The sequence below is a fragment of the Pontibacter pamirensis genome (genome assembly GCF_010015475.1).
In the GTDB taxonomy this organism is placed as follows: Bacteria; Bacteroidota; Bacteroidia; order Cytophagales; family Hymenobacteraceae; genus Pontibacter; species Pontibacter pamirensis.
The window spans coordinates 1-57,671 of the sequence record NZ_SSNI01000022.1; the positions used below are offsets into that span (position 1 = coordinate 1).

General features: G+C 50.5%; 51 protein-coding genes and 4 pseudogenes (1 of these 55 running past the window's edge). 27 read left to right on the forward strand and 28 right to left on the reverse strand.

Annotated features, from left to right (window positions below; translation table 11 throughout):
• Positions 1-233: 233 nt before the first annotated feature.
• On the forward strand, positions 234-1,220 hold the full coding sequence (locus tag E1919_RS17290) for an IS481 family transposase (RefSeq protein ID WP_162054667.1): 987 nt from the start codon (positions 234-236) through the stop codon (positions 1,218-1,220).
• Positions 1,221-1,520: 300 nt separating this feature from the next.
• Here E1919_RS17290 and E1919_RS17295 read toward each other — a convergent pair whose 3' ends face one another.
• A complete protein-coding gene (locus E1919_RS17295) occupies positions 1,521-2,156 on the reverse strand; it encodes a hypothetical protein (protein ID WP_162054668.1) in 636 nt (211 codons plus the stop codon).
• Positions 2,157-2,296: 140 nt separating this feature from the next.
• Positions 2,297-2,794, reverse strand: coding sequence for a TIGR02594 family protein (locus tag E1919_RS17300; protein ID WP_202915934.1), 498 nt, complete (start codon positions 2,792-2,794; stop codon positions 2,297-2,299).
• Between the two features lie 258 nt (positions 2,795-3,052).
• Here E1919_RS17300 and E1919_RS17305 point away from each other — a divergent pair, with 258 nt between their 5' ends.
• Complete coding sequence (locus E1919_RS17305; protein WP_162054670.1) at positions 3,053-3,289, forward strand: hypothetical protein; 237 nt, start codon at positions 3,053-3,055, stop codon at positions 3,287-3,289.
• A 352-nt stretch (positions 3,290-3,641) separates the two neighbouring features.
• On the opposite strand, the gene E1919_RS17310 is transcribed toward E1919_RS17305, so the two are convergent.
• Both E1919_RS17310 and E1919_RS17315 read right to left on the reverse strand, forming a co-directional pair.
• Positions 3,642-4,649 carry a hypothetical protein gene (locus tag E1919_RS17310; protein ID WP_162054671.1) on the reverse strand — a complete coding sequence of 336 codons (1,008 nt, stop codon included), beginning with the start codon at positions 4,647-4,649 and terminating at the stop codon, positions 3,642-3,644.
• Positions 4,650-5,193: 544 nt separating this feature from the next.
• Positions 5,194-5,634: pseudogene (locus tag E1919_RS17315) on the reverse strand (integrase core domain-containing protein); the annotation flags it as partial.
• Here E1919_RS17315 and E1919_RS17320 point away from each other — a divergent pair.
• Positions 5,611-5,787, forward strand: coding sequence for a hypothetical protein (locus E1919_RS17320; RefSeq protein ID WP_162054673.1), 177 nt, complete (start codon positions 5,611-5,613; stop codon positions 5,785-5,787). The pseudogene E1919_RS17315 and the gene E1919_RS17320 sit on opposite strands and share 24 nt — an antisense overlap.
• Positions 5,788-6,375: 588 nt before the next feature.
• Here E1919_RS17320 and E1919_RS17325 read toward each other — a convergent pair.
• From E1919_RS17325 to E1919_RS17335, 3 genes are read right to left on the reverse strand one after another with little or no spacing between them, the layout of a single operon-like run.
• Positions 6,376-6,651: a hypothetical protein gene (locus tag E1919_RS17325; RefSeq protein WP_162054674.1), complete on the reverse strand. Its 276-nt coding sequence runs from the start codon at positions 6,649-6,651 to the stop codon at positions 6,376-6,378.
• A 45-nt stretch (positions 6,652-6,696) separates the two neighbouring features.
• Positions 6,697-7,368, reverse strand: coding sequence for a hypothetical protein (locus E1919_RS17330; RefSeq protein ID WP_162054675.1), 672 nt, complete (start codon positions 7,366-7,368; stop codon positions 6,697-6,699).
• The gene (locus tag E1919_RS17335) at positions 7,361-8,185 is read right to left on the reverse strand and encodes a hypothetical protein (protein ID WP_162054676.1); all 825 of its coding nucleotides are present in this window, start codon (positions 8,183-8,185) and stop codon (positions 7,361-7,363) included. Before E1919_RS17335 ends, E1919_RS17330 begins: the two co-directional genes overlap by 8 nt.
• A gap of 90 nt (positions 8,186-8,275) precedes the next feature.
• Between E1919_RS17335 and E1919_RS17340 the strand changes: the two genes are divergently transcribed.
• The 8 genes and pseudogenes from E1919_RS17340 to E1919_RS17380 all read left to right on the forward strand — a co-directional run.
• Positions 8,276-8,446, forward strand: a complete 171-nt coding sequence (locus E1919_RS17340) for an integrase core domain-containing protein (RefSeq protein WP_162054758.1) — start codon at positions 8,276-8,278, stop codon at positions 8,444-8,446.
• A 480-nt stretch (positions 8,447-8,926) separates the two neighbouring features.
• Positions 8,927-9,334, forward strand: a complete 408-nt coding sequence (locus tag E1919_RS17350) for a hypothetical protein (RefSeq protein WP_237144575.1) — start codon at positions 8,927-8,929, stop codon at positions 9,332-9,334.
• A gap of 23 nt (positions 9,335-9,357) precedes the next feature.
• Positions 9,358-9,783 carry a hypothetical protein gene (locus E1919_RS17355; protein WP_162054679.1) on the forward strand — a complete coding sequence of 142 codons (426 nt, stop codon included), beginning with the start codon at positions 9,358-9,360 and terminating at the stop codon, positions 9,781-9,783.
• Entirely contained in the window at positions 9,752-10,648 is an 897-nt protein-coding gene (locus E1919_RS17360; protein WP_162054680.1) for an MBL fold metallo-hydrolase, read from the forward strand. Before E1919_RS17355 ends, E1919_RS17360 begins: the two co-directional genes overlap by 32 nt.
• Positions 10,649-10,706: 58 nt before the next feature.
• Complete coding sequence (locus E1919_RS17365; RefSeq protein ID WP_162054681.1) at positions 10,707-11,888, forward strand: S8 family peptidase; 1,182 nt, start codon at positions 10,707-10,709, stop codon at positions 11,886-11,888.
• Positions 11,889-12,083: 195 nt separating this feature from the next.
• Entirely contained in the window at positions 12,084-13,610 is a 1,527-nt protein-coding gene (locus E1919_RS17370; protein WP_162054682.1) for a metallophosphoesterase, read from the forward strand.
• A 13-nt stretch (positions 13,611-13,623) separates the two neighbouring features.
• Complete coding sequence (locus E1919_RS17375; protein ID WP_162054683.1) at positions 13,624-15,795, forward strand: CHAT domain-containing protein; 2,172 nt, start codon at positions 13,624-13,626, stop codon at positions 15,793-15,795.
• A gap of 99 nt (positions 15,796-15,894) precedes the next feature.
• Positions 15,895-16,161 (forward strand): annotated as a pseudogene (locus E1919_RS17380) (transposase); the annotation flags it as partial.
• A 145-nt stretch (positions 16,162-16,306) separates the two neighbouring features.
• Here E1919_RS17380 and E1919_RS27625 read toward each other — a convergent pair.
• Positions 16,307-17,275, reverse strand: a pseudogene (locus E1919_RS27625) (IS110 family transposase); the annotation flags it as partial.
• A gap of 398 nt (positions 17,276-17,673) precedes the next feature.
• Here E1919_RS27625 and E1919_RS17385 point away from each other — a divergent pair.
• From E1919_RS17385 to E1919_RS27930, 5 genes and pseudogenes are all read left to right on the forward strand, one after another.
• Positions 17,674-18,534 (forward strand): annotated as a pseudogene (locus tag E1919_RS17385) (IS3 family transposase); the annotation flags it as partial.
• A 189-nt stretch (positions 18,535-18,723) separates the two neighbouring features.
• Positions 18,724-20,115: a hypothetical protein gene (locus tag E1919_RS17390; RefSeq protein WP_162054685.1), complete on the forward strand. Its 1,392-nt coding sequence runs from the start codon at positions 18,724-18,726 to the stop codon at positions 20,113-20,115.
• 47 nt (positions 20,116-20,162) lie between these two features.
• The gene (locus E1919_RS17395) at positions 20,163-21,071 is read left to right on the forward strand and encodes a peptidoglycan-binding domain-containing protein (RefSeq protein WP_162054686.1); all 909 of its coding nucleotides are present in this window, start codon (positions 20,163-20,165) and stop codon (positions 21,069-21,071) included.
• Positions 21,072-21,237: 166 nt separating this feature from the next.
• Complete coding sequence (locus tag E1919_RS17400; RefSeq protein ID WP_162054687.1) at positions 21,238-21,729, forward strand: hypothetical protein; 492 nt, start codon at positions 21,238-21,240, stop codon at positions 21,727-21,729.
• Between the two features lie 689 nt (positions 21,730-22,418).
• A complete protein-coding gene (locus tag E1919_RS27930) occupies positions 22,419-23,237 on the forward strand; it encodes a LuxR C-terminal-related transcriptional regulator (protein ID WP_162054688.1) in 819 nt (272 codons plus the stop codon).
• A 164-nt stretch (positions 23,238-23,401) separates the two neighbouring features.
• Here the strand turns inward: E1919_RS27930 and E1919_RS17410 are convergent, their stop codons facing one another.
• The 19 genes from E1919_RS17410 to E1919_RS17500 form a co-directional block, all read right to left on the reverse strand.
• A complete protein-coding gene (locus E1919_RS17410; protein WP_162054689.1) occupies positions 23,402-23,872 on the reverse strand; it encodes a JAB domain-containing protein in 471 nt (156 codons plus the stop codon).
• 403 nt (positions 23,873-24,275) lie between these two features.
• Entirely contained in the window at positions 24,276-25,055 is a 780-nt protein-coding gene (locus E1919_RS17415) for a hypothetical protein (protein WP_162054690.1), read from the reverse strand.
• Between the two features lie 29 nt (positions 25,056-25,084).
• Positions 25,085-25,915, reverse strand: a complete 831-nt coding sequence (gene traN, locus E1919_RS17420; RefSeq protein WP_162054691.1) for a conjugative transposon protein TraN — start codon at positions 25,913-25,915, stop codon at positions 25,085-25,087.
• Between the two features lie 46 nt (positions 25,916-25,961).
• A complete protein-coding gene (traM, locus tag E1919_RS17425; protein WP_162054692.1) occupies positions 25,962-27,335 on the reverse strand; it encodes a conjugative transposon protein TraM in 1,374 nt (457 codons plus the stop codon).
• Between the two features lie 28 nt (positions 27,336-27,363).
• Entirely contained in the window at positions 27,364-27,702 is a 339-nt protein-coding gene (locus E1919_RS17430; RefSeq protein ID WP_162054693.1) for a hypothetical protein, read from the reverse strand.
• Complete coding sequence (traK, locus tag E1919_RS17435) at positions 27,702-28,319, reverse strand: conjugative transposon protein TraK (protein ID WP_162054694.1); 618 nt, start codon at positions 28,317-28,319, stop codon at positions 27,702-27,704. Before traK ends, E1919_RS17430 begins: the two co-directional genes overlap by 1 nt.
• A gap of 37 nt (positions 28,320-28,356) precedes the next feature.
• Positions 28,357-29,601 (reverse strand): conjugative transposon protein TraJ, encoded by a 1,245-nt coding sequence (gene traJ / locus E1919_RS17440; RefSeq protein ID WP_237144577.1) that lies wholly within the window; start codon positions 29,599-29,601, stop codon positions 28,357-28,359.
• A gap of 18 nt (positions 29,602-29,619) precedes the next feature.
• On the reverse strand, positions 29,620-30,264 hold the full coding sequence (locus E1919_RS17445; RefSeq protein WP_162054695.1) for a TerB family tellurite resistance protein: 645 nt from the start codon (positions 30,262-30,264) through the stop codon (positions 29,620-29,622).
• 36 nt (positions 30,265-30,300) lie between these two features.
• Entirely contained in the window at positions 30,301-30,972 is a 672-nt protein-coding gene (locus E1919_RS17450) for a hypothetical protein (protein ID WP_162054696.1), read from the reverse strand.
• 11 nt (positions 30,973-30,983) lie between these two features.
• On the reverse strand, positions 30,984-31,667 hold the full coding sequence (locus tag E1919_RS17455; RefSeq protein ID WP_162054697.1) for a conjugal transfer protein TraI: 684 nt from the start codon (positions 31,665-31,667) through the stop codon (positions 30,984-30,986).
• A 70-nt stretch (positions 31,668-31,737) separates the two neighbouring features.
• Complete coding sequence (locus E1919_RS17460; protein WP_162054698.1) at positions 31,738-34,209, reverse strand: TraG family conjugative transposon ATPase; 2,472 nt, start codon at positions 34,207-34,209, stop codon at positions 31,738-31,740.
• Positions 34,199-34,546 carry a DUF4133 domain-containing protein gene (locus E1919_RS17465; protein ID WP_162054699.1) on the reverse strand — a complete coding sequence of 116 codons (348 nt, stop codon included), beginning with the start codon at positions 34,544-34,546 and terminating at the stop codon, positions 34,199-34,201. Before E1919_RS17465 ends, E1919_RS17460 begins: the two co-directional genes overlap by 11 nt.
• A 10-nt stretch (positions 34,547-34,556) precedes the next feature.
• Positions 34,557-34,901: a DUF4134 domain-containing protein gene (locus tag E1919_RS17470; RefSeq protein ID WP_162054700.1), complete on the reverse strand. Its 345-nt coding sequence runs from the start codon at positions 34,899-34,901 to the stop codon at positions 34,557-34,559.
• 53 nt (positions 34,902-34,954) lie between these two features.
• Positions 34,955-35,362 (reverse strand): hypothetical protein, encoded by a 408-nt coding sequence (locus tag E1919_RS17475; protein WP_162054701.1) that lies wholly within the window; start codon positions 35,360-35,362, stop codon positions 34,955-34,957.
• Positions 35,349-35,762, reverse strand: coding sequence for a hypothetical protein (locus tag E1919_RS17480; protein WP_162054702.1), 414 nt, complete (start codon positions 35,760-35,762; stop codon positions 35,349-35,351). Before E1919_RS17480 ends, E1919_RS17475 begins: the two co-directional genes overlap by 14 nt.
• A 79-nt stretch (positions 35,763-35,841) precedes the next feature.
• Positions 35,842-36,708, reverse strand: a complete 867-nt coding sequence (locus E1919_RS17485; protein WP_162054703.1) for an RteC domain-containing protein — start codon at positions 36,706-36,708, stop codon at positions 35,842-35,844.
• 285 nt (positions 36,709-36,993) lie between these two features.
• On the reverse strand, positions 36,994-38,931 hold the full coding sequence (gene mobC / locus E1919_RS17490) for a conjugal transfer protein MobC (protein ID WP_162054704.1): 1,938 nt from the start codon (positions 38,929-38,931) through the stop codon (positions 36,994-36,996).
• Between the two features lie 29 nt (positions 38,932-38,960).
• Positions 38,961-40,235, reverse strand: coding sequence for a relaxase/mobilization nuclease domain-containing protein (locus E1919_RS17495; protein ID WP_162054705.1), 1,275 nt, complete (start codon positions 40,233-40,235; stop codon positions 38,961-38,963).
• Positions 40,229-40,627 carry a plasmid mobilization protein gene (locus E1919_RS17500; protein ID WP_162054706.1) on the reverse strand — a complete coding sequence of 133 codons (399 nt, stop codon included), beginning with the start codon at positions 40,625-40,627 and terminating at the stop codon, positions 40,229-40,231. The genes E1919_RS17495 and E1919_RS17500 overlap by 7 nt, the downstream gene beginning before the upstream one ends.
• A gap of 722 nt (positions 40,628-41,349) precedes the next feature.
• On the opposite strand from E1919_RS17500, the gene E1919_RS17505 reads away from it, so the two are divergent.
• From E1919_RS17505 to E1919_RS17530, 6 genes are all read left to right on the forward strand, one after another.
• Positions 41,350-41,622: a helix-turn-helix domain-containing protein gene (locus E1919_RS17505; RefSeq protein ID WP_162054707.1), complete on the forward strand. Its 273-nt coding sequence runs from the start codon at positions 41,350-41,352 to the stop codon at positions 41,620-41,622.
• Positions 41,619-42,434: a transcriptional regulator gene (locus E1919_RS17510; RefSeq protein WP_162054708.1), complete on the forward strand. Its 816-nt coding sequence runs from the start codon at positions 41,619-41,621 to the stop codon at positions 42,432-42,434. Before E1919_RS17505 ends, E1919_RS17510 begins: the two co-directional genes overlap by 4 nt.
• Positions 42,397-43,080 carry a P-loop NTPase family protein gene (locus tag E1919_RS17515; RefSeq protein WP_237144580.1) on the forward strand — a complete coding sequence of 228 codons (684 nt, stop codon included), beginning with the start codon at positions 42,397-42,399 and terminating at the stop codon, positions 43,078-43,080. Before E1919_RS17510 ends, E1919_RS17515 begins: the two co-directional genes overlap by 38 nt.
• Positions 43,081-43,112: 32 nt before the next feature.
• On the forward strand, positions 43,113-43,340 hold the full coding sequence (locus E1919_RS17520) for a hypothetical protein (protein ID WP_162054709.1): 228 nt from the start codon (positions 43,113-43,115) through the stop codon (positions 43,338-43,340).
• Positions 43,341-43,811: 471 nt separating this feature from the next.
• The gene (locus tag E1919_RS17525; RefSeq protein ID WP_162054710.1) at positions 43,812-45,683 is read left to right on the forward strand and encodes a sodium:solute symporter family transporter; all 1,872 of its coding nucleotides are present in this window, start codon (positions 43,812-43,814) and stop codon (positions 45,681-45,683) included.
• Positions 45,684-45,861: 178 nt separating this feature from the next.
• Positions 45,862-48,156 (forward strand): GH92 family glycosyl hydrolase, encoded by a 2,295-nt coding sequence (locus E1919_RS17530; RefSeq protein WP_262888733.1) that lies wholly within the window; start codon positions 45,862-45,864, stop codon positions 48,154-48,156.
• 86 nt (positions 48,157-48,242) lie between these two features.
• Here the strand turns inward: E1919_RS17530 and E1919_RS17535 are convergent, their stop codons facing one another.
• Positions 48,243-49,307, reverse strand: coding sequence for a LacI family DNA-binding transcriptional regulator (locus E1919_RS17535; protein ID WP_162054712.1), 1,065 nt, complete (start codon positions 49,305-49,307; stop codon positions 48,243-48,245).
• Positions 49,308-49,469: 162 nt separating this feature from the next.
• Between E1919_RS17535 and E1919_RS17540 the strand changes: the two genes are divergently transcribed.
• From E1919_RS17540 to E1919_RS17560, 5 genes are all read left to right on the forward strand, one after another.
• Positions 49,470-50,348, forward strand: a complete 879-nt coding sequence (locus E1919_RS17540; protein WP_162054713.1) for an inositol oxygenase family protein — start codon at positions 49,470-49,472, stop codon at positions 50,346-50,348.
• Positions 50,349-50,522: 174 nt separating this feature from the next.
• Positions 50,523-53,648: a SusC/RagA family TonB-linked outer membrane protein gene (locus E1919_RS17545; protein WP_162054714.1), complete on the forward strand. Its 3,126-nt coding sequence runs from the start codon at positions 50,523-50,525 to the stop codon at positions 53,646-53,648.
• An 11-nt stretch (positions 53,649-53,659) separates the two neighbouring features.
• Complete coding sequence (locus tag E1919_RS17550; RefSeq protein ID WP_162054715.1) at positions 53,660-55,267, forward strand: RagB/SusD family nutrient uptake outer membrane protein; 1,608 nt, start codon at positions 53,660-53,662, stop codon at positions 55,265-55,267.
• 484 nt (positions 55,268-55,751) lie between these two features.
• The gene (locus E1919_RS17555) at positions 55,752-56,480 is read left to right on the forward strand and encodes a metallophosphoesterase (protein WP_162054716.1); all 729 of its coding nucleotides are present in this window, start codon (positions 55,752-55,754) and stop codon (positions 56,478-56,480) included.
• Positions 56,481-56,537: 57 nt separating this feature from the next.
• Positions 56,538-57,671, forward strand: partial view of a hypothetical protein gene (locus E1919_RS17560; RefSeq protein ID WP_162054717.1) — the 5' portion only. 663 nt of this gene lie beyond the right edge of the window; the window shows 1,134 of its 1,797 coding nt (coding positions 1-1,134); it begins with the start codon at positions 56,538-56,540; the stop codon falls past the right edge of the window.

The following is a 57,671-nucleotide window of genomic DNA, read 5'->3' on the forward strand; positions in this document are numbered from 1 at the left end:
GCAGGTGGTCAGCAAAATAGGTGCAGGTATAGTTAACCTGCGTACTCAACAGATATTGGCAGTACATATCTATAGCTGTTTTCATGCTACTTCTCCCTCCAACTACTTCTACTTAATTTTTTCGCTTGGGTACAGTTTGCGAAAGTCCTATTACTATTATTACTGCTGTGGACTTGTGGGTAACTCGACAGAGTTATCCATAAATCCACAGCTATTTTTTTGCCTGTGTCGCTATGAAAAAAGAGGAACAGAAGCAGAAAGCCAGAGAAGACTGGATAAGAGTTTACCAGCAGCTAGGCTCTGTCAGTAAAGCTGCTCTTCGGTGTGGCATCGCCCGCTCCACTCTGCACCGATGGATCAAGCGCCTGCCAGATGAAGGGCTGGCAGACCGTTCCAGAAGGCCCCACCGGCTGGCCCTACAAAAATGGGATGATGATGTAATCAACCTGATTCTGGACATCAGGGACACCTGCCGCTACGGCAAAATAAGGATCTGCTCACACCTTCTGCAGCACCATCAAGTTAAGATTTCTCCTTCCACTGTGGCTAGGGTGCTTGAGAAGTATGATATGAAATTGCTCAAGCGCTACCGCAAGAAGAAGGAGTTTAAGCGCTACACTAAAGAGATTCCGGGAGAAAGGGTGCAGATGGATGTCTGTAAGATTGATACCGGTATCTACCAGTACACAGCCATTGACGACTGTAGCCGCTTCAGAGTGCTGCACACCTATTCCAGGAGAACAGCCAAAAACACCGTGAACTTTCTTGAGCGGGTGGTAGAGCAAATGCCATTTCCCATACAGCGGGTGCAAACCGACAGGGGCAAGGAATTCTTCGGCATCGCTTTCCAGGAGATACTGCAGGAGTACGGCATCAAGTTCAGGCCTATCAAGCCTCGCTCTCCCCACCTGAACGGTAAGGTAGAGAGGAGCCACCAGACGGACCTGCAGGAGTTTTACATGACGGCTAACCTGAAGGATCCATGTCTGAACGACAAGCTAGAGGAATGGCAGTTCCATTACAATTGGTACCGCTCCCACAGTTCCCTGAAGGGCAAAACGCCTATGGACGTTGTCACCGAAAAGTCAGCCCTGACCCCATTGTGGGAAGACATAGAGGCAAAGTATGATTCGGCCAGAGAACCGATCCGTGAGCAGAACTACGGCTGGGAGAGAAGGTTGAGCAAATACAAGAAAAAAGCTAAGCCTGCCAGAAGTTAGGAATGTCTAATTTCTGGCAGGCCTAAAAAGTAGCGGATCTATAGAACCACTACAGATTACAAGCCTGAGAATGCCACCGTAGGTCTAGGAGCATGAGCAAACGCTTCAATCATCATTAGTAAATACCATAGATACCATCTCGTGACCTCCAGATATGTAGCAGCTGTGGCTAGTAAACCCAGCTACCAATCACCTTTCTTACTGCTTTTGACCGGAGCTTTTTAAGTTTGTTAGTATTCCACCGCATAAATTAATATCCGAAAGGTATACTTTAGCGGTACCTGCGCCCCTGGATTAGTACTAAGCTATCGGCTCTGCTTTATCAAGCCTTTTCAGTTCAAAAACAATCATTGCATTGCTGAAGCCTTTGTCTAGTTTGATTTTAGTGGTGATTTTCTTATCTCCCTCAACCTTCGTTTGAGATAGCGTGATATCCTGAGGAACGCTTAACTGAACGACAAAGTCTCCTTCTGGCGTGTCTTTTGTGAGTGGCATTTCACCCTCTCCAATTATATTTATAGTATCTTTGGGGTCTGCTTGCTCAAAAATAGATCCTGTGGCACTCTTAGCTACTGCTGTAAACACAGCGCCAACGCCTGTTATAGCGCCTACAGCGGCTACAGCGGCTACGCCTAGCAACTTAACTACAACTTTTTCGAACTTGCTCACCTTCTCAACCGCTGATAACTTAACCTGCAGAAGTGTGTCCCCCTCTATTTCCTGTTTAAATAACAGCTTGTCTGAAAAGGACTTGTTGCTGAAATCAAGGGGCTCTTTGTCTTTTAGCTTCAGTGTCCTTACTGTTTCAACAGAGGGAACTCCCGATTTGGGATAGAACAGAGTTGCGGAAAGGCCGTTCACGCCTTCTACGTTTTCAACTTTACCATTTTCAATTACCAGAACACTTTTAAGTTGGATTTGCAGTAAATACGCCATACGCTTGTTGGTTTTATGATTGAGGCAAATATAAGTTTAGTATATTCTAATTTTAATCATATTTAGACAATTCTATTATGGACAATTAGGCACAAGCAATTGTTTTGCATTTAGTTAGATGTCTACAGTACGGTTAACGATTAACTCTCATCTGTAGACAGGCTTCCTACTGCTGCTAAAGGGATTTTGCGAACGTTTGAGGGCTGTTGATTGTACAATGGTCTTCTTGCGGCATAAAGGCGGCTTTTAGCAATAGGCTGAACGCAAACGCAGTCTCCCTGATTACCGCCCAAAACATGGTACGCAGACTCATCCTCCCCCACATAAAGACCTACGTGGCCGGCTTTTTTACCTTCCCTGGTCTTGCGAACAAAAACCAGCACGTCCCCAAGCATAGGTTCCTCGGTGAACTTACCGAATGTTCCCCAGTTTAAAGCCCACAGCGGGTCTTTGACTACTCTCTTGCCTGCCCGTTTTGCAACTACAGCCATAAACAGGCCACACCACGGAGTATCATCAGCGAAGTATATCTTTCGGATGTCTGCGCCAACCTCATCTGCCCAACCTATTATAGCTGGGTTATCACCCTTTCCGGGCCTTTCAGCAGTACCGTGAAGGTTCAGAGCCTCCTGAATCATTTTAGGGCCTGGTTCAGAATTTAACCATTGATATGAAGCTTTTAGAGTTGCCATAGGAGAATGATTGATTAACGTTCTATATTGATATTAAAAGTAATTATATAAAGTTAATAACAAGCTAAAATTTGCGAGAAAGAAGCGAATAGCCTTCAGGTGCCTCTCGAGCTTTTTAGAGAAGGAGAGGGGTTCCTGACCAAACTAGCACATCTCTGCCTGATGGTGCAGAAGAACCTCTCGGCATAATGGGTCTCCTTCTTATTGGCCGAGGTCACATTCCTTGCCGCTGGTGCCTCTTTTTTTAGCCTTCCACGCGTCGGTAATAAAAACAACCTGCTGTCTGTAGTGCTCCGGCACCTCGTCCCACAGCCGCTGCCCTCAGTCTACCAGATGCAGGGCATTTACCTGGCTGCTCTTCCTGCCCTGGTCCACCCACAGCCACTGCTAACAGCATTCGAAGCCGACAAAGCTCCACAACTTATAGCTTTCGCATTATAGCACTTGAGCTGTATTTGAGCATTGGAAGCAGCCTACAATTTCAAGTCCTGCGGCACTTCCCAATAGAGCTTATCCATGTAGCGGTAAAGGTGGTAAGCGGGAATGTCCAGCTCTCTGCAGATGCCCTCCAGCAAGAGCAGCTCGATGAGCCTTTTCTGCTCCCGACTCAGACTCTGGTTCTCACGCTCAAAGAAAAAATGTCAGCAGGCCTTGCAATTGCTTTTGCCGTAGTAGTAGCATGACCTGTTCAAGTAAATAAAAGTTGGTGTCACACCTTCTACCGCTACTGCGTCTTTTTCATTATATCATTACCTTATAAGACTACTTAAAAAGTTAATTGTGAATAAAAAAATTAAGACCCAGTTTCCCGCTCCGTTTGTCTTTTTGAGACAAATCGGCTAAGAGTATCTGGAACAAAACGTTCTGCAAATCCTGCTATAAAACACCAAACTATCAATTTGGCAAAGCCTCCAATAGAATTAGGACCTACATGTGTATAAAAATTTAAGAAAGAGGATGAATCTTTATCATCCTCTGATGGTACAGCATGACTAGGAAATAATTCTCCACTTAAGAGGCCTGCCTCAAAAACCATAAAAAGAACAACTGCTGAAATTGCGCCAGTGATCGCTGATATAGAAACCCCAAATTGTCCATAGGTCATTTGAGAAACGTTATTTATAGGATCTCCATCGTTAGTTAAGCTTTGAAACCTTTGTAGCATACTGATTAGCCCTCCCATAACTCCTGAAAACATGGCTACAAAAAAAACAGACCCTGGAAAAGTTGCTTCTGCATTTCCATTACAATAACGTTCATTTAAGTAAGCAAAAAAGCTAAATATAAATATTATACCTATTCCTATGATAGATATAAAAGCAAGCCTTTTGGAAAGTACTTTACGTTCTAACTGACGGATAGGCTCCATGGCATAGCGAACATATATTTCGCTCATTAAGAAATCTATATCTGCTCGTACAATATCATCAGATTTGCCTACATCTACTTCTGAAACAAGCTCTGGAGGCTTTGAAGCTAAATAAGCATCATATTCACGAATACCGGCCACTTCTCTATATCTGGCTCTAAGGTTCCAAACCTTCCTTCTTAATTTTTCTGGAGGAAGAATTTTTACGAGGAGCATATCAAATACATATAAATCTTTCCAAGATATATTCTGGGGAGCCTTATGATACTCAACTAGAATCTTATTCATTTTGACTGCTTCGGGTCTAGTAAGCTTATCTTCAGGTAAGGTTTCATACTGACCCAATAAATGCTTAAAATAAATCAACCCATAGGCTGGGAGAGATTGATTAAGCGGATCAACTGGGAAAGTTTCAACATTTTTGTCAGTCATATACCTTAAACTATTTTGTAATAAGCCAGAACTTTTTCCTCTACATGGACCTGCTTTAAAACTTCAGGTGATGTTACAATGGACGTTCTTTCACCGAGCTGTAGCGGCGCTTCTTGTTTTTAGGAAGCGTAATGCCGAACTTCTTTTTCATCTCATAGGTTTGTTGCTTTTAAGCTGATTTCATAGCTGTATTTAACCTTTATAATAGATATTTCAAGTAGAAATTAGTCAGTATCAATAATGTAAAATAATGCTAATTAATTGTATTTGCTTTAAATATATTAATAATATTTAAAATATTAAATCTATAAATTGTAAGTGGCCTGATTAGTTTTAGGAGTATCTGAAAATTGACACCCTCAGACCTTGTAAAAATTGTGCAACAGATGCAGATATTCGACTCCTTAAGGAAAGCACTTTGACCACAGTTTCGTGAAGTTCGCTGCACAAGGTACAGTTGGAAGCTGCGGCAGGAGAATTTCTTACCCTGCTACACACTCGTCTGCAGATGAGAATAAAGCATGGTGATGAGCTCCTCCCATTTTTAGGACATGTGAAAAGTAGAGAATTCGGGTTTTACTATGTTATGTTCCAGCCACCCTTCCGGCGTCTTGTCGCCCAATGAGCTGTGGGGCCGGAAGTGGTTATACTCCTCTCGCCAGGCCTCTATTTTCTCCCTTGTATCTTCCAGACTAAGGAACCAGTTCACGTTCAGGCACTCATCCCGGAAGCTACCGTTAAAGGACTCGATAAAGGCGTTATCCGTGGGTTTGCCGGTCCTGGAGAAGTCCAGTGTCACCTTGTTCTTATAAGCCCACCTATCCAGCGCCTTCGAGATAAACTCGCTGCCGTTGTCCACCTGTATACGCTTGGGCAGCTTTTTAGTGTCCTGCCTGATGCGCTCCAAAGCGGCTACCACGTATTCTCCCTTTAGTGACTGGCCCACCAGAATACCTGGGCATTGGCGGCTATAATTATCGACTATACCGGAGAAAGTGCAGTTTTAGAAAACTCTGAGGAGTTAGCCGAGCTTGCTCTTAAATTTATTCGTACCCGCGCCCCAGCAACGGCGGAGGCGGTGAACCGGCAGATGGTGGAGGCAGCAGCAAAGGCCATAGAGAAGGAGCATTGCGAGTAGAAGCTGACGCCTAACGACTATATCAGAATGGCAGAACAAGCCCTCACCGCAGCCCAAGCCGCCAGCGCAGCCGAGCCCGTGGAGGAAAGCGAGATTGTGCGGATTGCGCGTACTTTCTGCGAAATAGTTGATCGCGGGGAAGTCCGAAGCAAGTAGAAGCAAGTAGTTCAAGGGGTTTAACGTGCTGGTGGGCAATTATGCACTGCTTTGCTACTGGAGGAATGAATCATGACAACCCCCGCTGACCGCTACCTATCCGCCGACCCATGCGAGCGGGATGCGCTGCTGGCAGGTATTGTGCCTGCTACTGGTGCTGCTATTGCTAACATGTAGCGTGAGCGAGAAAATGAAAAAAGAGAATGGCGTTGCACAACATAAAGCGCTTGATAATTAAAAAGGGGGATTGTGAAATAACTTATCTGAAAACCGATATAGTGTACTATGAGCAGTACGCTCATGGAGCAGTACCAAGCCCTCAGGCTTATGACGAAAAACATCTAGTCCTTGTGGGTAAAGCGCCACAATAATAATATCCCCTTGCAGCACTCTACCATTTAGAGACGGACGAAAGGCTCCAGAAGGAAACAGTTAAAGCTTTGATACAACAGCACGAATTGGTTGTCCTAGAACAACAAGGCGAAGATCTTTCTCATTACTAACAGAAATACCAAATCGCTCTAGGAGGCTAAAAATCGAAAGCTCATCAACCACTTCAGCAGAATGTCCAGTTCCAACTATATTGAGAGCCGAGGTTAGTCCAGCAGAGTATTCAGATATATTGTGAGCTTCTGGTGCGAAAGGAATTCTAAATCGTGAGATTTGGGAGTTGGGAACACGATTTATCCACAATACATAAAACTCCATTATAGCATCTATTCTAAAGATATTGTAAAGTAATGTATCTGTAAATTAACTATCCCTGATCAGCAAATCCTCCAGTCTCTTCCGACGTTCTTGTAAATCCGAAAGAGCTAAAGTTGTGCTACAGTGATTTATAGCAATTCCTGCCAAAGTCGTTATCCCAGCATTAGCAATGTCTTCAATTCTTCCAAGTTTCCGGAAAACTTCTGATAGAACCAATCCTAAAACACCTGTATAAACTATAATCATATCAGAAGTCCCTTGAGACAAACCTGGCGCTTTGGCAAATGCATCTTTTAGAAGAAAGGAAATTAATGCATCACGAAAATTTTGAGCATTCACTACAACAGTACGCTCTGAGAAACGCTCCCAACTGCTCATTTCCTTAATTAAACTATCACGCAAAATATCGAAGACGCCTACAGGTAAAGTCTCAGTTGACTGCTCTGAAAAGCCCTCTACAGATTTTGGGCGAAATCCAGGCAAGTCCGGATAGGAAATTGCTCCCGAAATAGCCATTTGATTTCTTCGAATTAATGAGACTATTAAAGCATCTGCAAAGCCAGAATCATTTTGTGGAAAAGAAATAACGGTATTGTTCGATCTATGAGATCTTGTGTTATCGGATGCTGCTTTCACATTTGTATCAGTCAGCCCTCGCTCATGGTCAGAAACTCCATTAGATGACTGAAATATTCGTGGAGAGAGATTATTAGCCATTGTCGTTTAATGAAGTGTTTTCACTTAACTGATGGGTGCAACAGGGATTAAATGATTCAAGGTCCCCGCCTATAACTCGTGCATGGCGTCTATCTGCCTCCACTTCCTCCTGACGGGCTTTGGCTGTTTGAAGTCGTTCATCAATTGCTCGGCTATTTACAATATAGCCTTCGCAACCGCAACACTGGCCGAGGGTCACCTCAGCAATCAGGCTTGGTGTCGGCATATTAATTTTTTTTAGATTCAATAAAGATTCACTTTTAACTTTTTCTATAGCTTTCTGAATGGATGCTGAGTCAAAATATGTATTTAGTATTTTGGGGTCGAGTAGTGGGAAAGCTGCCTTTTCTCCAACAAAGCCAACTGGAGTTTGTGACACTATACTTTCATAACCTTGGAGGTATATTGGAGGCTGACAACCAAGCTGCAATGACCAAATTGAATGGAAGTAGTGATCACAGCTACGAAGTATATGGCACTTTAATCGCTCAAAATCGACTTTAGCCTCAGCAAGTTTGAGGTTTGAAAAACCCTCTAACTCAGATTTGAATTTTGAATTTAAGGAGGCCTGATTAAAGGCTGCGGTGGCTGCATCGGCAGCAGTGGTTAGTTCAGCTGCTTTGAGTCGTTCATGCGCCGCTTTAACGGCCACGTAAAGACCTGCATCATCCGCTATAAGATCGATTATGCCACCTGTAAATAAAATATATACGATTGCCTCTGGAATTCCAAAGGCGTCAAGTGCCTCAGCTATAGTGGAAGCAATGATATTATATTGGTAGTCGCGCGGTGTTACGGACGCAAAAAAGCTTCTCAAAGAATCAAGCGCAGAACTGTTAACTGAATTTTCAAGGCTCCTTAAACTATTAAGAGACTGTTTTAAAACCTATTTAAGCGGGAAAATTTAATTCCGTACAACTGGTTCCTGTCACTGGAGGATGCCCAGGAAAAGATCGAGGCTTTGCGGCAGGAGTATAATGGCTTCCGTCCCCACAGTTCACTAGGTGACAGAACACCGGAGGAGTGGATACAAAACAATATAGTGAAACCCGAATTCTCTAGTTTTGAAATGTCCTAATAATGTGAGGACCTAATTTTAAAATACTGAAAATTCAGTATTGTGAAGCAGAAGGGGGTAACCTAAATTCAAATGTGTTTAAAACGGTTTTGGAGATCCTCTCCAGGCAAAAACGAAGCGCATGAAAAATCCCGCCTTAGCCAAATTTTCTGAAAGCTTTTGGGAGGCACGGAAGCTGACGCACAAAAATTTTTCGAACGCAAGTGAGCAGGCGTTTCGGGAGGTGGCAAATAGAGCCCGGAAAAACAACCTATCAGCTGAGGCTCTCATCGCGGATGCCGCCATTTTTGAAATTAAAGGGCGACTTGAGGAGGCCATCCGGTGCCTAGAATTAGCCCTCAGTGACTCCTCCTGCAATTTCCCGGGTATTGCTCATTTTTTACTTGGCTCTGTGTATAAGGAGCGGGTTCAGGACCAGCCAAAAGAAGCCATAGAACACTATTTAGCAGCGATTGAGGATAAAGGGTTTGACAAAAAGGCATGGCTTATAATAATCTGGCAAACATTTATTTCCGGTTGGCTGGGTTCGCAACCCATTGGCAGGAAACGATCCGGCTAGGCCAAGGCGAAGAAAACTTAAATCAGGAAGCGGATGCTACCTTTCTTAACTTGGCTGAACTAGGTCCTGATAAGTTATACCAGGAGGCCGAAAAATTTTATGGGCTGAGCCTTGAATTGCAGGATTCGGAGAAATACATAACTGTGTACAACCTGAGGAGGCTGCTGCTGGCAAGAGAAAAATATGATGAAGCGATTGCCAAGTTTGATGAGGCGACAGGCGGTGCGGGAGACAATCTCGACATGCATGGGAGCTGTTACCGGGAAATAGGAACTGCCCATATTCTGAAAAACCTGGGGAAAAAAACTTACTGGTGCATGATGTGGTGAGCTGCTGGTAAAAAGCCCAAGCATTGTTTGAGGAAGCCGAACGGGATGCAAGGGAAGACATCGGGAGCTCGGGCAAATCGGCGGTGGTACAGGCCAAAATTAGGATTGCCCGGAACCTGCGGGGAAGGCAAAAGCTGGACCCGGATGAGCAGGTGCTCTTGGAGTGGTGGCCTCCCGAAGAAGCTGGGTCAGATGGCTACTCTACTCCTGAGGAGCGGATCTTCTCCATGATCGAGGCAACCGGCCGCGACCGCTACCACTTGTACAGCACCCGGGAAAGCTCCCGCTTCGCGGCCCGAAAAAGGGAGCAGATGGTGATTCCGGCCAAGGATGTGCTGGCCATCCTGCGTGGCTGGGGGTTAGCCTCTCCCTTGATCGAGGACGCGTTCAGCGCCTGCGTGGGCGGGAGTATTTTTTTTGAAGTGGCAGGACAAGGGGCTGGTGATTGACCCAGGCTTTGATTTTATGCGGAATTTCCGCGCAAATGGATTTCATATGCGAGAAATGGACGCCATTGTGGTAAGCCACGACCATACTGACCATAACGCCGATCTGCGGGCGATTGAAGACGTGTTTTATGAAATGTCCAGGCGAGCCAACCAGGATGAAACCCTTTCGGGGGAGAGAAACTGGCATTACTACCTGATTTGCGACGAAAGGACCAAACGCAAGGATTATCTGCAGTTCCCGGCGAGGCACCGCACCATAATTGAAATGAACCAGAAAAGTTTTATGGTTGGGGTGGAAGAGCTAACCATCAACTTGCGGGATAAAGGGCTGCCGTTTGTCATCCATAATTTTAAGGCTGAGCATGGGTTGCCGGCCTACAGTCTCCGGATCGATTGTTTGTCGTCCAGTGGGAAGGTAGAGGCAAAAATAGGCTTTACCTGCGATACCCAGTATTTCGGGGGTTTAGAGCGCGGGTTGGATGGCTGTGACATTTTGGTAGCCCATGTGAGCCAGCCAACTCTGCCGGAGTTGCTCAATAGCGATAAACCAAAGGAGAAACACCTAGGCTACCGGGGGGTGGCGAAGCTGGTCAAAAATTGCAAGCCTGACCTGACCGTCATAGGGGAGTTTTGGGCCGGGTTTGCGGACATGCGGATTGACATCACCAAGGGCCTGAAAAGAATCTGTGGGGACAGGGCCATTTTGCCTAGTAGCGTGGGCTTGTTTATAACAACCAAAGAAAAGTCACCTGAAATAGAGTGCTCCAATTGCCGCAAGTGGCGGTCGGCGGGCAGCATCTATGTTGGAGCCGCTACCCATGAATACGGTCCCTTGGCTTATCTCTGCCCATTTTGCCGGATTTAGCCTTCCTGCCTATAGGTGGAGGAGGCGGTTTTCAAGGTATTACTAAATAAATATATTTATGGAAGAGCAATTTATCGTATTACGGGGCGCCCCTGTTTCTACCCGAGACTCCTTTCTGGGCCCCCTTTCTTTGCCAGGCACCGCCGGTCCGGTGGTAGGCGGACTATCCGTTGAGGTGGAGGATGTGGAGCGGTCTGCTATCTCCACCATAACCCGAAGCCCGGATGTGCTGGCGGTGGCTCCGGTCATCCCTATGAAGCTCATCGCCCCGCTGGCAGAAGACGCCCCGGCAGACGCTGCCGGTCCTCAAGTGGCATGGGGAGTAAGGGCGGTAGGAGCAGACACTTCCCCGTTCACCGGCCAGGGAATTGTGGTGGCGGTACTTGACACTGGTATTGATGCCACGCACCCGGCCTTTGCGGGGGTGGAGATAGTGCAGGCAGATTTTACGGGGGAGGGAAACGGCGACCAGGACGGTCATGGTACCCATTGCGCCGGATCAATTTTCGGCCGGAGCACTGATGGCGGCACCCGGATAGGAGTGGCTCCTGGGGTGACAAAGGCCTTGATTGGGAAAGTCTTGGGAAACGAAGGAGGCTCTAGCCTGGCCATTGTCAATGCCATCCAATGGGCCCTCGAAAATGGAGCCAATGTGATTTCAATGTCCTTGGGAATCGATTTTCCGGGCCTGGTGGATCGCCTGGTGAGAAGCGGAATGCCCACGGAAGCCGCCACATCCAGGGCCTTGGAAGGCTACCGGGCAAACGTGCAGCTTTTCGAAAGGATGGCTTCGCTGGTGAAGACCATGGGTTCCTTTGCCCGGCCGGCCGTGCTCGTTGCTGCCGCCGGTAATGAAAGTAGAAGACCAGAATTTGAAATAGCCGTGGCCCCGCCCGCAGTTTCGGATGGGTTCATTTCGGTGGCGGCCCTCGGAGAAGGACGAGATGGGTTCACCGTTGCCCCCTTTTCCAATACCTTGGCCAATGTTTCTGGTCCTGGGGTAAAAATCTTGTCTGCGGCTCCCGGTGGAGGTTACCGGATGCTGAGCGGCACCAGCATGGCCACACCCCATGTAGCCGGCGTAGCAGCCCTCTGGGCGGAGAAACTGCGGAGAGACGGTATCTTAAGCGGACCATTTTTGACGGCCCAGCTCCTTGCCTCCGGCACCTACCAAGGGATCGCTGGAGGCTTCGACCCCTTCGACGTTGGCAGCGGAATGGTGCGGGCACCGCAGATGTAGCGTTTTGACGAGTGTTTAAGGTGGGGGATGGTAATTCTTTAACCCTCCTCCACCTTTTCTCATCTTCAAGGCTTCAAAAAATCACTTTGTTTTGGTAAATGTCACTTTGCCAATTCTTACAATTTGGTTAATTTTTTTATATCAATTTACCTTGAGGCATTGCAGGATTCCGGTAAAGTAATTGAAATAACCTTTATGTCGAACTCAGTCCTCTCTATTCCGGCCAAAGACCTTCCCCAATTCGAGGAGCTCTACGCTATCTCTGACTTGCACCTGGGAGGAACCAGAGGGTTTCAGATTTTTAATGCGGCCGCGGAACTGAAAAGCCTCGTCCAACATCTCCGGACATCTGTAAACCAAAAAAAGAAAGTGGGGCTGGTGATAAACGGAGACTTCGTGGACTTACTAGCGGAAAACCAACCAGTATACTTCGACCCTGTTAATGCGGTGGATAAGTTAAAACGGATAGCGGAAGATGACGCCTTTGCCCCGGTGTTTGAGGCGTTGAAAGAGTTTGCCGCTACCAAAAACCGCTTCCTGATCCTGAATTTAGGAAACCACGACCTTGAACTGGCCTTGCCTTGGGTCCGGGAATGTCTGCTTAAACTGCTTACGGGGGGCAATGAATTAGCCCGCGGGCGGATTACCTTCGCTTTTGACGGAACCGGCTACTTATGTATGGTAGGGAAGGCACTGGTGCTCTGCGTGCACGGAAACGAAGTGGACAACTGGAATTTGACGGACCATGAAAAGATCAGGAGAATTAGCCGGGATGTGGTGCAGGGACGGCCGGTAACGGACTGGATTCCGAATGCCGGAACCCAGCTGGTCATTGACGTGATGAACAATCTAAAACGGAAGTTTCCTTTTATTGATCTCCTGAAGCCGGAGGTGCCGGCGGTGATTCCTACGCTTATAGCCCTTGCCCCGGATCAATTAACAAAAGTGCAGGCCATCGGCGCCACTGCAGCCCGCCTTTGGTGGGATGGCTTAAGACGGTCTACTGGATTTCTGGGTAACCAGGAAGAAATGGTGGCCGAAATGGCAGCGGCGCAACGAATGATGTCCTCTTCTTTTCTGCCCGAACTTGAAATTACAGCCCCCAAAATGCCCCCCCGCAATGACAGCAGCAGCTACGCCGATGCCCTGTTGCAAGAGACGGAAAGGAGGCTGTCTCAAGGGGAACAGCCGATGTCCCTTATCGACCAGGACCGGCAGGGGGAATATTTAGGGAAATGGAGTGCCGCCTGGAAGTATATTTGGGGGGAGGAACCCAGCGAAGTGCTGCGGGAGGCACTGGAAAAACTGCGGGAGGATGAAAGTTTTGACCTGAGTAATGAAGACGACACATTCGTCAACCTGGACAGCCAGATTGGGGCCGACATTGATTTTTTGATAGCGGGCCACACGCATCTGGCGCGGGCGCGGAGGCGAAAGAAAGGGAGGGGCTGGTACTACAACAGCGGCACCTGGATCCGGTTAATCCGGCTAACGAAGGAAGTGCTGGAAAGCAAGGAAGAATTTAAGAAGGTGTTTGAGACGTTTAAAAACGGCAAGATGGAAGATTTGGATGCGCATAAAGGCTTGGTGATGCGGAGGCTGACCCTGGTAAAAATAGCGGCAGACGGCACCGGCACGACGGGCGAGTTGCAACACGCCAGCTTGGATGGCGAGAAAGTTGTCCTGACGGCTGCCCCCGAAAGCCGTTTCACGAAAATTTAAAAAAGCTAATCCCATGCGCACCATCACCCTCGAATTGCTTCGCCACGGTCCGGCGCACAATCAGTTGCTTTCCCCCCTTACCCCTTACCTTGCCCTTTGCCAAAACCATGGGGCAAACACGCTTCATGTGCCGTTCGAGCACAACCAGTTTCTTTTCCGGCTAAACGCCCTGGATTATAAGCATAACGAAGAGGCCCGAACTTTTCAACTAAAAGATACGGCCCGGGTGCTGGGAGAATTTTTAGCTCAAATTCCTGGGCTTACCGCCGAGTCAAGCAAAGAAGAAGCCACAAAAGAGCAACTGACGCACCTCCGGCTTATCCTGTCGGCTTCCGAACTGGCTCTTTTGCCTTTTGAAATGGCAATTTCTCCCAATGGGTTTCCTGGGGCAGGACAGCATCTACTGCTTCAACCCCAGTTACCTATATGCCTTACCAGGGAAATTCGCCGGGTGGGGGAGAACCTTTTCTGGCCGGAAAAACACCGGATCCTTTTTGTTGCGGCATCCCCTCCTGGTGTCGACGCTATCCCGTTAGAGTCGCACTTGCTCACGCTCCGGCGGGCGGTTGAACCCTGGATGAAGTATTTTGAACATGATGACAACGATCTGCGGCAAAAGCATGTGGAAGAGCATTTGGTGTTTCTACCGGAAGCTTCCGTGGAGGCTATTGAGGATAAATGTGCCTCCGGCGAGTTCTCCCATGTCCACATCCTCGCCCATGGGGTGGAGCAAAAAGAAAACTTTGACACCCGCTTCTTCCTGGCGCTGCACAATTCCAGCAATCCCCAACAAACTGACTTTATCAGCGGGCCCCGCTTGGCGGCGGCTTTGCGGGCCTCGAACCGGGTGGACGGTAAGGGGCTGGCCAAACCCATGGTGGTTACCTTAGCCAGTTGCAACAGTGGCGGGGTAGGGTCTGTGGCCGGAGCCGGGGCCAGCATTGCTCACGCCCTACACGAATCAGGCATCCCGATTGTAGTAGCAAGCCAGTTTCCGCTTTCCTTTAAAGGGTCGGTGCGATTGGTGGAGTGCCTGTATGAAGGATTACTGTCGGGGAAAGACCCGCGGTGGCTCCTGTACGACCTTCGCCGCCGGCTTTTCTCCCAGTTCCCAGACACCCATGACTGGGCAAGCCTGATTGCTTACGTTTCCCTTCCCACTGACTTCAACCAACAACTGCCCTCCACCCAGATTGACCGGGCAAGGCTAAGCATCGAAGCGGCCATGAACCACGCAGACGAGGTGAGCCGAACCTCCTCTGATAAAATTGAGACGAAATCTAATGTTTCAGTTGCCGCAAAAATAGAGGTGTTTCGTGAGGCTATGAAAAAGATTGTCGACGCGAAAAAGAAACTGGAGAAAATGTTGGACGGGTATCCAAATAAATCATCGGAGATAAACGGACTGCTGGCAAGCGTGGAAAAACGCCAGGCGGAAATTCTTTTCTGCAAAAACAAAATCAAACAACCGTCTCCAGCCGAGGAAAAGGACAGTACAAAGCAATTTGAAAACACATCAGGTGACACACTAGATCCAGAATTAGCCGAATCCCTCCAGTTATTATGTAGTTCCCGCTCCCATTATTGGGATGCATTTCAAAGCGATAGGTCTAAAAGCTGGGCAGTGGTTCAATATCTTTCCTTAACCTTAGTTATTTGCAATTCAGAATTGTTTAAAAAGATTGATTTGGGTTTGAATGAGTTGGCCATCAGTCGGCCGGAGCGTAAACCTGAGGCTTTGTGGTCCTTGGCAAGGCTTATTTCGGAGTATGATTTACATTGTGGAGTCCGGCAGCACAAAATTTGGGCCCACGCAAATCTTTTAGAGCTTTACTTGCTGTCCTTCCTCTTAAAATCAGAGGGGCAAAAAATCAAAGCTGAAACGGAAGGAACTCCAAGCCCAATGGATAAAAAGGATGACTTGGGGGCAAAAAATCAGTTTAACATTCCCGGCAATGAAGAGGCGAGGCGTTGTGCTATAGAGCACGCTTACTCGCTTGTGGAAATTTCCGGCCGTGATTCAATAAGCGTTTATACAACCAGAAGACAGATCAGGCGATATTTGGAGTGGTTTAATTTTGTAGCCAACGCGGAAGGTAAACCACTAGAAGCCAAAGGTTTTAAGAATCTTGCCGAGGATATTTTCAATCTCTTCCCAAAGGAGGTTGAAGATAAATTTAAATAAGTGTAACCTTCTCCAAAAATTGACCTCCCCCCGCAAAACCGGACTGTTGTAAAGTAGAGGAAACGGGCAATTTGTCGTACTAAAACAAAACGAATTGCCATGAAAAAATCAAAGTTTACCGAGGCGCAGATCATCTTCGCCATCAAGCAGTCAGAGACAGGAGTCTCTGTATCTGAGTTGTGCCGCAAGATGGGTATATCGGAGGCCACCTTCTACAACTGGAAGAAAAAATATGGTGGTTTAGGAGTGTCGGAATTGCGCAAGCTGCGGCAGTTGGAGGAGGAGAACGGTCAGTTGAAGAAGCTGGTGGCGGACCTGAGCCTGGACAAACAAATGCTGCAGGATGTGCTGCGAAAAAAGGTACTGTCTTAAAAGTCAAGCGATTGTTTTGGATTTTTCTTATCTTACCCTTACCTGAAAGAGAGGCTCCGGCCTCCAGGAGTTGGATGTCTCTTTTTTGTTCCTGATGCCTTCGGCCGTGAAGCGGGTCATATACGTCATTCTTGCGCCACAGCGTCCAAATCAGAATCAGCAGCTTACGCTGCACAGCCACGTAAGCCTGCATCTTGGTCTTGCCCCTTGCCAGAAGCCGTTCGTGGAGTGCGGTAAAAGCAGGCTCTTTGTAGCGCACCACTGAAAAGGCCGGCAGGTGCATAGCCCGGCGGATATGGGCGTTGCCCTTCTTGGACATCCTGGTCTTTCCCGAGCGTTTGCCTGACTGGTTCTCCACCACATCATAGCCCGAGTAGCTCACCAGCTGCCCCTGCTTCTCAAAGGTGGCAAAGCCGTTGGTCTCGGCCAGGAGCACGGCCACCGTCTTGAGGCCCACTCCTTTGATAGCCAGGAGCTTCTCCACCCGCTCGGCCAGCAGCGGGTCCTGGCAGATGAGCTCTCGGATCGCCTCCTCCAGCTCCTGAATGCTTTTCTCCAGCGTGCGGACCATCTTTTTGAGGCTTTTATCCACCTGCTTTACCGCAAAGGCACTGTGGTGCAGGGCATGGAGCTGGTTGAGGAATACGGTGCGCTGGTTAGAGAAGTCCTCCAACTGGCGCGTCAAGAGACGCAGCTGGTAGATGTTCTCCGACAGGGGCTGCCAGAGGGGCAGCAACTGCTCCAGGCCCATCCGGGCCAGCCCTTTGGCGTCGATGCTGTCATTCTTGCTCTTGTGGCCCAGGGCCTGCAGGTAGCGCTTGGCCTTGGTGGGCAGGATCACCGATACCTGGTAGCCCTGCTGGTGGAGGAACCAGGCCAGCTGCTCGTAGTAGATGCCGGTGGCTTCCATGAGTATACGCAGCTCCACTTCTGCTGTGCGCTTGCTTTCCATCCAGCGCTGGAGCTGCCTGATACCGGCAGGTGTGTTGGCGAACTTACGGGAGGCTTTCACCCTGACCTGACGCTCCATATCGAGGGTAGATAAGACAACATCAAGGGAGTCCTTGGAAACGTCCACTCCCAGGTTCTGGCATAGCAGGTTTTTCATTGTGTTGGGTAGTTAGGATAAGTGAACTTCATCTGCAACCTATACTCACAGCTAGATAATAGGTCTCGCCTGCAGCAGGCGGCCTTTTGGTACTGTACTGGCTTGGATGAAGAGGGAAGAAAGGGATTTCTTAGAGGCGACATCAATCGTGTCTATTACTGTTACTTATTCCTTTTCTCCCTTATTGTATAAAAGCGAAGGTACAAATAGTAAGAATTGTACTCTTTGCTAACATTTCAAAGATATGAGTACTGTTCAGCTTGAGGGAAGAAGCAGGCAGGTGGAACTTCCTTTTTTTCAGTATCACCAGGTGTACTTGCTCTGAAGAATTTTGCCATCCTGCCTGTGGTTCTTTACCTGTTCTACTTGTATTCTTTCTGTTAAGTCTAAAGATATGAGCTCTGAGGCCAGCCCAGGTAAAGTGGCTGGCCTCAGAGCTACAGAAGGATTATCGGGTATCGGTCAGAAGAGCCTGTAAGGTGGTGCAGTTTCACCGCTCCGGCTGGTATTACCGCTCCAAGGCCAGGGACAGTTCAATTATCAGGAAACGGATGCAGGAGATCGCCCAGGTGCGGGTTCGCTACGGCTTCTGGCGTATCTTCGTCTTGCTCAGGCGGGAAGGTTGGCGGGACAACCATAAGCGCGTGTACCGCCTCTATAAGGACGAGGGGCTGAATCTAAGGAGCAAGCGGCCCAGGAGAAGCAAAGCTGCGGCCCATCGGCTGGAACGCCCAGAGCTCTCTACTAACCATGAGTGCTGGAGCATGGATTTCGTGGCAGACCAGCTCTTCGACGGCAGGAAATTCCGCTGCTTAACTGTAGTGGATAATTATAGCCGCCAATGCCCAGCGATTCAGGTGGGAGAGTCACTGAAGGGAGAAGATGTGGTAGCCGCTTTGGAGCGCATCAGGCAGGACACTAAAAAGCTGCCCAAGCGTATACAGGTGGACAACGGCAGCGAGTTTATCTCGAAGGCGCTGGATAGGTGGGCTTATGAAAACAAAGTAACGCTGGACTTCTCCAGGCCAGGCAAACCCACGGATAACGCCTTTATCGAGTCATTTAACGGTAGCTTCCGGGATGAGTGCCTGAACATCAACTGGTTCCTTAGTCTGGAAGACGCAAGGGAGAAGATAGAGGCCTGGAGACAGGAGTACAACTGCTTCCGACCCCACAGTTCATTAGGTGACATAACTCCGGAAGAGTGGGTAAAAGATAATATAGTGAAACCCGAATTTTCTACTTTTGACCGGCCCTAAAAATGGGAGGAGCTCACTTAAATCTGCCTATCAAAATTCTCCAATCAAATGTAGCAACTCCTTTAACGTGGATTCTTAAATTTCTGTAGCGTATAGCGGCTATTTTACAATTGAAAAATACTGAATTTTCAGTATTTTATATAATCCAGGTTGCCTTTAAATTGTATAGTATTTAGTAATCTTCCTGTCATGAGAAACAACCCGCAGGTTTTCCTCAAAAACTACGACAATGTAGTTGAATCGTTTGGTGGCAGGTGGGTAACAAAACCAACCGCCATTTTAATTTTACATGGGGTGGGGCACCAGAACCCACTCGAAACACTGGATGTATTTAGCAGGGGCCTGCTCGAAACTTTTGGGAAAGCGGGCTTCAACCTGCGGGCGGAGCACCACCTGGCTAAGAAATTGACCTCGGACAGTCAAGTGCCCTGGTTCGATAATTTCCTGCGCCTTGCAGACGTAAACGGCGGGAAGGCCCCACTGGATATATACGAATATTACTGGGCAAACCAAACCGAGGATCAGGCCATACTCCGCGACACAAACAAATGGCTGAACAATGTAACACGGAGTGCCCGTAAGTTTTATCACGAAAAGAAAGAGTTTGCAGAGCGCCACCAAGATAGCAGCCTATTTATAAAGAACGGCAAGTTCAATCCTTTTACTTATTGGCTTTGTATAAGTTTTGTGCCTCAAGTGTTTCTGCTTTTGGATTTGTTGCGGAAAGGGTTCTCAAAGTTGCTAACGGCTATTCCGATAGTTGGTTCCCTGTTATCCATGCTGTTTCAAGGCGGCACAGAAGACCGGGTTAATAAAATGGCAAATTTTTTAAATGATGTTACAATCTACAACACCACCGACGCCAAGTCTAGGTTCTTCAAAATCAGGAACTGCATTCTCGATGGTGCCGTACAGGCGCTTAAGTACCTGCTCGAAGCAAGAAAAACGGATGATGACAAACTGAAATTTTCTTATGGACAGGTATTGGTAGCCGGGCTCTCCCTGGGGAGTCAGGTAGCCTTTGACGCCATCAACAGGCTAAACCATTTGGTGAACCAATGCGAGATTTCAGGCTACCAGGGCAATGGGGCCTGCAGCTTCGACCCGGCAGAAGCTTCGATTTCTGAGCGCCTGATTGGCTTGGTTTCCTTTGGCAGCCCCCTTGATAAAATTGCTTTCTTCTTTAAGGAACAGGTGACCAGGGAGGAGTATGTCCGGCGCCAGCTAATCCGTAATTTTCATGGGTTTAAGCAACGCAACTGGTTGGAAGATACACCGAATGACCTTGCAATTAAGCCTTGCGAGAGCCGGCTTTTTGAAGAGGTGCCCTGGCGCAACTACTGGGACAGGAAAGACTACATCAGCGGCTCCCTGGATTATTACCAGGGTGTAACTAATGTCAACTGCGCCTTCCCCGCTAATTTTCTTAGCTTCACCCACAGCGACTATTGGAACTGCCAGAACATGTACGGTGAAATTATAGAGTATTTTCTGTTGCCAAAATTCAATGATAATGTAGGACAACCGAATGATGAAGATAATAATATGAATCTTCCAGAGAGCGACTTAGCACTCGTTTAACGTGTGATGTTAGTTCTGGTGCTGTCTTTCAAATTAACTTGTTTCCAATGTCAAATTTTCAGATTTCACACACCCTGTTGGCCAACCTGTGCCGCCGCAACCGGTTCCCAGTAGCGCAGGAACTCATGATTTTTTTAGGCATCCGTGGCTCGCTGCCGGTCTTCCCTGAAAATCATGCCTTTGCTACGACCCATGACCTAATGCTAAGTTCTACCGACCACCAGCACCCCCGGTGTACATTGGTGCAGTGGCTGCCTGCGCAGGGGCTGTTAGCTGTTTTCCCGGGGAGTACGGTTCCGCACCTGAAGTACATCCGAAAAGCTATGACACGGGGTGGGGCAGGGGCCAATCAAATGCTGACAGGCTATTACGCGGATTATCGCAAAGGAGATCACAACCTGAGTTCCCCGCCCACCAGGCACCGGGCCTTCCGTCAGATGGAAGCGCGCTATGTACTCCGGACGCTGGACGATGAAGTGTACGAAGCCGATGACCGGATGGAATTCAACAACCCGTTCGATAACTTACACGCAGCCTGGAGCATGGGCGTGAACCACGCAGATTTTGCCAGCGCTGGCTGCCAGGTCGTCGTTGGGTATCCAAAATGTACTAGGCGAGGGGGTTCCCCGGACAGCGGTCCTTGGGCCAGCTTCGTCCGCAACGCCTATGCTCAAACACAGGATCACTTCCCGTATGCGTTGCTGACAGGCCAGGATTATTACCGTGCCGCTGCAGGCACTTTTGATGCCTCTGACTACCGCCTGCGCTACGGCTCTGTGGGAGAAGAGGTCAGGCTGTTGCAGCAAAGGCTGAAAGCAAAGCGTTTTTATGAAGGAATAGTGGATGATAAATTCGGCTCCCGAACGATGAACGCGGTGCTGGCATTTCAACGGTCCGCTTTTGGAGTCGATGCTGCAGATGGTATCGTGGGGCCTGTTACGCTGAGTGCCCTTTGAGGTTTCGGGTTAGTTTGATATAAGCATTTGATGGTGCTTTTCTATTGGAAAGGCAACATCAAATGCAGAAATAAACAGCAGTTTGGAAGAAGGAGAATTGACTCTTGTGCTGATGTTATGCCCTTTTTTAAATAAAATAAAACACTAAATTATAAACACAACTAACATGGATGCCTCACTTATATTCGACAAAGATTTAATCAAAATATTAATTCCTTTTATCTCAACAGTCTTCGCCGTTATTTTGGGAGCTTACCAATTCACGGTTACAAAGCACAGGAATAAGATCAAGCTTGATCTGGAGATTCTTAAATTATTCGGCGATGTCGTAAGCAAGGATGCTCCGGAATATAAAAAGTTTGAGAACATAATGAAAAAGAAAATATCGAAAGCATACAGACCAAATGAAGAAAGAACCGATCTGGATAGAAGTGATCTCTTTTGGGGTGTAATAGCGCTAGTAACCTCAATTATTTTCCTTGATTACATTGAAGAATACCCTTCTAAAGCAATTTTCTTTCATTATATATCCATTTTTGCTTTATCTATTCTTGGAATGATAGGAATCTATTGTGGTATGGAGCGTAAATTCAGGTATATCAGGAATAAAAGAAAAAATCTTTTAGCGCCTTCCAATTCTAAAGCGGCGGCTGTTTAAAATGTATTGAAATAGTTAATGATATTACTTTCCTTCTCAATACAGAAAGTGCTATGATATCAATTAATACTGGCAATCAGAATGATGTGGAATATTAACTTGTGGAAAGGTACAGCAGAGGAACTTGCAATTAATATATCTTTGACTTTATCAAAGACTTCCTGTTTTTCGATGTTATAGATAAACTACAAAACTTCACTGGCAGTTTATGCTCATCTGGTTCCTTTGCTAAAACAATCGCTTGAGCTTACAGTATAAGCTAGCTTAAAAAATTAGCAGATTTGACACTTTGGCTATAAAGAAAGTAATTAATAATGTTACTTTAAGGGTGTTAAAAGCTGTATAATGTTTTTCATTTCCCTGTTTACATCACATCAATGGATATTTTGCCTGCTCTTCTCCTTCCTATGCAATAATATTCCATGTTACTTCATAGCGCTAATCTTCCTTTGTTAATTAGTCATATTTAAAGTAAATTTAATGATATATAAGTTGCCTTTGGCGCCGTCTTTTATTATTCGTTTTCACATACGAAACTTAACTGTTGACGTCTAAACCTTCTTTCTTCTATTTCTTGCTAGATATAGAAGTCATATGTTAACAATCACTGCTCTCTACCCTTAACCACCTTCTGTGGGTTAAAATTTTGATGTTCTAAAGGTTCTCAGTAAAACATTATCCCGCTTTTCATGCAGCCAGTAACAGAGAAGAACTTAGGTAATCCAGCAGATAAGAGGCTTCCGGAAGAATATTTTAATTTATTAAGGATGTGGCAAACTCCAGCCTATGGGCAGGTTGCAATAGATTTCGAGATCAATTTCATAAACAATCCCTGCATAAGAGCAATGATGGATCATTCTGCGTGTGTCACTAAGATACTGGATTTGCGCACGCAGGAGTTTAGCTTCATTAGCAGCAATGCTAAGGCAGTCTTCGGTTACAGTAGAAATCATTTCCTCGAAAACGGCCTGAGTTTCTGTAACAAGATAGCACATCCGGAAGACCTGCATATAACCTGGAAATTGAAAAAAAATATATGGGACTACATACTTACTGTTCCTTCATGGAGCCAGGCGCAGTACAAATTTAACTATGACTACCGCATTATAAGACCAGATGGAAAAGAAGCCAGGATTTTAGCACAAAATTCGGTTCTCCAGTTAGACTGCAAAGGTAACATTACACATGTGCTGGGGACATACTCTGATATCTCTCATTGGAAGAAGAGTGAGCAGCAGATAGCCTCTATTGTCTCGAGTGCTAAAAATACCTGCTTCTTCATTTCACCTGAAACTTCAGATATTAGTGATAAATATGCCGTCTTGAGTAAGCGGGAACTCGAAATTGTGAAGTTGATGGCGGAAGGCTATAGCAGCAAACTCATTGCAGAAAAGCTCTTCATTAGTTTCCATACTGTTAATACGCATAGACAGAAAATTTTAGAAAAAACCAAAGCTCAAAATACTGGAAGCTTAGTACAGTTTGCCTATTCTCATGGATTGATATGATAGTACTGCATTTTTCAGCATGGCTGAAGAGCGAAAGCAAGAGAGTATGATGTATCATATTCCATCAGAAGATATAGCCAAAGGTAAACAACTCCGCAAATTGCTATTGTCAGACGTGTGGCTTATATAAGAGGTGTCTTTACTTCCTATGAGCAAAAGAAGGGCTATAAAAGCCCTTCGTCCGCAAGCGAATAGTAACTCTCGCTGGTGATGATGATGTGGTCCAGAACCGCGATGTCGAGTAGTTCCCCGCCCTGTTTTATCTTCTTTGTCAGCTGCAGGTCCGCCGCGCTTGGCTTGAGGTTGCCGGAGGGGTGGTTGTGGCAGAGGACGATGGAGGAGGCGCAGGCTTTCAGGGCCGCCACGAAAATAATCTTTGGATCCGCCACCGTGCCGGCCACGCCTCCTGTGGAGGTCTCGTAGATGCCCAGCACCTTGTTGTCCCTGTTGAGGAGCATGACCTTGAACTGCTCCACAAACTCTATCTTGCCCGTGTCCCAACTTTCCTTTAGCACATTGTAGCAATCGGTGGAGCAGATGACCACTGGTCTTTCAGAGGGTTTTACTTTGGCGCGGTAGGAGAGCTTTATCTCTGCTACTTTTGAGAAGGAGGAGTTTCTGGTGAGCTTTTCCATAATCTTTGTCTTTTTAGTGTGAGAAATTGATTATGGTGCCCCACCTGCCTTCGGGACGGACTAAGGGCAAGGTGGAGACGGCAAAAATGCGGAGGCTCCCCTAGAAGGGATACCCATTTTTTCCGTACTACCTTGTCCCGTGTCCGGACTGCAAGGCTACCTTTGCGCCCGAATGAATTGCCCCCGCACTTTTGCATTTCAGTGGCCGGGAGGAATGAGGACTTATGACGTGACTGGGAGAGAATTGCTTTGCAGTCCGAAAGAAGAGGGAAGTTTAGAGGTGTTTATTAGAAAGCCCCGGCCTCAACTAAGGAAACCGGGGCTTCGGGCTATGTAACAGTATTAGTTTAGCACATCCCTAAGCTGCACCGGGGGCAAGCGATCAGGGGAAGCAGTGTTTAATTTACATCGCTATTCCTTTCCTGTGGGACCGCCTCTCTTCCGGCTGGTCCTGCGCCGTCAGGTCCTTTCCCTTTTGCTGTGCCTGATGCGCTTGCGTCACCTCTGCATCTTGCTTCTGGATTGTCTCGCGCTTGGTCAGGTGCCGCTGCTCATTGTAGACGTTAATGGTTTTGAACTGCGGGCTAGCCTCAATGTACCTTTTGACCTCGTAGCCCTCTTCCTTCGCCGTGACCAGTTGCTGGTTCCCCCGCTCGAGGGAACGCAGCAGCCGATCTTTCTGCTGGGGGTCCTGCAGCTCATTGATATGAAACTTTTGGAGTGTCTTCTCCAGGTCAAAGCCGTAGTTTTCGTGGAACTGCTTCACCTTGTGGTTTCCCTGTTGGTCCTTTGCCTGCGGGGCCAGCTGCAGCCATGCCTTGTAGGGCTGGTCCTCCGCATTGACCAGTTCCTTGTGCACGGACCGTCCGTTCAGCAGATTATAGGCCTCCTTGGCCGTGATGCCGCTGTTCTTGTTGATGTAGAAGGTCTGCGAGACTTCCTTGGTGGAATCGTCTGGCTTTAGCTTGGCGTCATACTTGTTGAAGAAGTACATGTCGCTCTGGTCTGACCTGCGGAAGTGCAGGGTGTAGTCCATTGTGCTATTGTGATGGGGCATCTGAATGCTAAGCCGGAACTCCGGCTGCTGTGCCTGCACATTTTTTTCCAGCTCCCCGTTCAGGCTGGTACCGAAGCCCGTGTATTTGAGGCCTTCCTTCAGGTAATCAAGGTTCTTTTCATTCATGGTTATAGGATTTATTGGTAAAAATTTATTTAGAGATCAGCTTCATATGAGAGAAGGAGCGGGCATGCCTGCAGGATGTCCCTGTCGCGTACCTTTAGTTTGAGGTGCCTGCCGCCGTTCTTCTCAAACAGGTCGAGCACCAGCTCCTTATGGCGGTTCAAATTGTGCATCTCCAGGGCGAAGACCAGCACCTTCCTGTCACCGGCCTCCACTGTCCTGCCTTCTTCTCCGTAGGCGTAAAGCGGTAAGAGCTCCGCTTCCTGGGTGGCAGTGCGCTTTGCCTGCTTCCTGTCCCGCACCGTGAAGCGGGTAAAGTCAAGTTCGTAGAGGACAGGGGATGCGTTTAGGAGCACGACCCGGTAGAAAAGAGTATTCCCCCGGATGTAGATACCCTCCAGCTTGGCCTTTGCCCCGCCTGCCTTGTCCTTGATGCCGTAGTAAAACCGGTAGTCCTCCGCCAGCTGGCCCGAGATGTTCTCCAGCTGCCTTTGGTTCAGGTCGGCACCTGTAAAAAGCACGGACGTGGCCTGCGCAGCCTTTAGTTGCAACAGCGTAGTGGCCGGGTGCTCATCATAAACAACAGAGAAGCCATAGAGCCTGCCGTCGGCGGTGATGACGGTGAGGTTCGTTTCCTGGAACCCGGGGCGGGCGGCTTTCACCTGGAGCACGTTCCCCACATCTGGAGGCGCCTGGGCCAGAATCTCCCCGCTGCCGCGGTCCACGCTCTGTATGGCATAGGGGAAAATAAGGCTGGTCGTTTTGTGGAAGGCCAGCCCGAGCCTGTTTTGCTGCTCCTGTGCGTGAGCCTTAAGCTGGCAAATCAGAAAGCACAACAGTGTGATGAGGATGTATCTGTTCATGGTTTTGCGTTAAGATGATGTAGCGTTAAGAATGAGTTGAAAGGATTTACAGTTGTGTATTCTGGTCCCGGAGCAGGAGGAGGTGGCCGGCCTTCACCGTCACCTTCACCTGCCTTGCCTGTTTGCTCAGCAGCCCCCTTGCCGCATCAATGCCTGCACCCATTGCCTGGGCACCTAGGGAGGGGGAAAGCGATGGAAGCTGCAGGCTTTGGCTGATGGCGCGGTCTGCTCCCTGCCGGGCGGCGTCCCTGGCGGGCGCACCGGGGATGTAGAGCCCCTCCATCCCGTCCAGGTCGTAGGCGGCCAGCGATACCGGCAGCAGGGCGTTACCGGAGCGGATAGAGGATATTTCGATAGCCAGCCGTTCTCCCCTAAGCTGGCAGGAGCCGTACAGCAGGCTTCCCTCGGGCAGCAGCCTACCGCCGAGATAGACGTTCTGGAGCAGGCGCAGCTTCACAGTAGCTCCTACTATCAGTGTTTGCGTCTCGTGTACAGCTGCTTCAATGGTATTGTCCTGCTGCTCCGATGCATTCTGGCTAGTACTGTAATCGTTACTTAAGCGGAGGCTGTAAAAGGCGTTCTGGGCCTGGGTTAGCTGTATGGAGTCACCGGAGAGCGGGACGGTCATAAGCGCTGACTCAGAGCTGTAAGGGGAAGTTACCTGGTGCAGGTAGGTTACCGGCGGCCCTTCGGGCGCGGCCTGCACAGAGAAAGCCTGCTGCCGGTTCTCCAGGGACTCATGCCGCAGCCTTTCCTGTACACGCTCCGGGTGCTGGATGTCGAGTATCCGCTCCAGCATACCCTCCAGCTGCTGCATCTCCGGGTCTGCCGCGCCGCTGCCGTTCTCTCCACCCATGCTGCGCATCATCGTCTCCAGTCTTGCCACATCCTGGCTGAAGCGATTCTCCCCGCTTTTGTCTAAGGAAGTGCCTGTTGTTTTTGCCTTGGGCTTTACTGCAGGCACGGCGTTTTCCTGGCTGACAAGTTGCGAGAGCTGGGAGAGCCGCTCGTTTATCTTCTCCTCATTCGGATCCTGGTGCGTGAGGTGGAAAGCCTCACCGGGTTTATCCGGTACTGCTTGTCCGGGGGCAAACTCATCCAGCGCGTCGTCATTGCTAACTTCTTCATTGGGCTCCAGGCCCAGCTGGTGCAGGAAGTTCTTGCCGCCGGTATCCTGCTGCTTTTGCAGCCTGCGCCTGGCCTGCTGGTAGAGGCTGAGCTTGTTGCTCTCTTCTTCTTTTTTAAGCTGCGGCTCGGGGAGCTGGAGGTTCAGGCCTTTGACTGCCTGCGGTGTCCTGGCCGCCGTGCCCTCACCTCCGCCCAATGCCCAGAAGGCCATCGTCAGGAAAGGCAACACGAGCAGGGGGAGGACGAGCAGGAACTTTCGCCTGCGAAGGAAAGCTTCGGAATGTGTTTTCATGGAGGGGTTATTTTAAGGATGGTAGATATTAGTGTTTGTCCGGGTGTCCCAGGCTTTCCGGTAAAAGCTGCAGCTTCTGCCGGTGCTCTTTTGGGGGTAAGTTTGGAACTACCTTCAATCCAGATGCTGGACCTGGCAGAACGGCCTGGGCAAGTATCCAGCCGCTGGCCCCGCCGAGCATGAGGCAGAAGAGCAGCAGGCAAATCACCTGGGCAGGATGGGGTAGCGCACCGAACTTCCTGTTGAGCCACCCAGCAGCCTTTTCCTGCTTTTTCGCAATTATCCTTGCTATCGCACGGGCTTTCCGGTCTGTGGCAGGGTCTGGCTCCCGCTGCTTTTTGTCTTTGTTAGAGAACAGCAGCATCATCAGCGGCTTTTGGAGGAGAGGTCCCTGTTTTCCAGCGTCATCCACCGCTCAATCAGAAAGCCGTGCGGGTTGTTATCCGAGCGGGAGACGCTGCGCAAAAAGCCCTCGGTGATAAGGCTGCGCGTCACCACAGAGGAGGCGCGGGTAAGCCGCTGCCGTGCGTAGCAGCGGAAAGGGTAGGGGTAGCGGCCGATGTCCAGCTGCACGCTGTCCACTGTGATGTCCTGGCTGACATTGGCGGAGATGAGGCCGGTGAAGTAGCCGCTCTCCCGCAGATTATCATAAGCCCTTCTGGCTGAGCCGTCGGCCATGTAAAGAGCCCTGCCGATGTTGGCCTCAATGACTTTCTCATCCGGGTCCAGGGTGAAGAAATACTCGTGGAAGGAGCGCACATGGTCGCGGGCCTCCACCGGGATATTCTCTTTCCTCCCTGCCGAAAAAGCCTCCAGCGCCTTGCCGCCCGCCAGGATGTAGATACGCTCCTGCGCTGCCTGCACCTGCCGGTAGCTGTGGTAGAGGGAAAGGGAGGAGACAACCGTGCAGGCCACAAGGAAGACAAGGCTGAATGCGCGGATGTGGCGGAAGGCGCTGTCGATGTGCTGGAGCTGTCTGAACATAATAAAACAGTTGATAGTGAGATTTTTTATTGTCGCGTCAGTTTTTGCCTGAAAGCCGCCCGTGCTGATAGCCCTCGGGCGATTTGTCTCTCTGCACGTTGCCGCTATCGTGACCAGTCCCACCACTGAAGCCGGTGATGCTGTGGGTAATATGGTTGGCTCCGGCACCCAAAGCAGTGGCGGCATAGCCAGCACCCGTGCCTCCCGCCGCCAGGGCGGTGCGGTTTGTGGTGCTCAGCAGGTTCGTTACTTTATAAAGGAGCGCATTACCCCCTCCGGCATGCACGATGTAATTGGCCACGTTGGGCACGGTGAAGTAGCCCACGATGCCGATGAGCAGGAAGATGAGGTAGGCCGAGTCGGTGGCGCTGAATAAAGTCTCGCCGCTGCTTTCCACCTGCCCGATGTCGAGCCTGAGCATGTTCTCCTGTATCTTGCCGATGATGCCGCCGAAGATGTTGGCCACCGGCAGCCACATGAACACGTTGACGTAGCGGGCCAGCCAGACGGTGAGCGTGTGCTGGAAGCCGTCGAAGACAGAGAAGCCGAAGACCAGCGGACCGAGCACCGCCAGCACGATAAGATAGAAGGTGCGGATGGTGTTGATGCAGAGGGCGGCTGTCTGGAAGAGCACCTGCAGAATCTCCGACATCCACTGCTTGATGGAGTTTCGGAAGGAGTAGGAGGCCTTGGCCATGGCGAACTTGACGTCGTTGCCGATGCTCTCCAGCACGCTCTCCCCCTCGCCCAGCGGGTCGTCCGGGTGCGTGTACTTGTACCACTTGTCCCTGTCTCCGTTGCCGTCCACCCCCGCATAGAGCTGCCAAGCGTCCGAGCCCTGGATGGCCTGCTCCTTTTGTTTCAGTAGCACGGCGATAGCCTTGTCTGAGTCCTCAACCATGGCGCCCGTGGCCGTCACCGTTGGCTGGAGCACCCCGTTCAGGAGGGCCAGCACCGAGGGGAAGAGCAGCACGGCAAGGCCCAGGGCGAAGGGGCGTAGCAGGGGGTAGAAGTCCACCGGCTCTGCGTTTGCCAGGTGGCGCCAGACGCGGGAGGCGATGTACCACAGGGCGGCAAATCCCGCCAGCCCGCGGCCCACGCCGATAAGCCGCTCGCAGAGCGGCATCATCTCCTCGTAGAGTCCTTCCAGCACCTGGTGCAGGCCCTGCATGCCAGTTGCACTCTGCGCCTGCGCGTGGAGCGGCAGGAGCAGCGTGACCAGCCCAAAGAGAAATGAGAGTATCTGAAGCTTTTGCATCATGTGCTTGTGAAGCTCTTTCATCTTGTGTTATGAAGCCTGTTAGGGGTTGATTTGATACAGGTCCTGTATGGCCTCCACCTCGTTTCGCTCCCTTGCCCGCTGCAGGGCCAGCAGGCTTGCCTGCCGGTTGAAGTGCCTCAGGAAAGTGAGCTTGTCATCGGTCTCGGTGAAGATGCGGTCGATGGCGGAGAGGCGCTCCTCGTCGCTCATGCGCAGCTCCCCGGCCGTGAGGATAAGCGTCAGATCGTCCAGGTGCCGCAGGCTCTGGCGTGATAGGCTGGCATAGACGCTGCCCAGGTACTCCAGCTCTGCCAGGGTGAAGCCTGCGCCCTGCCGAAAGCGGGCGTAGGCAGTGGTGTACTCGGAGACGATGCGTCGCTGGGAGTCGATGATGTCGGCCACGCGTTTGTACTTTCTCACTGTTGGACTCACCTCTAACAGACTGCGGAGGAAAGTATCGTGCAGGCTGAAGCTGCCCTCTGAAATGTCCCTGACTGTGCCGTAGCCTTTCTGGATGATGTCGTAGCCCGCTTTCATGTCCGAGAGGATGCTTCTGAACTGGGCGAGCTTCTCGACGTTGAGCAGCAACTGCTGCACCTCCTCAGACTGCGCTCTTGCCGGGTAGGCTGGTAGGGTAAGAGCGAGCAGGAGCAGGTGTAATATAAATGTTGTTCTGGTTTTCATAAGCTGGTGCATAAGAAGTGTATAGGGATGAAGCGGCTATTGCGGCAAGCCGTAAAGGGTGCGGGTATTTTCAAGCTCCTGGCGTTCGTGCCAGCGCCAGCGGGCCATTAACTGCGCCTCTTTAAGGAAAGTCTGGGTGAAGAAGAAAGTGTCGTGTGTGTGCTGATACAGCAACTCAAGACGCTGCAGCCGCCCTGCATCTGTCATCTTCCACTCGTTCTCCGTCAGCACCAGCCATAGCTCCTCCAGGTTTCTGGCGCAGGTGGCAAGCACCCTTGCTTTCACTTCCTCCAGGTGCTCCAGCTCGTGTTCCTGCAGCTTCCCGCTTTGGCGGAGGACAGGCAGGATCTCCCGGAGGTTCCGAGTGATGGCCTCATAATAGCGGAGAATATCGGCGATGCGTGCGGAGCCGCCTATGGTAGGGTTGATGAGTTGGAGTGAGCCAAAGAAATCCTGGTGCAGGCCGAGGTCGCTGTTTTTGATGTGCTCCACGGTGCTGATTCCCTGGCGGGCGATGCTGTAGCCCTCGCGCAGGACACCGGCGTACGCCTGCAGGGCTGCGATCTGCTGCACCAGGTACTTTCTCTGGGTGTTTTTCTGCCGGAACCACTCGTCAAAAGTCTGCGCCTGCAGCGTGACGGCTGTCAGCATGAACATGCTGAGCAGGAATACTTTCATGATGCCTGTTTTCTTGACTGTTGCTTTCATGCGTGTTAATTTTAAAGTCCGTACAGTTGCGCTACCCGCTGTAGGTCGTTTCGCTCCCTTGCCCGCTGCAGGCTGAGCCGGATGCCCTGCTCGTTGAACTCCCGCAGGTCGCTGTAGTGCCGGCCGATGCTCTCCGCCGCCCGGTGGATGAGCGCCAGGCGCTCCCCGTCGCTCATCTGGGTGGCAAAGGAGTTGATGACCAGCAGCACCTGGTCCAGATCCTTGACGCTTTCCCCCATAATGCCGGTGTACACCCGCTGCATGTAGTCCAGCTCCTCCACAGAGAAATTGCTGTCCTGCCGGAAGAGGGCGTAGGCCCGCCTGTACTCTTCCACCAGGGCGGCCTGCTGCCGGATGATGTCCCGCACCTGCCCGTAATAGGAGATGGCGGCCTTCACCTTCCAGAGCTCCTCGTAGTAGTCGGCGTATAGTTGCCGCTGCCGCTCGGTCCAGTCGGCTATTTCTGAGAGCCGGAGCTCGGAGAGCTTGTTCTCGAGCACCTTCTGGGCGTTCTGCAGCCAGATGGTCTCGTTCTGCAGGCGCTGTATCTTCAGGTCCATGGCCACAATCGCCTTTTTGACACCCGCTTTTATCACCTCAGTGATGGGGTCCTGCGCCAGTGCCCGATGGGGAACACCTGCGGAAAAGAGGAGCAGCAGGGTGACCAGCCAGATGCGGTTACAAAGTGTTCTCATGCTGTGTTTCATGGTTATTTAATGGTTGGCGTTATCGTGGTATCTATTGTTATCCTTTGCTTTCTGCTCACTATATTTTCCCAGACCGTATGTCATTGGCCAGTTCACGGATAGCCTTGCGCAGGTCTCCGCCGTGGCGTTGGGCATAGGCCTGCACCTTCACTTTCTCTGACTCCTCGGTGGTGTAGGCCAGGTACTCCTCCAGCGACACCTCGGTGCGGTACACCTTGGAGAGCGTGCCCCCCAGGCTGATGAACACCTCCTTGTACCGGCGGAGCGGGTCGTTGGCCTTGTTGATGGAGAGCACCAGCGCCTTCTCCTTCTCTGTCAGGCCCAGGAGCTCCTGGATGCCGTCGAACCTGTGGAGATACTTGCTCTGGTCGAGCAGTATTTTGCAGTCGGAGTTATTGATGATGGCCTGCTTCACCACGGGCGAGGAGATGATATCCTCCACCTCCTGGGTGACCACGATGGCCTCGCCGTAGAACTTGCGCACCGTCTTGAACAGGTAGCGGATGTACTCGGCCATGCCCTCCTTGGCGATGGCCTTCCATGCCTCCTCTATCAGGATGACCTTGCGCACGTTCTTGAGCTTGCGCATCTTGGAGATGAAGACTTCCATGATGATGATGGTCACCACGGGGAAGAGGATGGGGTGGTCCTTGATGTTGTCGAGCTCGAAGACGATGAAGCGCTCGGAGAGCAGGTCCAGGTTCTCGCGGGCGTTGAGCAGGTAGCCGAACTCCCCGTCCCCGTAGTAGGGGCGCAGCACGTAGAGGAAGTTGTCGATGTCGAACTCCTTTTCCCGCACCCGCTCTGCCCGGAGCCTGGAGGAGAAGGTCTCCCGGACGAACTCATAGAAGGTGTCGAAGCAGGGGAACACCTCCGGCTTTGCCCGCAGCAGGTGGTAGTACATCTCCAGGGCGTTGGAGAGGGCCACGTACTCGGAGCGGGAGAAGGCCTCAGCGTCCTTTTTCCAGAGCGCGAGCAGCAGCGTCTTGATGCTCTCCTTTTTCTCGGTGTCCAGCTCTGTGCCCCCCCCGATGTAGAAGGGGTTGAAGCGGATGGGGTTCTTCTCGTCATAAGTGAAGTAGTAGCCATTGACTAAGTCGCAGAGCCCCCTGTAGGAGTGACCCACGTCCACCAGCACGATGTGGCTGCCCTGCCCGTGGTAGGAGCGCACAAGGTGGTTGGTGAAAAAGGACTTGCCGCTGCCCGAGGGGCCGAGGATGAACTTGTTGCGGTTGGTGCAGACGCCCTGCTTCACCGGCTCGTCGGAGATGTCCACGTGCACGGGCTTTCCCGTCAGCCGGTCCCCCAGGCGCAGTCCTACTGGACTCAAGGAGGAGCGGTAGCTGGTCTCCATGTTGAGGAAGCAGCAGGCCTGCTCGAGGAACGTGTCAAAGGTGTCGTTCAGGGGGAAGTCCGCCGCGTTGCCCGGCAGGCCGGCCCAGAAAATCTGCGGACCCCCGAGCGTCTCCAGCCGGGGGGTGGCGTCGAGCTGGGCCATGGCCGAGGAGACGGCGTTGCGCAGCTCCTTTCCCTTTCCCGGGTCGTCTGTCCAGGCCAGCACATTGAAGTGCGCCTTCACCGGGAGTCGCTGCTGGCCGATAGCCTCGTTGAGGAAGTCCTGCGTGGCGTCGCGGGCGATGGCGTTCTCCCTGGAGTAGGCCGAGAGCGACTGCAGCCGCAGCCGCCTGCTCTCCAGCCTTTTCAGCGCCTGGGGCACGTCGGAGAGGAAGATGTACTGGTTGAGGATGTGGTTGCAGGGCAGCAGCTGGCCCAGCGGAGAGGCAAAGCCGGTGCTGCACTTGCTGCGGTCGGTGGAGTACTTGTCGTAGTTGACGCGGGAGCCGCACAAGGCCGGCAGGTCCTCAGCGTCCGAGAGGGTGAAGAGCTGGCAGAGCTTTTCGCCAACACGGATCCCCGTGTCAAACGCGATGTCCTGCAGGAGGGGAGGGCTTCCTTCCGGGAGCAGGCCGCAGTAGCGTTCCAGAACTCCCGCTCTGGAGGCCGTGCCGGTCAGTTCCTCACCTGTGAGCCTGCGTAATTTTGCAAAGCCGCTGTCTGAGAGCACGCGCGCAAACTGTCCCGCCTGGTCCAGGAAATCCATGTAGAGGCGGGGCACGAGGGTTTGCGCGGGGGCGAGGTTGCGGCGCAGCAGGCTGGAAAAGAGCGAGGAGGCGGGTTTCCTGTCCCCCGGTTTTTTGGTGATAAAGATGTAGCAGGAGTGCTCGAAGTAAGGCCGCTCGTGAAAGAAGCGCTCGCTGGCCCGGGAGAGGAAGCCCATGTCCTCCCTCGTGTAGTCGGCCTGGTAGGCAGCCTCCACGAACCAGTCTTGTTTGTGGAAGACCGAGTGGCGGGGCAGCAGGCGGATAGCGCGCACCAGGGCGTGGTGAAAAGCCTCGTAGTCTTTGCCCGAGAGGGTGAATATCTCCGGCAGCGTCACCTCGTAAGCCAGCGTGACGTCCCCCTGCCGGGAGAGGATACAGCCGTGCTCCACCTTGTAGACCGGCAGCAGCTTCTCTATGTCATTTGCCATCGCCATGCGTTTCCTCCTTTCTTTTTAGGTTCAGGAACACTTTCCGGGACCTGATGCGGACGCAGCGGGGAACGCTGCGGCGGGCGAACCTTTTGAGGAGCCCGTACTGGCCGTAGGTGCTGTTGAGGTGGTAGACGCCCGCAAAGAGGGCGCCTCCGGAGAGAAAGACGGTGGTGATGCAAAGCACCAGGTTCACCCTTGCCAGGTAGAGCAGGGTGAAGCCCAGCAGCAGGGCCACCAGCCCCGCGGCCAGGTAGCCGATGTACTGGGCCCGGAGCCCCTTGAACTCGATGGGCCTGTTGATGCCCTTGTTGATGCGGTAGACGCTCGTTTCCATAGCCAGACCGCTAAACGCCGAAGAAGGAGGAGAGCACGGTGGCCACAATCACCAGGAAAATACAGCTGCCGAACCAGGCGGCGGCCACCTTGCCCGTGTCAGGCTCCCCGCCGTTCCACTTCTGGTAGACCTTCACCGCGCCCACCAACCCGACGATGGCGCCGATGGCGTACATGAGGCTGGTGCCGGTGTCGAAGTAGCCGCTTATCATGTCGGTGGCCTGCTGGATGCCGGCCTCGCCGTCTCCTGTCTGTGCCTGCGCGGTCAGTGAAAGCGAGAGGGTCAGGATAGCTGTCAGGGCAGCGGCTGCACGCGCCTTTTGGCGCTGCGGGGATTGTGTTGCGTTCTTTTTCATCTTAAATGGATTTGAGGTAGTGGATGGTAAAGGATGGAGTAAGAAATCTATTGTTATGATGGGGCCTCATTCCAGAGGGTATGCAGGTCTTCCGGCTTCAGGGTAAAGGGGAACCTGCCTTTCCCGAGGAGAAACTCCTCTATGCCTTTCCTGTGATGGTCCTGGATAGAGGAATAATGTCGGGCTGTAACCAGGCGCAGGAGGGGCAGGAGCTCTTCCTTTTTGGCGTCCGCCTCGGTGGCCAGTTCCAGCAGCGGGCGCATCTCCTGCAGTACAGTGCGCACCACAGCGTCTTCAGGCCCTTCTGCTGCTTCAGTAGGAGGCTGCGGTGCCACCAGGATGGTTGCCGCCTCGGAGAGGAGAGGGGCCGCCCCGGGGGAGGCGGGCCCCATGATGGGCACCTGCGGGGGGATAGGCGGATCTGCCGGCAGGCCTGCCCGGTTAGTTTTACTTTTTAGCAAATGGATGAAGTCCTTTCTGTAGCAGAGGAGCAAAACTATGAGGTAGTACAACCCTGAGGCTGCTCCTGCTACCAATAGGTACTGTTGCCAGGTAAAGGAGGAAAGCATGGCCTTCGTGCTTTAACCCTGCCGCACCGTGCGGCGGGTATGATGAAGGCAAAGATGAAAATGACATTAAGCCGGTTTTCACAAGGAGAACCGTAGTAGGGAAAAGTTTTTTAAAAGAAACGGAAAAAGTAAGAGTGTCAACCTCTTCTTTTTGTAATGGCCTAGGAAGGTTTGGGGATTTTATAAAGCTGAATGGACATATTAGTGGATAGCATTCAAAAAAAAACATAAAGACTATCACCACTACCAAAGGTGTGGGAATGTGGGAAAGTCCCCTCGGGAGCTTTTCCATATTTCCACACCTTCTTTTGAGTGTCTTTAATCGTTTCAACCCTTGTTGTCTCTTTTAAGCTTGTGGTGACGCCTGATCTTCATTCCTCATCCAGCTCATCCATGCGCTGTAGCAGTCGCTCCTTCATCAGGTCCAGCAGCTTTATCCTGCTGTCCTTCTTGCGCTGGCGCATCTCCTGGAAAGTGCGGAAGACGTTGCCCAGGTCCATGTGAAAGAACTCCTCCACCTGCTGGACAATCTCCGTGAGGCCGACGTTGCCGTTGTTGATTTGCCCGGACACATGCAGGGCGTAGACCAGCTCCACCAGGTAGACCTTCGAGCCTGTCCAGCGCAGCGTGCCCTTTCCAGGTAGCGCGGGATTTTCTGCTGTTTTTACCCCTTTTTGTAACATGAGCGATTTTACCAGGTAGTCCCGCAGGCGCTCGTTTGCCTGGAAGCAGGCGACGATATAGTCATAGTGGGTGGTAAAGCGGGTGTCGGTGTCCGGTGCCGTTGTGGGGAGGGCGGAGACATTCTCGTAAAACGGAAAATCACAATTACCGCGCACAAAGCACTTGATATCCAGGAAGGTGGCCCCGGAGACCATGTACCGGTAGAAGGGGGCATGGTCCTCATGGAAAAGGCGGATGAGCAGGAGCTCGTTCTCATAGTGTTTCCGGATGTCCTTCGGGCTGCCGAGCGGCAGCCTGAACTCTATCAGGGCCAGCCTGGAGTGGTATAGCAACAGGCTGGTGAACCTGGGCTTGATGTGCTTGAAGAATGTTATCTCGTCCTCTTCCTTATGGAAGGAATAGCCGATGACCAGTTCTTTGAGCTCCCGGATGGCTTTATTCAGAAGCCTCAGGATTGTTCCATGGCGCTGTGCCGGGGTAATGGTGGGGGTGGCCTCCGCCTCCTGTAGGCTTGCCACCAGCTGGTCATAAAGTTTTTCGGCTTGCTGTATCATGTTTTTCACCTCATAATGTCTCAACGTCACATATTCTAAAATCAGTTGGCCTGCTACAATTGCTGTCTACGGGAGGTGGTGCTTCTGCTGGGAAGCGGTGCTTGCTGTGTTTTGTTCTATTTCCTGTCTGTTTTGTTTGGCGCTGGTGCCGCTGTTTTTTTGCTTAAGTTCGTGTTATGTATAGATTTTATTTGTTGATATAAATTAGCACGTATACATTATAAAAAAAGGTGAAATGAGGCCGGTTTGTAACATCTGAAATGCTGCATATATCTTTTGTTGCTGCTAGCGCTTCGCTGGCGTCATCGCCAGTATATTCCGCACCTCCGCCTTTATCTTCAGGTAGTTCTCCTGCACGGCGTCCCCATCCAGTTCCCTGACAGCAGGTACAGGCACATATCTCTTCTCTTCCCTGGCGATGGCCGTATGGTCGTTGAGGAGGAAGGCGTGGAAGGTTTTCAGTTCTATCGGGCACTGCGGGTCATCGGCCACCGTGCCCACGAACTCACCGGAAGAAAGGGAGGCGATGACAGCGGGCGGCACGGCGGCGTCGAGCTGGGTGGAGCGGCTCACGGAGGTGTCGCTGCTGTTTACAGAGACGCTCTCCCGCCGCTGCACAATCCTGCCGAAGCGCTCGGAGAGCTGCCTGGCCGTCTCTCCTGATACCTGTCCGCTGATGACGTTTCCCGCGATGTTCATCACCACCTCCGCCTGGTCCCGGCCGTAGTCTTTTTTGAGCTGGCTGTAGTCCTGCACGGCCAGGGTGGTGGCCACTTTGTTGGAGCGGGCCGTGGCAATGAGGCTGTCGATGCCGTTGAAGTAGATGGTCGGGAACTCATCAAAGATAAGGCTGCTCTTGAGCCTGCCCTTCTGGTTGACCAGCTTGATAGCCCGGGAGATGTAGAGGGAGAGCACCGCCCCATACACCTGCAGTTTTTGTGGGTTGCCCGCCAGGCAAATCACTTTCGGCTCCCGGGGGTTGTTGAGGTCCAGCGAGAAGTCATTGCCCGAGAGCACGTAGTAGAGCTGCGGGGAGACCAGGCGGGCCATGCTGATCTTGGCGCTGGCCACCTGCCCCTCCAGCTGCTCCATCGCCTCGTGCTCAAAGGCAGAGACAAAGGGGTTGATAAGCACCTCTATCTCAGGCTCGGTGCGCAACAGGGCAAACAGCTCCGGGTAGTTTGCCTGCATGAGTTCGATGACATGAGGCAGCGTGCAGTACCTGCCTCGCTCGTATTTTCTCAAAAACCAGATGATGGCGGTGACGAAGTTGATGGGCGACTCCACGAAAAAGTCCCCCTGCCTTTTTATCCACTCCCGGTTGAGCCCCAGCATGATGGTGCGGGAGGCCTCGGTGGCGTCCGTGATATCAGTCATGGTGTCTGGGTCGAGGGGGTTGCAGCGGTGGGTGCGGGAGAGGTCATCGAAGTGGATGAGATAGAACCTCGGTCTTACAGGGTAATTGCCTGCGTGCCGGAGCAGGGCGTTGTAGGCGATGCGGGTGAGGTCATCGTACTTGAAGTCGTAGAGGAACATGGCAAAGCCCTTGCGGATGTGCTGCGTGATGACGTGGCGGATGACAAAGTAGGACTTGCCCGCCCCGGGCGTGCCGATGACCAGCAGCGCGCGGAAGGGGTTGATGATGTTTATCCAGCTGCGGCGGGTCCTGCCCTTGAGCGAGTATTTGGCCGGGAGGTTCACGGAGTACTCGTTTTCCAGGAGCCGCTCCTCCTGCGGGAAAGACTGGTTCTCTTTGTTGAAGATATCCTGCCCCAGGCGCAGTTTCAGCAGGCGGGAGAGCAGCGTGCCCCCTGTAAGGAGGAGCAGGTAACCTGCTGCGGTGGTGCCCATGTAGGCGACTGCCAGGTGTGGCGTGATATAGTCCGACAAAAGGAGATGGCTTGAGAAGTAGAGCAGCAGGCCGGGCAGCAGACAGGCGGCGATGGTGCAGTAACGCAGCTGCTCATCTTTCTTTCCTTTGTCTCCCAGGAGGGAGACAAGCAGCAGGAGCAGCGCGGCTCCCCTGGCTTTGAGGCTGCTCTGGAACAAAGGCATACTAGCAAAGTTCTGGGCCACCCGGTCCGTGAGGGCAGCTGTCAGCCCCCACTCTTTGAACGCGGCGTGGCAGGCGATGTAGAAGTGCAGGAGCAGGACCACCAGGCTCAGTAACCTGGTGAAATCGGTGACCTGGCGCAGTCCCTGCTGGTTTTCCCCTGTGTTCATTTTCTCCGAAGTTTAGAATTAACTATTGTTTACAGTCTGGGTCTTCTCTTTCGCATCTTCTTTCTTGCCTTCAGCGCGTGGGGGAGGTAATCCCCCTGCTGCTCAGCTTTCAGCAGGTCCTGCACGATGTCCAGGGCGTCGGTACTGGAGGCAGCAGGCAGTGCAGGTTCAGGCAAAGGCGCTCGTGGGGAAGTATGCTGACGCGTTGGCATCTCCAGGTGCTGCTTTTCTGCTGTGCTTGTTTCTTTACCTCCGGAGAGGCGCTCCATGAGCGCTTTGGCACCGTAGGCTTTGCCCAGCTCGCTGCCGTTGAAGACTGCCCTGCGCCGGTGGTCAATGAAGGTCACCCCGTAATTCATCCCCAGGGCGCTCTCGCGGAAGAGCACCTGGATGTTTTCTTTTTGCAGTAACTGTACAAACCTCACTCTATCGAGAGGTGGTGTCGAGTTAAAAATGCTGTCAATGCTTTTCTTCAGCGCTTCCCGGTATAGTTTCCGATGTTGCCTGTTCTGCCCGAACCGCTTTTCCAGGTTTGCCAGCGTCGGCTTTCCGGGAATAGCGCTGGCTTTTATCGGCACACCTGCCTTTTGTCCCTGCGCGTCAAGGATGCTGTAGACCAGCCCGCCCTTGCGGTGCATCGGCGAGTTTTCTTTCCCCGGGTCCGCTGTCACGTTGAATGCCCGCAGTACCGCGTTGAGCTCCGCCAGGGAGGTGTAGTTGTAGCCGCGGGTGACGGCAGTGACGACATTGGAGACGGTGCGCTTTGTCTCAGACTTCCCGTACAGAGCCGGCTCCAGGATAGCGGGTTGAAGGGGCAGCGCCGCTGTTTTTCTTTGTGCCTCTGCCTGCACCAGTCCGTACTCCAGCTCTATTGCCTTGCGGGCAGGCTCTGATTTTTCCCGGCCGATGTTATGCAGGTCTATCCGCTTGCCGTCTGCCTGGATATTGGTGGTGACGAGGTGGAGGTGCGGGTGCGCCGCGTCCAGGTGGCGGTAGACCAGGTAAGGCTGACCGCCAAAGCCAATCCTTTCCATATAGTCGGCGGCGATGCGCTGCAGCTTCTCCGTTTCCAGCGCCTCTCCCATGGCGAAGTTGAGGGAGATGTGCACCGTATTCGTCCTCACCTGCGGACTTTTCTCCAGCAGCACATCAAAGCGGGCCAGCTTCTCCCGGAAGCGCAGCATGTGAGGCTCCTGCAGGAAGCGGTGGGCCAGGAGCAGCTCCGCCTTTCCCTCCTGCACCTTGTGCTCGTTGTAGCAGAGGGCGCCTCTCATGTTCTTTCCGGTGATGATCCTGGCTACCATCTCCTGGCCAGCTGAGAGATGAGCGAGAGCACGAGGTTCACCTTTTGCTCCACCTTCCGGTACTGCTCGAGCGCCTGGTAGGCTAGCAGCACCCGCCTCTGTGAGCCGGTGCTGGCGTTGAAGTGGCGCGTGATCTGGTTGATGTTCACGCCGATGGCCCGCAGATCCTCCCGCACGCTGGCCAGCTCCTCTGTTATCCCGTCCAGGGAAGCGTCCTTGTGGAATAGCTTGATTGGCTTTCCTGCAAGCACGCGCCGTATCACCTCCCCGATAGAGTGGCAGTCGCTCTTTGCCCGCATACCCTCCAGGCGCTTGTACTCTTCCTCAGTCACCCGAAAGATGATAGGCTGGGAGAGGAGCATTTCCTCCGTTTTAGCTTTCTTTCTCGCCATGGCGCTTCATCTGGTTTGGAGAAAAAAGGCCCCGAGTTCCGAGGCGGCCGAAAGCTGCAACTGACCCGGAGGGAAGGAGGCGCGAGAGGTTTTTGTATACAAAAATACATCTTGCTACTCCCTTCACAGGAAGTGTAAAGCGCCTTTGTCTCGTCTTCGGTTTCATCGCTATACCTGTTAAAAAGCTTTAAGTGCAGTAAAGGGAAGAAGGCCTGTTCGTGCCTTGGCCTGAGGGCCTTGTAGCGGTTTCAGCTGGGGTGATGGGTGCAGAACTACTAACATGGCAGTCCTGGTAATGGGCCTTGGAAGTGGCTGGCTTTGCTTTGCCCAACCTGTAGCCAAAGGTAGAGACAGAAAGCATGTTGATACGGCATGTGTTCCTTTCGCACGGCTGTTTCTCTCTGAAGTGTAAGTCGCTTCTTTGCCATCAATGTCTGGGTTTGGTGGCCGAAGATTGCGGGAAGGCATTTCCCTTTTTCACAAGTTCTTCCGTAGTGGGGAAAGATTTTTTGTATCCTTTAAAGTAGGCTCGCGCGTGCTTCTCGCTGGTGCTTTGGCTCCTGAAGCGGGTTTTGTGTGCGCCTGCGCATGTACGTGAGATGATTGGAGCTGCTTTCCAGGCGGACTTTTTAGCTAAAAAGTTTTCCCCCCTACGGTTTGCCTTGTGAAAACCTGTGGCAAGAACTATGATACTTTGGAGCCTAACCAAAAACTTCAAAACTATGTCAGTGGAAATCATCACCAAGGAAGACCTGCAGTGTTTTCGCAGGCAGCTGCTCGAGGACCTGCGGCAGCTTCTCAGCAAGCGGCAGCCGCAGGCACCCAAGCTGGTGCTCAAGTCAGCGCAGGTACGGAAGCTGCTCCAGATATCACCGGCCACGCTGCAGACGCTGCGCATCAACGGCACGCTGCCTTTCACCAGGATTGGCGGCACGATTTACTACCGCTCCGAGGACATTGAGCGGCTACTGGAGGGAAAGGAGGCACGGCCATGAACTACATCGCCCACCTGTCCGGCTTCTTCCAGAGAGTCTCCCGCGACTACCGCCTCAACCCCACGCACGTGAGCCTGTACATGGCCCTGTTCCTGCAGTGGAACCTGTGCAGGTTCCGCAACCCCCTCTCCGTGTCCCGCGCCGAGCTGATGGAAATCTCTCGCATCAGCTCCCGCGTCACCTACCACCGCTGCATCAAGGAGCTGCACGCCTGGGGCTACCTCCACTACGACCCCTCCTACAACCACTTCCGGGGCAGCCTGGTCTACATGCTGGACTTCGGGGGAGAGCAGGACAGGAATTGTACAGCTAACCCGACCACTTTTTGTGCCGGGGCTGAACCAATAGTGAACTCTGGCTGTGCGGGGGGTGGAGAGGAGGTAGGCCCTTCTATAAACAGTATAAACAAAATAAACTTTATAAACAGTTTAAACAAAAGAGAAGCACACATGCTTACAACTAGTTCAGAAAATGAACAGGTGGGAGTCGGAAAGGAGCAAAGAAAAGAAAAAGGTTGCGCCGAAAAAGAAAAGAAAGCGGCACTGAAGGGAACGCCCGAGCTGGAGGCGGTGCGGGCTTTCTTCCGCTCGGAGGACTGCCAGGAGGTGGAGGCGTTCCGCTTCTTCCACCACTACAGCGCCAACGGCTGGCAATTGGGCAGGACGCCCATACAGGACTGGCAGGCAGCGGCCCGCAAATGGGTTATCAACGGGATAAACCAAAATGACGATGGAGGGCATCAGGAAAATCAAGCGGCAGACACAGCGCCAGGGTATGGCAGAGACGGGAAAAACTATAGCGAGCCCCTTTGAGGTGATGGAGCAGGAGCAGCAGGAAAGGGATAAACAGTCGCTGGTTTTTGCGCAGCGGCTGGCCTTCCTGGAGCGGAAGGGCAAGGAACTGTACGGGGAGCACTTCCGGCTGTACGAAGAGGACTACCCGCTCCTGGAAAAGCTGCTGGCCTACGTGTCGGGGGGCAGGGAAGGTGCGGAGCGGCAGGGGCTGAGCCTGCGAAAAGGCATCCTGCTCTCGGGGCCCATCGGCTGTGGTAAAACCAGCCTGATGACGCTGCTGCGCCTCTTCCTTCCCCCGCAGGAGCGCTACCGGGTCAAGTCCTGCCGGGAGGTGAGCTTTGATTTCCACAGGGAGGGCTACGAGGTCATCCAGCGCTACAGCAACCCTCCTCCAGGCTCGCTCCTGAAGGCAAGCGCCTACCTCTTTGATGACCTGGGGACGGAGAGCAGCGGGAAGCACTACGGCAACACCTGCAATGTGATGGGGGAGATTCTCCTGAGCCGATACGACCAGTTCGTTCTGTGGGGCGTGAAGACGCACCTGACTACCAACCTGGACAGCTCCGAGTTAGAGAGAGCCTACGGAAAGCGGGTAAGGTCGAGGATGCGGGAGATGTTAAACCTGGTGAATTTTGATAAGGAGGCGAAGGATAAAAGGATTTGAGAGAGCCTGAAAATGCAATATTTTAGGAGTGGATGTCAGGACGTCAGCTATATGAAGCGAAGTGCAGGGAATATGGAATTCTCAAACCCATCTCTTTCATCTACCCAAGTAATAGGGTAGACTATTGGTCGAAAGTCTTGTTAAAGAAAATGGGCTACAACTATGCCCGCGAAGGAAGCAGCAAGTATCACAACCCCAGGCAGGACGGTATGGCTGCTTCCGCACTCATTAGAGCAGGTTTAATTACAGCTTATTTGTGAAAACGTTTCCGTAGAAAGTCTATGGTATTTAAATGCATAAGATAGTTTAAATAATAAAAAATCATTAACTCACAATTTATATATGTTAAAGCTATATATCATTCTTAATGATGATTTATTCTTACTGAGACTAAAAGAACTGAGACTAAAAGAAGGAACAAATAAAGTAGTTTTATAGCAACAGTTGAAGCATGATGGAGCACCAGGCGGGCAGCGCCATAGTAGGGCAGGAAGCAAATCACTAGCTTTATAAAAAAGCAGGTGAGCAGCTGGTATTTACAAGGGTAATGCTGCCAGAAGAGCATTTAAACAGAAGCGTATAAGTTTAGACCAATAAATAATTAGACCAATAAATAATAAAGGTGTTATGAATAGCCCACTGCTTCTCTACAAGTAAAAATACACGACAACACCTCGAACCAAAAGCAGAATTCAAACTCCTTTTTCAAACAACTAAGCTCCTACTACCTCATGTCTGTATTTTCTACTCTTGATTACATCATTTTTGTCTTATATGCCTTTGTAATTGTCGCTATCGGACTATGGGTATCCAGAACTAAAAAGGGAAAGCAGAAGACGGCACAAGAGTATTTTTTGGCAGATAAATCCTTAACCTGGTGGGCAATAGGAGCCTCTCTGATTGCCGCGAACATTTCTGCAGAACACTTTATTGCCATGTCGGGCTCAGGGTTTGCCATTGGACTTGGCATAGCAGCCTATGAGTGGATTGCAGCTATCGCACTCATTATTGTAGCAAAGTACTTCCTGCCTGTTTTTATTGATAAAGGTGTTTATACGATGCCTCAGTTCCTTAAACTGCGGTATAACAGGGGGGTAAGTACAGCTTTTGCCATTTTCTGGCTGTTGGTATATGTATTTGTGAACCTGACATCTGTGAGTTATCTGGGTGCGCTGGCACTGGAAAAGATCATGGATGTGCCGCTTGTCTATGGCATTGTTGGATTGTTGCTGTTTTCTGGTGTCTACTCCATTTATGGTGGTATGGAAGCCGTAGCCTGGACGGATGTGGTGCAGGTGATTTTCTTAGTGGGTGGCGGGCTTATCACCACTTTCATCGCATTGGATGTGGTGGGTGGTGGAGACGGCATCTTTGCTGGTTTTGCCAATATTTACGAAAAGGCAAGAGAACATTTTGTGGTGGTCATACCGCGGGGACAAATTGAAGTACCGGATGGTGCCGGTGGCACAAGAGACGCTTTTCAGGATTTGCCTGGCCTGGCCGTTATACTTGGCAGTATGTGGTTGACCAACCTCGGTTACTGGGGATTCAATCAATTTATCATTCAAAAAGGATTAGCCGCAAAAAGTTTAAACGAAGCCAAACGCGGCCTCCTTTTCGCAGGTTATCTGAAGATCCTGATTCCCCTCATAGTGGTTATACCTGGTATTACCGCCTATGTTCTTTTTAACGACTATAGCCCGGAAGAACTTTCTGCTATTTTAGGCAAGCCCTTATCCGTTATCGGTACGATCAGAAAATCAGATGAAGCATACCCCTGGCTGTTGAGTAACTTTGTGCCGTCAGGAGCCAGGGGTCTGGCATTTGCAGCATTGGCTGCTGCAGTAGTTTCGTCGCTGGCCTCCATCATAAACAGTACCTCCACCATTTTCACGATGGATATTTACAGGTCCTATTTTAATCCTGACGCAACCGGTAATGAGTTGGTGCGTGTTGGAAGGATTACAGCCATCCTGGCGCTGACCATAGCCGCCACAGTAGCTCCTCAGCTACAGACACTGGATCAGGTGTACCAGTATATCCAGGAGTATACGGGGTATATTTATCCGGGCACCATCGTCGTGTTTGCCATGGGGCTGTTCTGGAAGCAAATGACACCAAATGCCGCTTTGTGGACAGCCATTGTTACCATTCCTGCCGGGATAATCATTAAAGTGCTGTATCCGGAAATGCCCTTTATCTTACGCATCGGGTATGTGTTTATCTTCCTGTGTGTGCTGGCTTCTGTCATCAGCTTTACAGAGAAAGGTACAAAGGTGGTAATGCCAAAGCCGGAGGGCAGAAGGTACAGGTATCTCCTTACAACCAGTTACATCTTTTTCATCCTGAGCCTGATTTGCCTGATCATTGGCGTACTTTACGCTGACAGGTACGATTACCTGGGGTTGGAGTCAATTTATACTTTATCGGCCACCTTCCTGATGCTGGGCATTATACTTTTCACAAACACAAGAATGGATACTGCAGATAAAAAAGCAATTGTTTCTGATCCGGTGCTGTTCAAAACGGGTGCTCCTTTTAACATAGCTGCCACGGGTATCGTCGCCATCATCGGTGCCCTGTATTATTTCTTCTGGAAGTAAGATACAAGACTACTCTTTGATCAATCTAAAGCAATACTTCGGCATGGCAGCTGCCTTTACATCATACATTACTCCTTTTTGGCCATAAGTACGGGGCCAGCTCAAGTCTTGTAAAGGGAAGGTTAAATGATTAACTTATAATGCTTTCCTACTGCCACTTGAAGCTTTCTTTAAACTACTGAACCTTATGCGATTTATCTATATCCTTTGCTGCTGCATGTTCCCTGTGACCTTACTGGCCCAGGACAGCAACAAGCTACTACAGTATGTGCAGCCTCTGGTAGGCACAGCCAACAGCACGACGACAGCAGCTTTGAAGCACGGGGAAGGAACAGAGCACCTTGCCAACACCATTCCGGCCGTAGGGGTGCCTTTCGGCATGACCCAATGGACACCGCAGACCCGCACCACCGAGGAGAAGTGCGTCGCGCCCTATTACTATAAAGACCAGAAGCTGAGCGGATTCAGAGGAACGCACTGGATCAGCGGTTCCTGTACCCAGGACTATGGCAGCGTGACGGTAATGCCCATTACAGGTAAGCTCCGAACCAAAGCAGCGGATTTTGCCGCTCCTTTTTCACATGGGCAGGAAACAGCGGCTTCTGATTACTACCGGCTCAACCTGGAGCACTATGGCCTGACAGCAGAACTGACTGCTTTAGCCCGCAGCAGCATGCTGCAGTTTACCATGAACACAGCAGACAGCCTGTTTCTGCTAGTGATGCCAAACAGCGACGAGCAGAAAGGCTTTGTGCAGATAGACCAGGCAAGGAAAGAGATTGTAGGCTATAACCCTGCTTTTCGCATCTACCAGGGATGGGGAGAGCCAGCTGGCTTCAGTGGCTATTTTGTGATTCAGGTAGACAGGGACTTCAGCCGCAAAGGGACCTTCAGCGGCAATGAGGTTTTACAGAGCGATAGCCTGAGCAACAGGGAAAACCTTGGGGCTTTCATTGGTTTTAACCTGAAGAAGGGAGAGCAGGTAAAGCTCCGGGTTGGCACCTCTTTCAGTAGTATAGCAGCGGCACGTAAAAACCTGGAGGCGGAAATCCCGGCATGGAGTTTCGAGCAGGTTCGAAGTCGGTCGGCGCAGGCCTGGCAAAAGGCGCTGCAGCGCATACAGGTAAAAGGCGGTGCGGAAAAAGACAAAAGCATCTTCTACACAGCGCTCTACCACAGCATGCAGCACCCGCGCCTGTTCAACGACGCGGATGGCACTTACCCGAAGTTTGCGCATCAGTATGAGCTGGCACAGCTTACCGGGGGCAATTACTATGATGACTTCTCTATGTGGGATACCTACCGGGCACAGTTACCTTTATTGGAGATGATTCAGCCAGACCTGGTGAATGATTTTGTCAGTTCCTTTATCCTGAAAGGGCAGCAGGGCAAGTGGCTTCCGATTTTCCCCTGCTGGAATAGCTACACCGGAGCCATGATCGGAGACCATGGTACAGCCTTTATTGCCTCCGCTTATCTGAAGGGAATCAGAGACTATGATGTGGAGCAGGCATACGCCTTAATGCGTCAGAATGCTTTCGACACGCCTGGCTGGGAGGAGTATGTAGACGGAAAGGGGAGAAGGGCCTTAGCGTCTTACCTGAAGTATAATTACGTGCCGATGGAGGACAGCGTGCAGGAGGCGTTTCATAAAAAAGAGCAGGTATCCCGAACACTGGAGTATGCCTTCGACGACTATGCGCTGGCCATGGTGGCAGAGGCTTTAGGCAAGGAGCAGGACAGCAAGCAACTCCGGCAGCGTGCCCTGAACTACCGCCATGTGTTCGACCGTTCCAAGGGTTTAATGAATGGCAGATATGCTGACGGCTCCTGGTATGCATCTTATCATGCTGACAAGAAGCTGCCTTTTATTACAGAGGGCACACCTCGGCAATATACTTTTTATGTGCCGCAGGATATCCCTGGGCTTGCGAAGCTGATGGGGGGGACAAAGCAACTGGAGAACGCACTGGACAGCATTTTTATGAAAGGGGAATACTGGCACGGCAATGAGCCGGGGCACCAGATTCCGTTCCTCTATAATTATACCGCCTCTCCCTGGAAGACGCAACGGGAAGTAAAAAAAATTTTAGTTGAAGAGTATACCGATGGCCCTGGCGGATTAAGTGGGAATGACGATGCCGGGCAGATGTCGGCCTGGTATGTGCTGGCAGCAATAGGCCTTTACCCGGTTGACCCGGTGTCGGGCGAGTATCTTCTGACCTCCCCTCTCTTTGAACAGGTTACTATTCAGGTAGCAGCAGACAAAAGCATGGAGATAGTTACCCATAAAAAGAGCAGCCAGTCTTCTTACATTCATGCTGTAAAGTATAATGGCAAAGCCTATAACAACAGTTTTATCAAGCACGCAGACCTGTTGAAAGGCGAGAAGCTGGAGATTTACCTGCAGGATGAGCCGGATAAGAAGTGGGCAGCGAAGGCGGTCAACCGCCCGTCTGGGTTATCAAAGTAGCAGGCGCAGCAATACGCTACAGCACTATACCGGCAGAGAAGCCTCTAAGCCTAAAACTCATACGCTGACACGCAGGCTATCTTTACCTAGACATGGGCTAGTGGAGCATTCAGCGGGTTGGAAATGACTGGTGTCACTTCTGTAAAAGTGGAATCTCTGATTTCAAGTGTCGATGGAATAACAACGCTTCCCGCTTTCAGGTTAAAGTGCTTGTTCTTTAAAGATTTAAAGATAAGGGACGCAGCAGTTCTGCCCATTTCAAAAGCAGGCTGCGTGATGGTGGTAAGCGATGGGTTCAGCAGCAAGGCCGATTGCAGATTAGAGAAGCTGATGACTTTAACATCATTGGGGATAGACAACTGCAGTTTCTTACAGGCAAGATATACGCTTGTGGTTAGCTTCTCTACAGTAGCAAGTATAGCATCAGGGCGATCTTCATCCTTCAGCAGGTTGATGATAAGCTGCATATTCTGCTCCTCACAGTTTGTGCAAAGCACATTATTGGAGGGCTCAAAGGGCTGGGCATAATCCACCAGCGCCTGTCTGTAACCAGCCATTCTTTCGGTGCTGATTGATAAAGAATCGGAAACAGATAGCAAGGCTATCTTTTTACAGCCACGCTCAATGAGGTGTTGTGTTGCCTTGTAGCTGCTTTCCCAATCATCGGTCGTTATTTTGGCAGTTTCTATCTTGTCACAGGGTCTGTCGAAAAAAACAAGTGGTATTCCCTTCGCAAGTAACTCCTCGATATGAGCAACCTGTTCAGTCTCAGAGGAAACAGACATCAAAACCCCGGCAACCCATCCGCTCTGCAAGTCTTTAAGTAAAGCCTGTTCCTGCAGGAGGCTTTCATGTGTCAGGTAAATCAGTACATGATAACCATTTTCCTGTGCTACTGACTCTATCCCATTGATTGCCTGTGCAAAAAAGCTGTCTGCTACTTCGGGAATGACAACAGCTATCATGTTGCTTTTTTTACTTCTCAGGCTGCTGGCGTGGTAATTTGGCACATAATCCAACTTCTTTGCCAATTCCACCACCCGCTTTTTGGTCTCTGTACTAATTTCATAGCTATCCCGGAGTGCCCTTGACACAGTAGAGATTGAAAGATTCAACTCCTCTGCCAGATACTTTATATTGACCTTTTCCATACAAGAAATTTAAATATGCAAGTGGATATTAAGCAAACAGAGCCAATTACGCAAACGTTTGCGCAGTTAAAGTTCGCCATTTGGGAGGTTATGAATATTAAAAATCTCAAATTGAAGAAACTAAGGTGTTTAGTTTCTGAAAACCATATAGATATAAGGCTAATGAAAACCACTGATCAAGATGCTCGCAATCCACTGGGGAACCTGGATGAATGGGAAGAGGACTTACTCAAACGCTATCCGGATCCAGAATCAATTACACAAGGTAAAACCACAGAGGAGTATCGTAATTACGAGACACCGGCCAGAGATACAGTAAAAGAGTTTTACCGCCTCAACCACACGTACCAGACCTATGATTTTGTGCTGGGAAAGGAGAAGGAGTTCCTTCGCTTTGACAAGAAAGAAATGCCTGTTTGGGAAGCATTCAAGTTTCTGAACCAACTGGTGGATGATTCGGACCCTGACACAGACCTGGACCAGATGCAGCACCTGCTGCAAACCTCCGAAGCAATTCGCGCTGACGGTCACCCGGACTGGATGGTGCTGGTGGGTTTGCTGCACGACATGGGCAAGGTGCTGTGCCTGTTCGGGGAGCCTCAGTGGGCTGTGGTGGGCGATACCTTCCCGGTGGGCTGTGCCTATTCCGATAAGGTCGTTTTCCCGGAGTTCTTTCAGAACAACCCCGATGCACAGGACAGCCGCTATAACACTAGGTACGGAATTTACTCACCAAACTGCGGATTGCATAACGTGCACCTGTCATGGGGGCACGATGAATATGTATACCACATGATGAAGGACCACCTGCCGGAGCCAGGCCTCTATATGCTCCGCTACCATTCGTTTTATGCACAACACCGGGAAAATGCATATGAACATCTGATGGACAGCCATGATCAGGAGATGTTTAAGTGGGTGAAGCTTTTCAACCCCTATGATCTGTACTCAAAAAACCCAACACCACCAGACTGGAAAGCGCTGCGCCCTTACTATGAGGACCTGGTAACAAAGTACATACCGGCAACTTTAAAATTTTAGCGGCTTCTACAGCAGCTTGAGTGCATTTCAGGTGCTCTCTGCTCAGAAGAAGTAATGTAGGGCTCACTGAGCTAGCGCTGCAGAGCCAAGGCAGGATACAATTTTCCTTGCCTCGGCTGCACATGTCCCTGTCGTAAATAAATAGTTTAAAATAAAATAAAAATCATCATTTTTATGAAGAACAAGTACCTATTTAAAATTAATAGGCGGATACTCTATGGAGTTTTCCTGCAGGGTATTTTGCTGCCAGGCGCATTGGCTGCTGAAAATACAGGTTTTTCAGTAAGCTTTATACAGACACCCGTTGCGGATGGCATTACTGTTAAAGGAAGAGTAACAGATGCAGAATCCAGTGACGGATTGCCGGGTGTAGCGATACAGGTGGAAGGCACATCCAGAGGTACCGTATCAGATGGGGATGGTAACTATAACATAACTGTGCCTACTAACGGGACGCTTATTTTCAGCTATGTTGGGTATGCAGCCCAGAAAATAGCAGTGGACGGGCGAACAAGCATTAATGTGGACATGGCTCAGGATGTGGCTGCGCTTCAGGAAGTAGTGGTTGTCGGCTATGGGGAAACAAAACGTAAAGATCTGACAGGATCGGTTGTAACCATGGATGCTGAGGCAATTCAGCAGACAAACAAAGTAAACGCTTATCAGGCCATACAGGGGCAGGTGCCGGGCGTGAACATACAGTCAGCTGATAACAAGCCGGGAGGCGGATTCAACATCCGGATCAGGGGATCCAATACCATTAACGCAAACCAGACAGTAGATCAGGGTGGCTTTAGCGCCGGGCAAAACCCTCTGTTTGTAGTAGACGGCATTTTTGTAAACGATATCACGTTCCTGAACCCCAGCGATATCGAGCGGATGGACGTGCTAAAAGATGCATCGGCCACGGCTATTTACGGCTCCAGGGGCAGTAACGGGGTAATCATCATCCAGACCAAACGGGGCAGCAAAGGCCCCATGACCGTACAGTACGACAACTATGTAGGAGTGCGGCAGGCTTACAACCTTCCCCGAATGTTTAACGGTCCGGAGTTCATTAACTCTATAGTCGATGCCGTGGTAGGCATGAACTATGCTTCGGGTAACCTGGCTTTTGATAGAAATGATGTCGTGCTAAACAACTATCTGCGGCCGAACGAGCAGGAGAACGTCGCGAACAACAGGTATACCGACTGGGTAGACTTAGTAGTAAAAGAAGGTTTCCAGACAAACCATACGATAGGCGTAAGTGGTGGCTCCGACAATACTACCTATGGCTTTGGTATTGGCTACACCAAAGACGAAGGCACCTTTGAGGGCGAAGATTATGAAAGAATGAACCTCCGTGGCGATATTAATGGCAAACTATCTTCGCTGGTGTCGGTAGGGTTCAGTAACTACGCCTCCTTTTCTACCAGAAACGAAGGCAGCCGCGAAGGATTGAGGAGCGCCTACAGGCTACGCCCCACCGGCACTCCATACGACGAAAATGGCGAGCCGCTGTTCTTTCCATTGCAGGGTGAAACATTTATCACCAACCCTTTATTTGAACCGGCGAATGCCATCCTTGAAACAAAGAGCCTGAATTATTTAAGTAACCTTTCCCTGATCATTACTCCTACAGATAACCTGAAGTTTACCTCAACCTTCTCGCCAAACCTCGAATTTTCCCGCTTCGGCGAATACAGAGGTCAGTTCTCTAAAGCCACCAGTGGCAACATTGGCAACACACGGGCCGAGGTTATCAACAGAAACCGGATGTCTTATACCTGGGACAATATTGTGAATTACAACCTGGAGATGAACGAAGACAATGTACTGAGCGCGACGTTTGTGTATTCGCAGTTCTTAGACAGGTACGAGAACTACGATATGCAGCGAAGGAATTTCTCAACAGATGCGTTCAGCTTCTATAACATAGATGCCGGTTCGGTTATACAATCGGTAGGAGGTAATTTATCTAAGCAGACACTCGAGTCGTACACAGGCCGGGTTAATTACAACTTCAGGAAAAAGTACCTCTTTACCTTTACCGGTCGCTACGATGGTTCCTCTATTCTCTCTGAGCAGAACAAGTGGGCCTTTTTCCCTTCAGCCGCTTTTGCCTGGAGAATCAAAGACGAAAGCTTCCTGGCTGATAATAGTTTAATCTATGACCTGAAAGCCCGGTTCAGTTACGGGCAGACCGGGAACAACGGCGGCGGCGGTGGCCTTGTTCCGCTTGGCTCACAATCGTTGATAGGAAGTGGTTTTACCAACCTGGGCGACCAGGTGGTGCAAACAGCTTTTATTACCAACCTTGCCAATCAGAACCTGACCTGGGAGAAAACAAAAGAGTTCAATTTCGGCCTGGACTTCGGGTTCTTTCAAAACAGGCTTTATGGCTCCTTAGACATCTATAACAGGAAAAACACTGGTATTATATTTTACCGGCCTATGCCAACAGTAACGGGCTATAGTGGTGTTTTCGAAAATGTGGGAGAAGCGGTGAACAAAGGAGTAGAGTTCTTGCTCAATTCCGTAAACGTGGCGAGCGGTGATTTCACCTGGAAAACTTCACTGAATTTTGCTGCCAACAGAAATGAAGTAACAAAGCTATATGGTAACCTGGAGGAAATTCAATTTGGTGCAATGGATGCTCCTTATGTACACCGTATAGGTGAACCTGTAGGATCTAACTTTTCATGGATATTTGATGGTATATGGCAGCTAGACGAAATAGAACAGGCGCGAGCTTACGGGCAGCAACCTGGCCAGGTAAAAGTGAAGGATATAAACGATGATGGCGTTATTGATGCAAAAGACCGTACTATAGTTGGCTCCAACATGCCTAAATGGACAGGTGGCATTACCAACACCATCAACTACAAAAATATCGACTTTTCTTTCTTTGTGCATACAGCGCAGGGAGCTACCTCCTACAGTTATTTCCATAGAACACATGCCTGGGACGGAGTAGATGCACCTGCTCGTTTTAACACCCTTAAAGTTAACTATTGGACACCAGAGAATCCTTCCAATGAGTCGTACCAGCGGGGCAATGCAGGTCCATGGAGTGAGTCGCTGCTCTTCAAAGATGTTTCTTATGTGAAGGTAGGGTACATTACATTGGGCTATACTTTGCCGGAGTCAGCCATCAGCTTCATGAGAATGAAGCGCCTGAGAGTATATGCCACTGCCCAGAATCCCTTTGTTTTCACCGATTATGAGGGTTGGGATCCTGAGAGTGCAGCCAGAAATAGCTGGGGTGCCGGACTCATGTCAAGGATAATAATGGCAGGTGTTAATGTGAATTTTTAACGAGCGAAATAATGAAAATCAGAAATAAATATAAAGTCCTGTTGTTCGCGGTTTTAGTACTGGGTTCCGTAACAAGTTGCGAAGATTTCCTGGAAGAAGAGAACCGCCAGTCGTTAACGGATGCTACCGTCTTCAACGATCCGAAGTCGTTGGATCAGTTGGTGGCCAATGGATACAACAGATTACGGCATGCCACCTCCTTTTATGAGCTGGACCAGTTGGGAACTGATATTTTCACCCGTGGCGAAGTTATCAATGGCATAAATGATTTAAATGATTATGTCAATTTAACCTCTGTGAACTGGGCCTTGCCCGTCTACTGGCAAAACTACTACTTTGTAATAGGAGCTGCCAATACAACTATTAACCGGGCTGACGGCATTGCCGGGCTTTCGGATGTAGATAAGGCAAGAGGCCTGGGCGAGGTGAAGTTTATGCGTGCCTTTTCCTATTTTAACCTGGTAGAGCATTTCGGTCCGGTGCCATTGGTGCTGAACGAGGTAAGAACAGCACAAACAGATTTTACGAGAGCCTCCGAGGAAGAAGTGTATGCCCAGATTTTAACGGATTTGGACGAAGCGCTGGCAGCTGTGGACGAACGACCGGCTGAGTTAGGCAGGGTCTCAAAAGACGCGGTGAGGCACCTGAAATCAAAGGTACTACTGACCAGAGGGTACAAAAGCTTTGCAGGTAGCACCGATTTTGCCGATGCGGCTGCTTTAGCAGAAATTGTAATTGCTAACCACCCGCTCGTTGAAGATTATGCTTCCTTATTCTCAATTGAGAACCAGCGCAATGAGGAGGTAATTTTCTCTATGTTGTATGGCACAAACCCTGTGTCTAGAGGGGCGGGAAACAACAGGCATCTTATGTTTAAGTTTGTGTATGATATATACCCTGGCATGACCAGGTCTACGCTATACCATAGAGGTATGGGGCCTGCGCCAACGCCTTTTTTCTATGCTAACTTTGAGCAAGGAGACGAACGCGAGGATGCGACCATCAGGCGGGTGTTGTATGCCGAAGTGGACAGTAACGACGGGCGCATACTTGCAGGAGATACCACGGTGTACTTCCCGAAAGTGGCCTGGTCAGCAGAGAAGATAGACTCAAAGCCATACACAGTGGTGAACCCCGGGGAGTATTTTACGCCGAACGGGATAAGCATTGTACAGTACCCAATGTTCAAGAAGTTCGATGACCCGGGTGTAGCCTACACCAACCCAGGCATTGATCCGGAAGGAAAAAGAGATGCCTATATTTTCAGGGCGGGCGAAACCAGGCTGATAGCTGCCGAAGCCTATCTGAAAGCAGGAAACGTTACCGCTGCAGCGGAGCATATCAATGCTTTGAGAGCACGGGCTGATTTAACCACCATGGTGACACCTGAGCAAGTAGATATTCATCTGATATTGAATGAAAGGGCCAGGGAACTGGCAGGAGAAGTGAGCAGATGGATGAGCCTGAAAAGAACAGGAACGTTAGTAGAGCGGGTGCTGGCTTATAATCCACATGCAGCCTTACATAATGCTGTTACTTCTAAACACCTGCTAAGACCTATTCCACAGAGCGAGGTAAACGTGAGCGGAGGCACCATTACGCAGAATAGCGGTTATTAATAGAGTGAAAATTTAGGTAGATAGGTATAGGAGGAGCCCGTTCAGTTCTGATATGGCTCCTTTTATACTTCCTTAAGGGTGGAGCAAACAGAGCCACATCAGTCATTTCGCTGCTGTCTCTGAAGGTTAGCTAAATGAATGTTTCTTCAACATGTAGAAAAGTAATCTTTACTTTTATCACCCTGCCTGTTGACCCTTTGATGATGAAAAAGAATACGACTCCCTTTTTACGAACAATAGTAATTGCCACTCTCTGCTCCTTTGTTCTCTCTGTAAATACAGTGCAGGCGCAGAAGGCTAAGGCTCAAAAGTTGGTAATTCCAGCTAATGCGCTGAATTTTATAGTGCTCGGAGACTGGGGAAGGTATGGAGACGATCACCAGGTGCAGGTAGCAATGCAATTATCGAAAACTGCCAGGGAAGTGCCTGTCAGTTTTTTTATCAGTACAGGTGATAATTTTATCCGAAAGGTGTTGCCAGCACCATGGACCCGCAATGGCATTACTCTTTCGAGGAGATATATAAAGACTTTGCTCATCAGAAAGAGTGGTATGCCATACTTGGCAACCATGATTACATGGGAGACCCGGATGCGCAGGTAGCGTATTCTAAGGTGAGCAGGCGCTGGGAGATGCCTGCCAGGTTCTTTTCCAAAACATTTTCCTTGGGAGATGGCTCTGGCGGAAAAATCAAGATTGCTTTTATAGACACCAATCCGCTTATACCGGAGTTCTATAGCAATTCTGAATACGGGCCAAATGTCAGGACACTGGACAGCACCGCCCAAAAACAATGGCTGCGACAGGTGCTAGTACAAGAGGAAGAAGGAGTAAGGTGGAGCCTGGTGGTGGGGCACCACCCGCTCTTTACAGCCTCTGATAAAAGAAGCGAAGGGTATGACACCAAAGCTGTGCGAAGATCTCTGAGAAACCTCCTGGAAACAAGTAAGGTGGATGCATACCTGGCAGGGCATGATCATAGTTTACAGCATTTGCTACCGGAAGGAGGAGTGCATCATTTTGTATCTGGTGCTGCCTCCGAAGCAACCCAGGTAGGTAAGCTGGATTATAGTAAGTTTGCCCCATCGGCATATGGGTTTTTGTTGTTTTCTGTAAGCGCTGAAGAAATAGTCGTGCATGCCATTTCGCATATCGGCCAAGTGCTTTATCGCACAGCCATAAAGAAACAGCCTTCGGGTATAGGATCTAAGTAGCACTTCCGGGATAGTTATAAATCAATTTTTAAGCATTAAGAAAATCTGTTGTAAAGTATGCGTAACATAAGCCGCCAGTCTTTCCTGAAGCAATCATTGGGTTTAAGTGCAATAGCAATCTTAAATCCTTTTGGCACAAATCTGTTAGCCAGTCCGGAAAGCGGCACCTCTAATAATGATAAGTCAGAAAATGAATTTTACCGGCACCTGGTACAAGCCAATGACAAGCGTGTTGCATTCATCATAGAGGCGCTGAACTCAGAAATAAAAGGACTTCGAAGAGAGTTAGGGTATGATTTTGCCACCTTAGCTGCTTCTTATGGAGCACCTCTGTCCAGGTATCACAAAAGCCAGGAGCTAGTCCCTTATATGGGAAAAATAATTCAGTTTCTGCTGGAGGTGCAGGGGCCGGACGGCACACTGGATATTGGCAACCTTGGCTCACCACCTGATACAGCCTTTATCTTAGAGCCTCTCTGTGTAGGCACCTCCCTCTTGCAGAAGAACAAGGCAAAAGCTTTAAATGAAGTAAAGGGCGAGGTAAAAAAGTTTATACTGAAAGCCGGAGATGCATTAGCCAAAGGAGGTGTCCATACGCCCAATCACCGCTGGGTGGTTTCCTCTGCGCTGGCACGCATTAACGCGCTTTACCCTGACCCCAAGTTTATGAACAGGATCCAGGACTGGTTAGGAGAAGGTATCTTTATCGACAAGGATGGTCATTACCTGGAGAGAAGCAGAATCTACTCAGAAGTTATAGACCGTTCCCTTATCACGATGGCTCGCTTATTGAACATGCCCTCTTTGTTAGTGCCGGTCAGGAAGAACCTGGAAATGACGTATTACTACCTGGAGCCTAACGGAGACCTGGTTACGACTGATTCCAGGAGGCAGGATCAGTTCGGCTCTAAAACCATTTTAGATTATTATCATCATTACCGTTACTTAGCCATTCTGGATAATAATAAAGAGTTCGCGGCGATAGCAAAGTTTATTGAAGGTGTTGAGGGCTTTGAAGAGGAAATACTAAGCCAATCTTTGTTTTATTTTATGGAAGAACCTTTGTTGAGAAAAGAACTTCCGGCTCCTTCCCCTCCTCCAACGAACTACGAAAAGTTTTTTACTACTTCCAACCTGGCCAGAATACGCAGAGGCGACACGACCACGACTATCTTTGGTGGTGTAGACTGG

Coding starts and splice junctions, on each gene's coding strand:
- E1919_RS17295 (WP_162054668.1), bottom strand. CDS start 2,156: ATGGCGTATTTACTGCAAATCCAACTTAAAAGTGTTCTGGTAATTGAA.
- E1919_RS17410 (WP_162054689.1), bottom strand. CDS start 23,872: ATGGAAAAGCTCACCAGAAACTCCTCCTTCTCAAAAGTAGCAGAGATA.
- E1919_RS17460 (WP_162054698.1), bottom strand. CDS start 34,209: ATGGCAAATGACATAGAGAAGCTGCTGCCGGTCTACAAGGTGGAGCAC.
- E1919_RS17535 (WP_162054712.1), bottom strand. CDS start 49,307: ATGGAAAAGGTCAATATAAAGTATCTGGCAGAGGAGTTGAATCTTTCA.
- E1919_RS17365 (WP_162054681.1), top strand. CDS start 10,707: ATGGAAGAGCAATTTATCGTATTACGGGGCGCCCCTGTTTCTACCCGA.
- traN (WP_162054691.1), bottom strand. CDS start 25,915: ATGAACAGATACATCCTCATCACACTGTTGTGCTTTCTGATTTGCCAG.
- E1919_RS17485 (WP_162054703.1), bottom strand. CDS start 36,708: ATGATACAGCAAGCCGAAAAACTTTATGACCAGCTGGTGGCAAGCCTA.
- E1919_RS17390 (WP_162054685.1), top strand. CDS start 18,724: ATGAGAAACAACCCGCAGGTTTTCCTCAAAAACTACGACAATGTAGTT.
- E1919_RS17465 (WP_162054699.1), bottom strand. CDS start 34,546: ATGGAAACGAGCGTCTACCGCATCAACAAGGGCATCAACAGGCCCATC.
- E1919_RS17330 (WP_162054675.1), bottom strand. CDS start 7,368: ATGGCTAATAATCTCTCTCCACGAATATTTCAGTCATCTAATGGAGTT.
- E1919_RS27930 (WP_162054688.1), top strand. CDS start 22,419: ATGCAGCCAGTAACAGAGAAGAACTTAGGTAATCCAGCAGATAAGAGG.
- traJ (WP_237144577.1), bottom strand. CDS start 29,601: ATGAAAGAGCTTCACAAGCACATGATGCAAAAGCTTCAGATACTCTCA.
- E1919_RS17455 (WP_162054697.1), bottom strand. CDS start 31,667: ATGAGAACACTTTGTAACCGCATCTGGCTGGTCACCCTGCTGCTCCTC.
- E1919_RS17470 (WP_162054700.1), bottom strand. CDS start 34,901: ATGAAAAAGAACGCAACACAATCCCCGCAGCGCCAAAAGGCGCGTGCA.
- mobC (WP_162054704.1), bottom strand. CDS start 38,931: ATGAACACAGGGGAAAACCAGCAGGGACTGCGCCAGGTCACCGATTTC.
- E1919_RS17505 (WP_162054707.1), top strand. CDS start 41,350: ATGTCAGTGGAAATCATCACCAAGGAAGACCTGCAGTGTTTTCGCAGG.
- E1919_RS17550 (WP_162054715.1), top strand. CDS start 53,660: ATGAAAATCAGAAATAAATATAAAGTCCTGTTGTTCGCGGTTTTAGTA.
- traK (WP_162054694.1), bottom strand. CDS start 28,319: ATGTTCAGACAGCTCCAGCACATCGACAGCGCCTTCCGCCACATCCGC.
- E1919_RS17300 (WP_202915934.1), bottom strand. CDS start 2,794: ATGATTCAGGAGGCTCTGAACCTTCACGGTACTGCTGAAAGGCCCGGA.
- E1919_RS17350 (WP_237144575.1), top strand. CDS start 8,927: ATGGCTTATAATAATCTGGCAAACATTTATTTCCGGTTGGCTGGGTTC.
- E1919_RS17445 (WP_162054695.1), bottom strand. CDS start 30,264: ATGAAAACCAGAACAACATTTATATTACACCTGCTCCTGCTCGCTCTT.
- E1919_RS17395 (WP_162054686.1), top strand. CDS start 20,163: ATGTCAAATTTTCAGATTTCACACACCCTGTTGGCCAACCTGTGCCGC.
- E1919_RS17480 (WP_162054702.1), bottom strand. CDS start 35,762: ATGGAAAAGCTCCCGAGGGGACTTTCCCACATTCCCACACCTTTGGTA.
- E1919_RS17500 (WP_162054706.1), bottom strand. CDS start 40,627: ATGGCGAGAAAGAAAGCTAAAACGGAGGAAATGCTCCTCTCCCAGCCT.
- E1919_RS17450 (WP_162054696.1), bottom strand. CDS start 30,972: ATGAAAGCAACAGTCAAGAAAACAGGCATCATGAAAGTATTCCTGCTC.
- E1919_RS17525 (WP_162054710.1), top strand. CDS start 43,812: ATGTCTGTATTTTCTACTCTTGATTACATCATTTTTGTCTTATATGCC.
- E1919_RS17370 (WP_162054682.1), top strand. CDS start 12,084: ATGTCGAACTCAGTCCTCTCTATTCCGGCCAAAGACCTTCCCCAATTC.
- E1919_RS17415 (WP_162054690.1), bottom strand. CDS start 25,055: ATGAATGAAAAGAACCTTGATTACCTGAAGGAAGGCCTCAAATACACG.
- E1919_RS17495 (WP_162054705.1), bottom strand. CDS start 40,235: ATGGTAGCCAGGATCATCACCGGAAAGAACATGAGAGGCGCCCTCTGC.
- E1919_RS17510 (WP_162054708.1), top strand. CDS start 41,619: ATGAACTACATCGCCCACCTGTCCGGCTTCTTCCAGAGAGTCTCCCGC.
- E1919_RS17515 (WP_237144580.1), top strand. CDS start 42,397: ATGGCAGAGACGGGAAAAACTATAGCGAGCCCCTTTGAGGTGATGGAG.
- E1919_RS17520 (WP_162054709.1), top strand. CDS start 43,113: ATGTCAGGACGTCAGCTATATGAAGCGAAGTGCAGGGAATATGGAATT.
- E1919_RS17555 (WP_162054716.1), top strand. CDS start 55,752: ATGGACCCGCAATGGCATTACTCTTTCGAGGAGATATATAAAGACTTT.
- E1919_RS17290 (WP_162054667.1), top strand. CDS start 234: ATGAAAAAAGAGGAACAGAAGCAGAAAGCCAGAGAAGACTGGATAAGA.
- E1919_RS17540 (WP_162054713.1), top strand. CDS start 49,470: ATGAAAACCACTGATCAAGATGCTCGCAATCCACTGGGGAACCTGGAT.
- E1919_RS17310 (WP_162054671.1), bottom strand. CDS start 4,649: ATGACTGACAAAAATGTTGAAACTTTCCCAGTTGATCCGCTTAATCAA.
- E1919_RS17430 (WP_162054693.1), bottom strand. CDS start 27,702: ATGATGCTGCTGTTCTCTAACAAAGACAAAAAGCAGCGGGAGCCAGAC.
- E1919_RS17400 (WP_162054687.1), top strand. CDS start 21,238: ATGGATGCCTCACTTATATTCGACAAAGATTTAATCAAAATATTAATT.
- E1919_RS17545 (WP_162054714.1), top strand. CDS start 50,523: ATGAAGAACAAGTACCTATTTAAAATTAATAGGCGGATACTCTATGGA.
- traM (WP_162054692.1), bottom strand. CDS start 27,335: ATGAAAACACATTCCGAAGCTTTCCTTCGCAGGCGAAAGTTCCTGCTC.
- E1919_RS17375 (WP_162054683.1), top strand. CDS start 13,624: ATGCGCACCATCACCCTCGAATTGCTTCGCCACGGTCCGGCGCACAAT.
- E1919_RS17325 (WP_162054674.1), bottom strand. CDS start 6,651: ATGGAGTTTTATGTATTGTGGATAAATCGTGTTCCCAACTCCCAAATC.